The following is a 54498-nucleotide window of genomic DNA, read 5'->3' on the forward strand; positions in this document are numbered from 1 at the left end:
AGTTCAATCCGGCATCGATACACAAGTTTGCGTGCTCTTCAACAAAGTCACGACCGTGAGTGTTCTTACCTCCAACAGAACAGTAGTACATTCCTTGAGGTCCAGGATATCCACCAATTGGGAACCCTAGAGGAAGTTGTGTGTGCTTGTCCATAATGAAGTACTCCTGCTCAAATCCAAACCAGAAGTCGTTGTCGTCATCATCAATAGTAGCGCGTGCGTTAGACTCGTGTGGAGTTCCATCCGCATTCAATACCTCTGTCATAACCAGGTACCCGTCTCTACGCGCAGGATCTGGATAAATTGCTACGGGTTTCAACAAACAGTCAGATGAGTTACCTTCCGCTTGCTTGGTAGAAGAGCCGTCAAAAGACCAAATTGGACAATCTTCCAGGTTTCCACTGAAATCGTCTACTACTTTAGTCTTGCTTCGCATGTTTTGGGTGGGGTAGTATCCGTCCAACCAAATGTACTCTAGTTTAGATTTACTCATAATATATAGCTTCAATATTAAATGAACGATGCAAAAGTAATACTCTTTAATGAACCGCTAAAGAAATAGGGGGTAAGTTTTCAACAAAATTGATTATTTTGTTGATACCCCCTCAATTTTAGGGGGTCATTTTATTTTAATCGTAGTTTTGACTGCTTTAAATTGTATTTTTGTCAAAAATCAGACCCATGGCACAGATCAGATTCAATGCTTTGCAAACCGCACTTCAGCGCAGTACTATTAAGGTAGAAGAAACAGAACGACGCTCCGAACTCTTTGCCAAACATGTATTTAATGATGCAGCCATGCGTCAATATCTAACATCAGACGCTTATCAGACCATTCAAGCGGCTATAGAAAAGGGAGATAAGATCGATCGGCAAACGGCGGGTCATATTGCCGCTGGGATGAAGGAGTGGGCCATATCCAAAGGGGCAACTCATTATACACATTGGTTCCAGCCCTTAACGGGATCCACTGCAGAGAAACACGATGCCTTTTTTGAAACCCAAGCTGATGGAACCGTTATCGAAAAGCTCGGGGCCAGCCAATTGGTGCAACAAGAACCAGATGCCAGTAGTTTCCCACATGGAGGGATAAGGAACACCTTTGAGGCCAGAGGCTATACTGCCTGGGATCCAACCTCCCCAGCGTTTGTATATGGAACTACCCTCTGCGTCCCCACGGTCTTTGTATCCTATACCGGAGAAGCTTTAGATTACAAAACACCTTTACTTAGAGCGCTCCAAGCGGTTGATGCCGCGGCAACCTCAGTAGCTCGTTATTTTGATAAGAACGTCAGTAAGGTCAATGCTACTTTGGGATGGGAACAAGAATACTTTTTGATCGATGCTGCCTTGGCGGCATCAAGACCAGATATTATGTTGGCGGGCCGTACCTTATTAGGTCATGCATCTGCCAAGGGGCAGCAATTGGACGACCATTATTTTGGCTCGATCCCATCACGAGCCTTGAACTTTATGCGCGAATTGGAACATGAATGCATGCTTTTGGGTGTTCCGGTAAAAACGCGTCACAATGAGGTGGCGCCCAATCAATTTGAGTTGGCCCCCATATTTGAAGAAGCCAATTTGGCGGTAGATCACAACTCCTTATTAATGGACGTTATGGATAAGGTGGCTAAGCGTCATCATTTTAAGGTCTTGTTCCATGAAAAACCTTTTGCAGGAATTAACGGTTCAGGAAAACACAATAACTGGTCGCTGCAAACCAACACTGGTGTGAATCTACTGAGTCCTGGAAGCACGCCGATGAAGAACCTTCAGTTCCTTACCTTCTTTATTAATACCATTAAGGCTGTCAATACTCATGAAGCGCTTTTGCGCGCTTCAATAGCCAGTGCAGGAAATGATCACAGGCTAGGAGCCAATGAGGCGCCTCCTGCGATAATCTCGGTCTTTATAGGTTCACAACTCACGGCTGTGCTTGACGAACTGGAAAAAGTAACCAGTGGGAAATTGTCTCCGCAGGAAAAAACAGAACTCAAACTCAACGTAGTAGGGAAGATCCCAGAGATCTTATTGGACAATACAGACCGCAACAGAACTTCTCCTTTTGCCTTTACCGGGAATAAATTTGAATTCCGAGCTGTGGGTAGTAGCGCCAACTGCGCGAACTCCATGACCGTACTCAATGCAATTGTTGCCAAACAACTTCAAGACTTTAAGCTTGAGGTCGACGCCCTTATTGATACTAAGGGTATGAAAAAGGACGATGCGATCTTTAATGTTCTGAGAGAATATATAAAGGACGCCAAGCGCATTCGTTTTGAAGGTGATGGTTATGGAGATGCTTGGGAAAAGGAAGCTAAAAAACGCAAACTCTCAAATGCTAAGAATACTCCAGAAGCGCTTAAGGCCAAAATAAGTGATTCGACTGTATCGCTTTTTGAGTCTTTAGGGATATTGAGTAAGACAGAAGTTGAAGCGCGTTATGAGATCGAAATGGAGGAGTATGCCCTACGCATTCAGATCGAAGCGAGAGTGCTTGGAGATATTGCCCGAAACCATGTTGTTCCTACAGCCATCAGGTATCAGAATGTTTTGCTCGAGAATATTTCAGGTTTAAAAGTTGTGTACGGCAAAACCATAAACAAATATACCGAAGAACCTTTGCGCCTTCTTGAGCAGATATCGGGCTATATTCGGGAGATCAATCAAGAGGTTGCCGCGATGATCGAGGCTCGGAAGCAGGCAAATGTGCTCAATGCAAGTGAAAAGGCTATGGCTTACTGTAAGACTGTACTCCCTCATATTCAGTCAATTAGGAAGAATTGTGACAAATTAGAACTGTTGGTCGATGATCAACTTTGGCCGCTAACCAAGTACAGAGAACTGCTTTTCACGAATTAGATAAGTAGAACTACGTAGTTCTACGTGTTGTACGAAAACGATTTCGTGGTTTTGTAGGAATTAACAAAAATTTAACATTTTTAAATATTGAAAGATATTGGTTTTTCGCCGAGAAAATTAGGTCAGAGGTCGGCATATTCTCACCCTTGCGTAGGTTTTGTCCTACAATTTAAACCTTCGAGAAAATCAACAGGATTTATCCTCTTTTTCTGACGTGGAATCTTTCCTATATTTAATCCGCTATTAAAAGCAAATTCCCCATGGAGCGCTTGAAAAAACGAGAAGTCATGCGCTACTAACATCAACACATCCCAAATTTAATTCCGGACTGAATGTAAAAAGGTCTTGAGTTAACTTACTGAAAAACAATTAATTAAATCATCGCAAAAAGCGTGCAGGGATACTTATTGTCAAATATTACCAAACACTTTCTCTCACGCACGAGCGATACCTTAATAATGAATACTAATTCCTAATCCTTATACTTTAAATCAAACAATTATGAAAAAAGTAATTTTAAGCGCAGCAGCACTATTGATTGGAACTGTGGGTTTTGCACAGATGAACAATAGTGATGTATTCCAGGACGGTAATGCAAACGCATCTACTGTTACTCAAACTGGATTCATGAACAACTCTGACGTTGACCAAATTGGTGATGCTAACAACTCTCTAGTAGAGCAAAGTGGTACTACCAACGATTCTGACGTTGATCAAATTGGTAACAACAACCAATTCCGTACTACTCAGTCGGGAACTGACAACGACTCTAACACTTACCAAGAAGGTAATGGAAACCAAGGTGGTGGTACTGGACTAATCTGGGGTACTTACCAAACTGGTGAGCGCAACTTAGCCAACACTACTTCATTGGGTGACGGAAACAACGCTGGTACTCGTCAAGACGGTGCAGACAACGTTTCTGACATTTTCCAAGACGGTGTAGGAAACATCGCTAACGGAGGTTTCTGGGGTGTTTACCAAACAGGTGATGAAAACAACGCTGATGTTGACCAAACTGGTAACAACAACGTTATGGACAACCTAAGACAAAACGGTCTTCAGAACCAATTCAAGATCACTCAAAATGGTGACTCTAACACGGCTTCTTCTCTACAAGACGGTGAGCGTAACCTAGGTGGTGGTACTAGCCTTATCTGGGGTATCAACCAGCAAGGAGACATGAACACCGCTACTAACTCGTCTATCGGAAACGACAACAACTCTGGTACTGGACAGTACGGAAACATGAACGTTTCTGCTATCGAGCAAGTTGGTGACATGAACGACGCTAACGGAGGATTCTTCGGAAACTACCAAGTAGGTGACGGAAACAGCGCTTACATCGGACAGTTCGGAGACTTGAACGACGCTCAGAACACTTCTATCGGAAACGACAACATCGCTAACGCTACTCAGACTGGAGACCAAAACGTTTCTACTGCTGACCAAGCTGGTGACTTGAACGAGTCTTACGTTACTCAAGACGGATTCAACAACATGTCTGATGTTGACCAAATTGGTAACTCTAACATGAGCACAGTTTCTCAAAACGGAACTCAGCACATGTCAGTTGTTCTTCAGCAGGGTAACGGAAACATGAGCTCTGTAACTCAAAACGACTAATTATTATTAATTGATCTTAGGTTTGATCTGCTACCTGCACCAGGCAGGTAGTAGTTCAAATCAGATCGTAATTATGGTCTAAGCAGGAAACTGCTATTTCCCACATTTTATATTTATGAAAAAAGTAATTTTAAGTGCATTTGCCTTGTTGTTCGCAGCGACGTCTTTCGCCCAAATGAACAACAGTACCGTAACGCAAACTGGTAATATGAATGGTTCTACTGTGAACCAAACTGGTTATATGAACGGTTCTACTGTTGATCAAGTTGGTGATGAAAACACATCTGATGTGGATCAAACCGGAGCGCTAAACGCAAATGATACAGATCAACTAGGTAACAACAACGTATCTGATGTTGATCAAATTGGAAATGGTAACTCTGCCAATACGTATCAAGGTTTTGACGCAGGTGCATCTATCAACGATGATAACTATTCTAAGATTTATCAAGAAGGAGACGACAACGAAGCAAATGTGAACCAATTTGGTGATGCTGATGGTGACGGATCTGATGGTAACTACGGATGGATCAGACAAGAAGGAAACGGTAACACTTCTAATGTCACTCAAGAAGGAGATGGCAATATTGGTGAAAACCGTCAAATCGGAGACGATAACGAGTCCGATATCCTTCAACAAGGTGATGACAACTACGCTGGAAGCGATCAGCAAGGTAATGACAACGACAACGACCAAGATCAACTTGGAAACGATAACGTTGCTGAGAGCCAACAGTTTGGTAATGACAACACCAATGATATGAACCAAACAGGTAATGATAACTACGCTGGAGCTGGTCAGTATGGAGACAACAACCTTAGCGTTACTACACAAACCGGTAACGATAACCTTGGTTTCAATATTCAGGACGGAAACTTCAACGGTAGTTTTCAAGCCCAAACAGGTAACGATAACTGGTCTGAAGTATACCAAACTGGAAACGCTAACGGTTCTTTAGTTAACCAAAATGGAAACGACAACTACTCATATGTTGTACAACTTGGAGACAATAACACTTCTGGAGTTGCCCAAATCGGTGACGAGAACGAGTCTGACGTTTACCAAGAAGGATTGCTAAACAACAGCAGTGTTCTTCAAAGTGGATTCAGCAATGACAGTTTCGTAACCCAAGTGGGAATCGGAAACTTCAGTGATGTGAAGCAATTTGGAGACGAGAACTTCAGCGATGTTGATCAATTTGGAGATGGAAACATTTCTGGAGTGATCCAAACTGGAGACATGAACCAAAGTGTTGTTAGCCAAACTGGTGACTTCAATACAAGTACTGTTACTCAAAACGGGTTTGGACACATGAGTGTTGTAACTCAAGTTGGTAATGGAAACTCGTCTATCGTTACTCAAAACGACTAATTAGAAGTTTGAAATCCTTTTAAGGGTTTCTCCTATATATTATAATTGGGCGTGTTTTTTAACAGAACACGCCCATTATAACGTTAATTAATTATGTAAATTAACGCTGATTATGAAAAAAGAAATTCGAATCCTATTGTTTATGCTTGTTTTCTCTATTGGAGGTATGCAGGCTCAAACTTATGCTGATGAGACCAATACTGCGCAAGAGCAGGAGGTTTTGTCACAGACTCTGCAGCAAAACACCGAGGTAGCTATTGCAGCTCAATCAAGCAATACAGTTTTTATCGATCAAATTGGAGAGAACAATAATGTTCGAATAGATAACTCAGCGCTGCAAAGTAATTTTGCAATCACTCAAATTGGACAGGATAATATTGTCAATCTTCAATTGCGTGCGGACTTGATCAATCAACAAGTTGTACAACGTGGGACAAATCATCTAGTTAACGACTTTAGCCTAAACAGTCGTGTGCATAATTTGACCATCGTACAAGAAGGAGAAAGTCAAAACTTTGTCTTTCACGGAGGTAATAGTATTACTGAAGACATGAAGGTTTCTATGCAAGGTCAAAACCAATCCATCATCGTTCGAAGTTTTAATTAAACCATGAACTACTCAGGACAAAGACGATACTACTTATCGGTCGTCCTGATGTTATTCTCAGGGCTGACACTAGCCCAGATCTACAATAAAGAAATTGCGGCCAAGCTCGACGTTTCATTCAACGACGAGTTTATCAATATCGTTGCTTCCGGAGAGAACAAAACGGCTATTGATCAATCCTTGCGTTATGTGATGTCTGGGTTCGTTCAAATGGATGACGGCAGCTCTGTCAAAGAAGACAAGGAAGAGCGCTTTGTTTTGTCCGCTGGTGAAAAACGCAATTTGAACAGCATTACCTTACCCAGAAGGGATGAACGGAGAAAGATCATCCTACTTTTGATCTATGACGAGAACGACAAGATAGTAGGGAAGGATCGAGTGGTTTTCTTTGGAGACGATCAAAATGATCCTGACCTTTTCAAATTCGAGACTGAAGAAGTCAAGAACGAACAAGAACTCAATGACGAACCAGACGGTATTGTTCTTACCGGTCTTGTGATTGAGAATACCAAGACCAGACCCGCTCGCGACTTTTATCGCGAATATTACGCGAACTACTTGAGAAAGAATGTAAATTCAGAGTTCATCATAACCATCGAGGAACTCCTGGCTTTAGGAACAAATACTAAGGTAGAGGTCAAGGTTGGAGAGACGCTTGTTTGGCAGTTTTTTGTAAACCCTAGAAGCGACTACATCAAAGAAATGGCAGACATTGCACTTAGTCGGACAATTAGGTACTTACAACAGCAAAAACGGGATCAAAATAACATAAAAAAATATTAGCTTTAACCCATGAGGATTTTACTAACGCTTTTACTCTTTGGGATCGCTCAATCTGTCTTTGGACAAGAGTTGGTTTATCGAGCTGTAAACCCTGCATTTGGCGGGGATACCTTCAACTACAACTGGTTGCTGAACTCAGCAAACGCGCAAAACGGTTTCAACGACCGGTCGCTTCGTGAAGACCTATCCACGCTTGATGACTTTGCAGAAAGCATTAACCGACAGGTGTTGGGCCAATTAACACGAAGTTTATTCACCGCTCAATTAGGAGATGGTCTCGAAGCAGGTACCTACAGTTTTGGTACCCTAGCTCTTGAGATTTTCGATTCTGCGGAAGGCCTTGTAGTGAATATTCTCGACACTTCCACGGGTGAGCAAACCCAAATAGTCATACCTAACTAGATAAATAAGTAATGAAAACGTTACTGTCCAGGATATCCCTGTTGTCTCTTGCTGTCCTATTAAACAGCTGTGGGGCACTTTTTAATCAACCGGTGGATGTGCAATCTGCCCGATTGGGAGAAATATCCGACCAAACAACTGTTTTGACCAAATTACCGCTACCCAATGAGCCGATCGTTGTGGGGGTTTATAATTTTAAGGATCAAACAGGTCAATATAAAGCCGTAGAGAATGGTAGTACATTTAGTACCGCGGTGACTCAAGGTGCAACTACCATCCTTATAAAAGCTCTGGAAGATTCACAATGGTTCAATCCAATTGAACGCGAGAATCTGAGCAACCTGCTCAATGAACGTAATATCATTCGCTCTACGCGGGATGATTACAGAAAGGCCAATCCTGACGCGAATATCCCTCGACTAAAACCCTTGCTGTTTGCAGGAATTCTTTTAGAAGGTGGCGTTATCTCCTACGATACAAATATTTTAACGGGAGGTGCGGGAGCACGTTATTTCGGAGCCGGAGGTTCAACCCGTTACCGTCAAGACCGTATCACGGTTTATCTACGTGCCGTTTCTACTAGCAATGGTGCTATTTTAAAAACGGTTTATGTCTCAAAAACTATTTTATCTCAAGCCATAGATGTAAGCTTGTTCCGTTATGTGAATTTTCAGCGTCTCTTAGAGGTTGAAACAGGATTCACCAAAAATGAACCTACACAACTCGCCGTTTCTGAAGCCATTGAAAAAGCTGTTGAAGCTTTGATTATTGAAGGTATTATGGACGGTCTTTGGCAGTCTAAAGACGGTCAAGAGATCGATCAAGCGCTCATCGATAATTATTTATTGGAAAAAGAGCTTGAGGCTTCCACGGGTCTATACGAACGCGAGCTTGCCGCACGTAGTGAGAAGAAGCACGTTTTCAATGTGAATGTAGGAGGTAATTTGATCAACGGTGATTTCTCTTCGAGCGACGTTGATGCCAACGCAAGTTTAGGTTATCAGTACAAACTCTCAGATGCCTTTAGAGTTGGCGTGGAAGGGAGTATTCTCAGATTAAATTCGAACAAAGCAATTTCCAGAAGGTATTGGTTTTTGGCAGGAGATGCCAATCTACAATACAGGTTATTGCCTCGTGATAAGTTTTCGCCTATTTTCTATGGAGGGGGAGGCTATATCAGTTTTGTAGACAATACGAGATCCAAGTTCTTAGAAGCCTGGGAGGGCTTCTTTAAAGTCCAGGGTGGAGCAGGCTTTGAGTATACTTTGAATCCTAACTTCTCGTTAATGGCAAGAGCTGGATATCATGTGACCTTTACGGACAAGTTAGACGATGAGATATTCGGATCTAGAAACGATCACTACCTCACTTTTGGAATTGGACTAAACTATCATTTTGGCGGAGGAAAAGCTCCGGAACCTACAAACTAAACAAGGACCCATGAAATTCAAGACTATATTTCGATACCTAACAATCGCTACCCTTGCTATTCTAATGGGTTGTAGTGAAGATAAAATTGAAGATGGAGCCACTGGTACATTGACTGGATTAGTGGTTTCTAGTGGAGATAATGAGCCCTTGGCTAATGTAAAGATCTCTACCCAACCTGTAACCAGTACGGTGTTTACTTCTGAGGCAGGGCTTTTTGTAATTGAAAGTGTGCAGGTTGGAGACTATGCCGTCCAAGCAGAGCTTGACGGATTTGTCGTTGACTTTGAGGCTGCTGTAGTTCAGACCAATCGCGAATCAAACGTGATCTTTGAGCTCAATAGAGAAGTTGTTGCTAATTCTTCTCCATTTACTCCCGTTCCTATTGCTCCCGCTAATAACGCAACAGATCTACCTTTAAGTATAGACTTTATTTGGTCTGGTGGTGATCCGGATGAGGACGATAATGTAACCTATACCATCAGCCTGCAAAATGATCAGAACGATGAAGTATTAGAGTTTCAAACAGTTACCGACACAACTTTGACCGTGAATAGCGGCTTGCTTAATTCTGCACAATATTTTTGGCAGATCAGCGCTGATGATGGCGTAAATCCACCAGTCTTAAGTACTATTAGTAGTTTTGAAACTTCTGCTATTCCTCAAGCAGATTACCTCTTTGTTCGTAAAATTGGAGATAATAATGTGATCTTCGGAGCCGATTTAGAAGGTAATTTGATTCAGTTGACCTCTGAGGCAAACAACAGCTGGCGTCCCAGAAAGAACAGTGCAATTGGTAAAATTGCCTATCTGCAAAGTGTCGGAGCGCAAACGCATTTATTCCTGATGAACGAGGATGGTTCGGACAAACGCCGATTGACCTTCCCAGTACCTGTAAGTGGCTTTGACCTTAACGAGATTGATTATACTTGGGAGCCCAATGGTGCGAGTATTTTGTACCCAACGCTAAGTGGTGTGCGCCGCGTAAGCAGTTCAGCTACCGCTGGTGTTACTACGTCATTCTATGAGCCTGCAGCAGGCATGTTGGTAACAGAAATAGCCTGGAGTCAGTTTAATGATGTTATAGCCTTAAAGCTAAATGATATTGACGGTTACAATGTGTCTATTATTACGGTGGATACAGATGGAAATCTTTTGGACACCATTTTTGATGGTCAACCTGGTGCTGCTGGGGGATTAGATCTTAACATCGATGGATCCAAAGTGTTGTATTGGTACGATACCTCAGGCTTAGAGCTACCTTCTTATTTACCTCAGGATGCTCGAATCTTTATATATGATATTCCTACGGCTACGGCCTCTCAAATCGATAATTTTGTTACCGTAGGGCGTATTAATATCGATCCGAAATTTGGTCCGAATGAAAGCAATATCTACTACACGGATAAGGCTAGAGCTTCGACAGCTATACCAAATATCTTTGTACATGATCTCGGAGAACCGACTCCTAATGAGACACTTTTGGAATCGAACGCCTCTATGATTGATTTTGAGGAGTAAGCCCTGCGAATTGCTTTAGTAATTATAGCAATTGTGGTATTTTTGCCCTTTAAGTCAACAACACTATGAGTAAGGAGGTTTCCAAACGTTATGCGGGGCGCGGTGTATCTGCGGCCAAAGAGGACGTTCACAATGCCATCAAGAATATTGACAAGGGCTTGTTTCCCAGGGCTTTCTGTAAAATTGTTCCCGATTACTTGACCGGGAGTGATGACCATTGTTTGGTCATGCACGCAGACGGAGCTGGAACCAAATCTTCCTTAGCTTATATGTATTGGAAGGAGACGGGTGACCTTTCTGTTTGGAAGGGCATTGCTCAAGATGCTTTGGTGATGAATCTCGATGATTTATTATGTGTGGGAGCGACTTCAGGAATTACTTTGAGTTCTACTATCGGGCGCAATAAAAACCGGATCCCGGGAGAGGTGATCGCTGCCATAATCAACGGAACTGAAGAATTAGTGAAAGAAATGGCCGACTTTGGAGTAGATATTTATCCCACAGGAGGAGAAACTGCCGATGTCGGGGATCTGGTACGAACCATAATTGTTGATTCTACAGTAACTGCGCGTATGCGCCGTGATGAAGTGATTGACAACGGCAATATCCAAGCGGGTGATGTGATCGTAGGTCTGGCTTCTTACGGTCAAGCAAACTACGAAACCGAATATAATGGGGGTATGGGCAGTAATGGCCTCACCTCTGCTAGGCATGATGTGTTTGGCAAACAACTCAGCAGCAAGTATCCGGAGAGCTTTGATCCAGCAGTGCCAGAAGATTTGGTGTACAGCGGTTCCAAGAATCTTACCGATGAGGTTACTGACAGTCCTTTAGATGCAGGAAAGTTGGTGCTGTCTCCAACACGTACCTATGCGCCTATAATCAAAAAGATTCTGGAAGATGTTGATCGCAATCACATTCACGGGATGGTACATTGCAGTGGCGGAGCTCAGACCAAGATCTTGCATTTTGTAGATCAGTTCCATATTGTAAAGGACAATATGTTTGAGGTGCCTCCGCTCTTTAAATTGATTCAGCAAGAAAGCGGAACCGATTGGAAGGAGATGTATCAGGTCTTTAATATGGGACACCGTATGGAATTGTACGTTCCTGAGGCGGTTGCCGATCAGATCATTGCCATTTCGGAATCTTTTGGTGTGGCTGCCAAGCGCGTTGGTCGTGTAGAGGCATCGGCGGAGAAATCACTGACTATTCGCAGTGAATACGGGGAATTCCGCTATCATTAATTGTCGTAAATTTACGACTAAGTTTTGCAATTATGCTTGATAAACTCAATATAGTTAAACAGCGTTTTGACGAGGTAAGCGACCTTATTATTCAGCCAGATATCATTTCTGATCAGAAGCGATATGTCCAGATCAATAAGGAGTACAAGGAGCTTAGCGAACTCATGAAAAAACGCAAGGAATACATAACGCTTTCGGGTAATATTTCTGAAGCCGAAGAGATCATCGCAGACGGATCTGACGACGAGATGGTTGAAATGGCCAAGATGGAACTCGATGAGGCTAAAGAGCGTCTTCCTCAATTAGAAGAGGAAATTCGTTATATGCTGATCCCTAAAGATCCGGAAGATGCGAAGAATGTCGTAGTAGAGATTCGTGCTGGAACTGGTGGTGATGAAGCCAGTATCTTTGCCGGAGATCTTTACCGCATGTACACCAAGTACTGTGAGGGTAAGGGTTGGAGTGTTTCTACGGTAGACTATAATGAAGGTACTTCAGGCGGGTTCAAAGAGATCATTTTTGAGGTAGCTGGAGAAGATGTATACGGTACTATGAAGTTTGAAGCCGGAGTACACCGTGTACAACGCGTGCCTCAAACTGAGACTCAAGGCCGTGTCCATACCAGTGCAGCAACAGTGATGGTATTGCCAGAAGCTGAAGAGTTTGATGTGGAATTGGATATGCAAGATGTACGTATTGAGCGTACCACCTCTACTGGACCTGGAGGTCAATCGGTAAATACGACTTATTCGGCAATTAAACTCCACCACGAACCTACTGGGATCATTGTGAGTTGTCAAGACCAGAAATCACAACACAAGAACTTAGAAAAGGCATTAAAAGTATTGCGATCTCGTCTTTATGAAGCAGAATTGGCTAAGAAGCAAGCTGCAGATTCAGAGAAGCGTAAGAGCATGGTGTCTTCTGGAGACCGCTCGGCAAAGATCCGCACCTATAATTATCCACAAGGCCGTGTGACCGATCACCGAATTGGTCTCACCCTTTACGATCTAGGCAACATCATTGATGGTGACATCCAAAAACTTATTGATGAATTGATGTTGGCCGAGAATACTGAAAAGCTTAAAGAAAACAGCGAACTCTTTTAAATGACCAGCCAACAACTTACCGAGCAAATACGGCTTAAAAAGTCCTTTTTATGTGTAGGACTCGATGTTGATCTCGAAAAAATACCTCCGCACCTTTTAAATGAGGAGGATCCGATTTTTGCCTTCAATAAAGCCATTATTGATGCTACAGCTGATTTGTGTGTAGGTTACAAGCCCAATACTGCTTTTTACGAGGCCTACGGCTTAACGGGTTGGAAAGCGCTTCAAAAGACCATTGATTATTTAAATCAGGAGTATCCAAATCATTTTACCATAGCCGATGCAAAACGCGGTGATATTGGAAATACCTCTACGCGCTATGCAAAGGCATTCTTTGAGTCGATGAATTTTGATTCTGTCACTGTTGCTCCCTATATGGGGCGCGATTCGGTGGAACCATTCTTGCAGTTTCCCGGGAAGTTTGTGATCCTTTTGGCCTTAACTTCAAATGCTGGCGCTTTTGAGTTTCAAACCCTTCAAGTGGGTGGTCAAAATGTGTATGAACAAGTCATTGAGACTTCCTTAAATTGGGAACATGCCGACCGATTGATGTATGTTGTAGGAGCCACTAAAGCAGAGCATCTTGCGGTAATTCGCAAACAGTTGCCAGAGCAATTCTTGTTGATTCCAGGTGTTGGGGCTCAGGGTGGAAGTTTGAAAGAAGTATGCAAATACGGTATGGCTCCAAATGTAGGGTTGTTGGTGAACTCTTCTCGCGGAATCATTTACGCCTCTAAAGGCGAAGACTTTGCAGAAGCAGCTGCGGCAAAAGCGGCTGAACTGCAAGAGCAAATGGCCGTGATTCTAGATGCAATCTAAAGATCAATTAGGGACCACACACAGTTTTAAATCCGTGCCACAGCGGATCGTTTCCTTAGTACCTTCTCAAACAGAACTCTTTGTAGATCTGGGTTTAGCCGGTAAGATCGTTGGTCTTACTAAGTTTTGCGTACATCCTGAGCATCTCCGGAAATCTAAAACTGTTATTGGCGGAACCAAGAACGTCAAGATTGATAAGATAGCGAAGCTGGCTCCAGATGTAATAATCGCCAATAAGGAAGAGAATACCCAAGCAATCGTTGAATCATTGGCTAGGATAGCTCCAGTGTGGGTCAGTGATATTTATACTGTAGACGACAGTTTAGAATTTATCACAGCTATGGGTGCTCTTTTTGAGAAGCAGCAAAAGGCAGATGAACTTGTAAAAACCATAACCCAGCAACGTGCAGCATTTGCTGATTACATAAAGGGAAAACAGCGATTGAAAGTAGCTTATCTGATCTGGAAAGGCCCTTTTATGGTTGCTGGTGAAGCTACTTTTATTGGTGATCTGCTACGTGAGAATGGTTATGAGAATCTATTACAAGATCCAAAAGGTAGATATCCAGAGGTAGACGAGGCCTTATTAGCCCAAGCTGATTTGATCCTATTGAGTTCTGAACCCTATCCTTTTAAAGAAAAAGATCGTGCACAGTTGAGTGACCAGCTCGGTAAGCCGGTAAAATTGGTTGACGGAGAATACTTCAGTTGGTACGGCAGTCGATTGAAAGATGCCTACACTTATTTTAGGCAGATGCGCTAACGTATTCTGAGTTTAACAAGCCTTGAATTTCTTGCAATTTGCGTTCCGCATTTTGCAGTGCTCGCTTGCTTTCTTCTTTGTCAAAGACGGCTGTCGTGTAAGCATAACGCATCCATCGCTGGTAGGAGATCTCCAGACGCCGAAGCTTACTTCTTTTTAAGGTAAATAACATAGGGGAGTGGTTTGGCTCAAAGTTAATTACTAATCTTTAAACTAAGCTTAATATTACCTTAAAGCTTAGTCTTAAAACTGTAAGAAAACCCCCGCTGGATTGTGGTTTTATCCGTAAAACTGATCCTTTAGTCTTGTAACGCAAAAACACGGCGCAATAAATCCGTGGTACGCGCTCCAATTTTGTTGCGGATTTCTTGCTCCTCAACTGCGATCATTGTATACACGCCCTTAAGCGCCTCATTAGTAACATAATCCGTAAGATCTGGGTTTACATCATTGACCAAAGGGATACTGTTGTACTTGTTGATGAGTTGCTCCCAAATGGCATCTGCACCAACGCGACTAAAGGAGTCATTGATCACCGGATTGAACTTATTGTATAGCGCTGTTTGTGTCCGATTCTGCAGATAAGTAGTCGCCGCATTATCGGCTCCTAGAAGTATGTTCTTAGCGTCGGCAAAACTGATGTCCTTCACCGCTGCTACGAAAATAGGAGTGGCTTGTTTAACGGCATCTTCTGCAGCTCTGTTAAGTGCTTTTAAGCCTTCGTCTGCTAAACTGCTTAAACCTATATCACGAAGGGCTTTATCTACTTTACGAAGCTCCTCTGGCAATAAGATCTTAACGAGCTCATTTTTATAGAATCCGTCTTTGGCAGTGAGTTTGCTCACTTGTTTTTCGATCCCCTGATCTAAGGCTTCTCTTAGACCGTTTCCAATTTCTTGCTCCGAGAGTTGAGGCAAACCATTGGGAAGCGAGTTTACAACTTGTTGCAGTTCTCCGCAGCTAAAAGTGATCAAGGTCAATACGAGTAATGAAAAGCGTTTCATGAGTTTTATTTCGGTTTTGAGGGGTGTTTTTCTTAAGTGTATCCTAAAACGATTTCGTTCTGTGGGTGAAAGTACAAAAATCACCCTCAAAATAGTTAACTTTGCCCCAAAATTAGGACAATATACCATGCAGCAAGCCGCTCCATATAAACCCAAGAACAAAGTACGAATCGTAACAGCAGCCTCCCTGTTTGACGGTCACGATGCCGCGATAAACATCATGCGTAGAATCATACAATCCACAGGAGTGGAGGTGATTCACTTAGGACATGATCGCTCCGTAGAAGAGGTGGTCAACACCGCGATCCAAGAAGATGCGAACGCCATTGCAATGACTTCTTATCAAGGCGGGCACAATGAATACTTTAAGTATATGTATGACCTGCTGAAGGAGCGTGGAGCCAGTCACATCAAGATCTTTGGTGGCGGTGGTGGAGTAATCCTCCCTGAGGAGATCAAAGAACTTATGGATTATGGGATCACCAGAATCTATTCTCCAGACGATGGCCGTGAATTGGGCTTGCAAGGAATGATCAATGACCTGGTTCAAAAAGCGGACTTCCCAATTGGGGATTCACTCAATGGCGAGGTCGGTCGTTTGGCGAGCAAAGAAACGGGTGCTATTGCGCGGATCATCTCTGCAGCTGAGAATTTTCCAGAGGTCGCTAAAGAAACTCTGGATACCATCCACAAAAAAAATGAAAAGACAACCACTCCTGTTTTAGGTATTACGGGAACTGGTGGTGCTGGTAAATCGAGTTTGGTTGATGAGCTGGTGCGTAGATTTCTAATTGACTTCCCGGAAAAGACCGTGGGCTTGGTGTCTGTGGATCCATCAAAAAGAAAGACTGGGGGAGCTCTTTTGGGAGATCGCATCCGTATGAACGCCATAAATTCTCCCCGCGTTTATATGCGCTCTTTGGCTACGCGTCAGAGCAATTTGGCTCTTTCTAAGTATGTTAATGAGGCTGTTGAGGTTTTAAAGGCTGCGGAGTTTGACCTGATCATTTTGGAGACCTCCGGAATTGGCCAAAGCGATACCGAGATATTAGAGCATTCCGATATTTCTCTTTATGTGATGACTCCTGAATTTGGGGCAGCTACGCAATTGGAGAAGATCGATATGCTTGACTTTGCAGATCTTGTCGCCATTAATAAATTCGACAAGCGAGGCGCCTTGGATGCCTTGCGCGACGTTAAAAAACAATACATGCGTAACCACAATCTGTGGGATACGCCTCAGGAGCAATTGCCGGTTTACGGAACTATTGCTTCGCAATTCAACGATCCGGGGATGAATACCCTGTATCGCAAAGTCATGGACACCTTGGTGGAGCGTACCGGTGCTGAGCTTGACAGCAGCTATGAGGTGACCGATGCCATGAGTGAAAAGATTTACGTCATCCCACCTGCTCGTACACGCTATTTGTCGGAGATCGCGGAAAACAACCGCGCCTATGATGATCGTGCCACAGCACAGATCGCCACAGCCCAACAGCTCTTTGGTATCTACAAGACCATATGTTCTGTTTTAAATGTGGATTCTGATGCGCGCTTTAAGGATGTATTGTCCAAAGGCGGTCTGAATGAAGAGTTTATAGCGGAAGCAGTTTCAGAAGACAACAAGGTCTTTATGGACTTACTGCAAAAAGAGTTCGATCGTGTCAAGATGAACCTGGATCCGTACAATTGGGAATTGCTTTTACAATGGCCTGATAAGGTGGCGCGCTATAAGGCTCCGATCTACAGCTTTAAAGTACGTGACAAAGAGATCAAAATTGAAACCCACACCAAGTCACTTTCTCATTCAGACATTCCGAAGGTTTCCTTGCCTAAGTACACCGCTTGGGGAGAGATCTTAGAGTACGCTTTGCAAGAAAATGTGCCGGGTGAATTCCCTTATACGGCTGGTCTTTATCCATTCAAACGCACGGGAGAAGATCCAACACGCATGTTTGCGGGTGAAGGTGGGCCAGAACGTACCAACAGACGTTTTCATTACGTTTCGCAAGGTATGCCAGCCAAGCGTTTGTCTACGGCTTTTGATTCGGTGACCTTGTACGGAAATGATCCAGGGCACAGACCCGATATCTACGGAAAGATCGGGAACTCTGGAGTTTCTATCTGCTGTTTGGACGATGCTAAAAAGCTTTACAGCGGCTTTGATCTCAGTGATCCAATGACCTCGGTGAGTATGACTATCAATGGTCCGGCGCCAATGCTTTTGGGCTTCTTCATGAATGCCGCTATTGATCAAAACTGCGAAAAATACGTTAAGGCAGAAGGCCTGGAGGCCGAGATCGATAAAAAGATCAATGCCATCTATAAAGCCAAAGGACAACAGCGTCCTGTTTACCGTGGTGATTTGCCTGAAGGTAATGACGGTTTAGGTTTAATGCTTTTGGGAGTTACCGGAGACGAAGTATTGCCTCAGGAGGTATACGAGCGCATCAAAGCAGAAACCTTAACGCAAGTGCGTGGAACGGTACAAGCCGATATCTTAAAAGAAGATCAGGCACAGAATACTTGTATTTTCTCTACGGAATTCGCTTTGCGTTTAATGGGTGATGTACAAGAGTATTTCATTGATCAACAGGTGCGTAACTTCTATTCAGTATCTATTTCTGGATATCATATTGCAGAGGCAGGAGCTAACCCAATTACGCAGTTGGCCTTGACCTTGGCGAATGGCTTTACCTATGTAGAGTACTATTTGAGCCGTGGGATGGACATCAATAAATTTGGTCCCAACCTTTCGTTTTTCTTTAGCAATGGAATCGATCCGGAATATGCGGTGATCGGACGTGTGGCACGTAGAATTTGGGCCAAGGCACTTAAGCACAAATACGGTGCGAACCCTCGAGCTCAAATGCTGAAGTATCACATTCAAACCTCAGGAAGAAGCTTACACGCACAAGAGATCGATTTTAATGATATCAGAACTACGCTTCAGGCCTTGTATGCGATATACGATAACTGTAATTCATTGCATACCAACGCTTACGATGAAGCCATCACTACGCCTACAGAAGAAAGTGTGCGTCGTGCTATGGCCATTCAGCTTATTATCAATAAGGAATTGGGACTGGCTAAGAATGAAAACCCGATCCAAGGGGCATATATTATCCAGGAGCTGACCGCGCTGGTAGAAGAAGCTGTTTTAGCGGAGTTTGATCGTATCACGGAACGCGGAGGTGTTCTGGGAGCTATGGAAACCATGTATCAGCGTTCAAAGATCCAAGAGGAGAGCCTGTACTATGAAACCCTGAAACACAATGGGGAATTCCCGATCATTGGAGTGAATACCTTCTTGAGTAAAAAGGGATCTCCAACGGTATTGCCTGCGGAGGTAATCCGCGCTACGGAAGAGGAGAAGCAACAACAGATCGAAACTTTGGAATCCCTGCATGAGCGTCATCAGGATATAGCCACAGACCTGATTGCAGAATTGCAACAAGCTGCTGTACAAAACGACAATATCTTCCAGCAACTTATGGAAGTGTGTAAGCGTTGTTCCTTAGGGCAAATTACCCAAGCTTTGTTTGAAGTAGGCGGTCAGTACCGCAGAAATATGTAAGAAATCTTTAAAGGGTAAGCATCCAATTGCGTTGCAACTTCTTGAATTTGCGCAATTCTTTTCTAAGAATTCCTACAAATTCAGCACCGTTGCTGTTGCTACCTTCTAAACGTTCGCAATTTCTGTAAAGACGATTGGTCAATCGGTTTAGGTAATCAGCGTGCTTGTGCTTTTTATCGCGCTCTAGCTGTTGTTCAGCCTTCAAGATCTCTGGTGCTAAACAAACCGATTGTTGGATAATATCTCCTGTGAAATAGATGTGCGGATTCTCCTTCCCGTGAGGATTGAGTTCTGACAAATCCTCAATGAGGTAGTCAGATATCCGTCTCGACAAGGTAAAAATCTCTAGTGCCTTTTGATAAACAGGCGATGAGGGAACCTTTGAATACATAGCAATTGTAATGATAGATTATCAAAACACTCAAAGTTACTTAGATATTAAGGGAGTATTCTATCGAATTTAAAGTTTTTAGATATATTTACTTTATAATCGTAATTTTATAAGTGTAAATACTGAACAAATGAAGATGGATACCCTTAATTGGAAGATACTCAAGTGCTTGCAGGCTAACGCACGTCAGTCTAATGCGGAGATCGGGAGGCAAGTTGGCATTACTTCACCGGCCGTTGCAGAGCGCATTAGAAAGATGGAAGATGCAGGAGTGATCAATGGTTATCACGCCAATCTTTCATCACTAGAAATGGGCTATCAACTCAAGGCAATTATAACCTTGAGAGCCTTTATGGGGAAACTCAAACCCTTCTTAGAAAAGGTAAAGACCTTTAATGAAGTTGTAAACTGTTATCGCATTACAGGTAATGAGAATATCGTGATGGAAGTAGTGCTAAAAAACCAACTTCACTTGGAGAGTTTTATCGATCAGCTGATCATTTACGGAGAGACCAAAACGCAGATCGTCTTGTCTGATGTGATCAAGAATGCGCCAATTCAGCCCTTAAATTAATCCACAATATTTACGTGTGGTACTTGGTCCAGATCCCAGGCGATAACCAAGCCTTGTGCCAGGCGTTTAGCCACTTCTTTTCCGTAGAGTAATTCTGCAGTGAACAAAGCTGCTTCAAAACTCTTAGCGCCTCCAGCAGAAGTAATGTAGCGGTTGTGACGCACAAAAAGCACATCTTCACGTACATCTAATTGTGGAAACATTTCCTTGTACTTGTCAATATCAGAAGGGAAGGTTGTAGAAGCCAAACCATCCAACAAGCCAGCTTTAGCCAATACAAAGGCTCCATCGCAATGCGAGGTCACAAACATGGCTTTGTCTGCCACCTGCTTAACCCATTCCAACATAGCGGTATCTTCCAAATCTGTGTCTAAATGATGCTCTGCACTAGGGATCACCAAAATATCGATCTTAGGGATCTCATCGTTCAAATAGTTGTAATCCGGAATGATACGTACGCCTTCAAACGTAGTGATCGGATCATCCGTATTGGCAACCGTGAAGACATTCATGGCCTTAATGCTGTCTCGATAAATGGTATGTTGAAAAATATCAAATGGCGCGGTAAACTCCGTGTTGTATGTGCCATCCATGATCAAGAATCCTACATTATACCTAAAAGGATTGATTGGAGGAAAGGTCTTGGTGGTCTCCAATTCAACCGTGCCCAAACTTCCTTCTTGGCCTTGTTTGCAGCTGCTTAAACTCAGTAGAGTAACCAATAAGATCATCCATTTTTTGGTTCGTGTTCTTTTGTTGGATTAAAGGGAACAGATTGCTTCCAAATCTTATGCATTCGGTCGCAAATCAAGGCGATCACTAACAGTCCAATTCCGAAGATATTAAAGGTCATCCCAAAACCTAAACGATCGGCCATGTTCATCCCCGTATTGTGCCCGAAAACGTGAGAAAAACTCCAACTCATGGAGTACATGCCCATATAACTGCCCTTGCGGCCTTCTGGAGAGAGCTCCAATGCCAAGGCGTTAGAGAAGGGCGATTCTATCATTTCTCCTATAGTCATCAAGATCATTCCTATAATTAGCAAGCCAAAGTGATGCCCCAGATTTAGGACCAAGAAACTTGCTGCTAAAAAGAGTGTGCCAATAGCTACCAATCTAGTCTTGGAGAGTTTGCTTCTTTCCAACCAACCCACCAGCGGCATTTCTGTCAGTACGATCATGGCTCCGTTGAGGAACAAGATCCACCCAATGATGTCTTCACTGAGGTTGTAGATCTTTTCGTAATAAATCGGTACCAAAGAAAAGTACTGTACAAAGACAATAGCTATGAGCATCATCAGCAAAAAGAAGATCAAAAACGGACGGCTTTTAAGCGGAGGTGCTCCGCGTTTGACCATAGCTTTTCGTTCTGCTTTGGTAGGTGCTTTAACCGCATTTAGACCCAGAATCATCACTCCAGCAGCGATCATACAGCTTACCCCATCTATCCAGAAAATAGCGTTGTACCCAGCAGTAGCAATGATGATTCCGCCAATAAGCGGCCCTATGGAAAAGCCCAAATTGATCGCCAAGCGGATCAAAGCAATGGCACGCGTCACGGTCTGCGGAGTACTGTAGGCCTCTGCAGCGACAAATACCGCAGGGCGATATCCATCCACCAAAAACATAACACCAAAAATCGCTGCACAGACTCCGTAGAAACCGGATGCCCATTGCAAGCTAATAAAGCCCAATCCACCTAAGAACAAACTCAGAACGATCACATTGTAATACCCAATGATGTCTGTAATGCGTCCGCCCACATAGGTCCCTAAAACAGAACCTAAACCGTAGCACGACATGATCCAGCCAACTTGCGCAAAGGTGAAATTCAGCTCTTTCATCAAATAAAGGGAAAGAAACGGAATCACCATGGCACCCGTTCTGTTGATCAGTGTCACCAAAGACAGCATCCAGATCTCTCTGGAGAGTCCTTTAAAGTTTTCGATGTAGTTTCTGTATAGTGTTTTCACTTTGGGTAAAAAAAAACGTCCAGGGTTTAGACTGGACGCTTGTTATAATTGGTTTAATTTTCGCTCATTAATGCACAGCCTCCATAAGGTCGTAAGACCAGTTTTGATACTTGTATTGGACTGTAGTACAAATCATTTTGATTCAATTGAAGAATAAAACTACAATTTTTAATTCAATGGCAAGGCTTCTTAGGAATTTATTCCGATGCGACTGAGCCAAATCCCAAGACCAACTGCCGCAATTCCCACCAAAACACTACCAGCCATATAGCCAACAAAATTGGCCAACTGACCGTCTTTTAAGAATTGTTGTCCTTCTAGGGCATAGGTGGAAAAAGTAGTGAACCCGCCACAGAACCCTACAGACAATAACCAGAGCAGGGTTTGATCCATCCAAGAAAAGCGCATGCTCCAGCCAAATAGCAATCCGATCAGCAAACAACCGATCATATTGACCATAAAGGTTCCCCAGAAAGGAGAATAATTTAGATGCGCTGTCCAAGTATTAACGCCATAGCGCAAAACACTACCCAATCCGCCTCCTAAAAAGACCAGTAATACAGCTTTCATTAATTAATGGTTTCTGTTGGTGCGATAATAGGAACATAGACCTCGGTCAACCAGTTGGCAGGGTTTGGTTCCAATCCAGGATCTGAAGCGTAGACCTCAAATTGAGCTTTTTCTGGATCCAGCATCAAGGCCTTTTCTTCGATGTAGGTATGAGCGGCTTTGTAGGCCTCATCCAATTGATCATAGTTTCCTTTTAGCGTGGTTTTGATCGCTGTTAAAGGTTCAATATATCCGCACAAAACATTGCTGTCTGGAGCGGTATTGATGCGTTCTTTTACCGGAATGGCTGCGGAAAAGATAACAGTTCCTGCGGCTTCATCCATTTGATGGAAGATGGTAAAAGGCGCACCGCTTTGCTGAATGTTATTGGATTGCATATAGGTCATCACCTCGCCTAACATGGGACCCATTTTAGCCGCTCGGCCTGCAGTTGTTGCAGATTCAGTCACGTACATATAATAGCCGCCTCCATATTCCACGATCCCGTCAAAACTCACAGAGAACTTGGCCATCTGTTCCAAAATGTGGTTCTCCATATTTTCCAAACCTTTTTCATACATTTCTTTAGTGGCCTCTTCAAAGGATCCGGACTGAAACGACATAAAGACCTTTTCCAATAGACTGAGTTCTCCTTTCATACCCCAGCTTACGCGGGTGGTGTTGTCCGGTCCCGGTTCAAAGCTCCAATAGACATCAGAGGAGCTATCGCCCAAAGGCGTATTGAAGGTGATCTTTTGTTCTATGGCTTCATTTTCTGTAATGGCCACGGTTTTCATATTACCTTGACCCACTTCTGGGTGATCGCTGACCCAAGAATATCCAGCGCCAACACCTTGGAGGGTATCGCTATAGGTGATCTGTACATTCGGATCGGTTTGCATCCAAGGACCCCATTGACTCCAGCTCTGATAATTATATGCAGTCTTAAAGGCCAATGATTGAGGTACTTTGAGATCTTTGGTAGCCGTGACGTCAAAAGTGCCGTCTTGAGCTCCGAAGTAGACCGCTCCTGCCACTAAGATCACGAGGATCAGCAAAAACAAATACTTTAAAAACTTCATGTTTTCTAGCTGTTGATGAGGCTCTAAGATATCAAATTCAACGGGAATATTTTGCTACATTTGCGCATATCTAAACTAACTATATTATGAATATCAAATACCTTTTAGCAGGATGCTTTCTTGCGCTAGGGCTTATCTCTTGTCAGGAATCTGCAAACGATTCTGGCGCAGAGACTACCAATTCACAGGCCGAGCAGGAATTTCAATATCAGATTGATCAGTTCGCGGATCTGAAGATCTTGCGTTACAAGATTGACGGCTGGGATGATCTGACCCTCAAAGAGCAAAAGCTGGTTTACTATTTAACCCAAGCTGGATTAGCAGGCCGCGATATTATGTGGGCTCAAAACTACAGACATAACTTGGCCATTCGCGCAGCTTTAGAAAACGTTTACACGAATTACCAAGGTGATAAATCTAGCGATGATTGGAAAGCTTTTGAGGTGTACCTTAAACGCGTGTGGTTCTCCAACGGAATTCACCACCATTATTCCAATGATAAATTAAAGCCAGAGTTTGCACAGAGCTATTTGAAAGAGCTATTGGCTGCTACCAATACAGAATTGAATGCCGAGGCTTTTGAAGTGATCTTTAACGATGCAGATTCTAAGAAAGTAAATCTGAGTAAAGATGCGGATATCGTTTTGGAAAGTGCGATCAATTTCTACGGACCTGATGTTACTGAGGCCGATGTTGAAGCTTACTACAGCGCTATTGAGGTAGATGCTGATGAGCCAATTGAAGTTGGATTGAACACCCGTTTGGTTAAGGAAGATGGTCAATTGGTCGAGCAAGTTTACAAAAGTGGTGGCATGTATGGTGCTGCAATTGATGAGATCATTAAATGGTTGGAGCTCGCTAAAGGCGTGGCTGAAAGCGAGAATCAAGCCAAGGCTTTAGGGTTGCTCATTGAGTACTATCGAACAGGTAGCCTGGATACTTGGGATGACTATGCCGTGGCTTGGGTAAACTCCACCGAAGGAAACATTGATTGGATCAACGGCTTTATTGAAGTGTATAACGATCCTAAAGGTTACAAAGGATCCTATGAGACCATCGTGGAAATCAAAGATTTTGATATGTCTAAGAAGATGGCGGTGCTTTCTAAAGAGGCCCAGTGGTTTGAGGACAATTCTCCTTTGATGGACGAACACAAAAAGGACAGTGTTACTGGAGTTTCTTATAAGACCGTAAATGTAGCAGGAGAGGCGGGAGATGCTTCACCTTCTACGCCGATTGGAGTGAATCTGCCTAACAACAACTGGATCCGTCAAAAGCACGGCAGTAAGTCTGTGTCTTTAGGAAACATCATTAACTCTTATGCCAATGCCGGTAGCACTGGACGCCTTAAGGAATTTGCTTATGACTCTTTAGAGATCGAACTAGAAACTAAATACGGGCAATTGGCCGATAAGCTGCACACGGCGCTTCACGAGGTGGTTGGACACGCTTCTGGACAGATCAATCCAGGGGTTGGAACTCCAAAAGAGACCTTGAAGAGTTATAAATCAACCATTGAAGAAGGTCGTGCAGATCTTTTTGGATTGTATTATTTAATGGACCCTAAGCTACAAGAACTCGGTTTGGTTGAAGACTGGGAGAAAACCGGTATGGCAGCCTATGACGGTTATATCCGTAACGGTTTGGTAAGTCAATTGGTGCGTTTGGAGTTGGGTGCTGATGTAGAAGAAGCGCATATGCGTAACCGCCAATGGGTGAGTGCTTGGGCTTATGAGCAAGGTTTAGAAGACAATGTGATCGAGAAGATCGTTCAAGACGGAAAGACCTATTACAACATCAACGATTATCAAAAGTTACGTGAGATCTTTGGGCGTCTCTTACGCGAGACTCAACGTATTACCTCAGAAGGAGATTACGACGCAGCTAAAGCCTTGGTAGAGGACTACGGAGTGAAAGTTGACCAGAACTTGCATAAAGAAGTACTGGATAGAAACAGTAAGTTCACTTCTGCTCCTTATGGTGGATTTGTGAATCCTGAGATCGTTCCGGTAATGAACGATGCAGGTGAGATCACTGGTTTTGAAATAAAGCAACCTGCTAGTTTTGAGTCGCAGATGCTGGATTACGCCAAGCGTTATAATTTCCTGAAGTAAACAGGAATCGAGAAAATAAAAAAACCTCCCGACCTTGGTGGTTCCGGGAGGTTTTTTATGGTTTTGAAATGCTATTATTCTTTTCGTAGGATTCCTTCAGAGGTGTAACCCCAGTCCGTATTACCGCTTTCGCCATCTTCATTGCTTACATGGCGCAAGTGATGCACAGAAATGCGGTTTCTGTCTAACCAGACAATGGAATACATTTGAGTTTCTGTCCAAGCGCCACCTTTGTTCATCCAAACAAAGCTGATCTGTTCGCCATAACCTTTGGACCAGATGACCTCATTCATTTTGTACTTGGCTCGGTCACCGTCTTCATCAATATATACGGAATAGACATTATTGTCCTCAATGTAGAGGGTAATTTCATTTTCATCTCCGTTAGAGGTGATTAATGAGCCTGACCAAATTCCGTCAAAATCGCGGCTTTGGGCGGTGGCGTCAGTTGTGGTTAAAAATAAACTAAGAATAGTGAGGAGTGCTAATTTATACATGATAATTGAATTAATTTCTACAATATTAGTGAGCAGATTGAAGTGGTAATATACCCAGTGGCGGGTAGATTGGGGATGCAAATAGAATTCATTTAAGATTCAAAATTGTATTTGGTTTCTAAGGCGTAGCGGAGAAGTTCTCCTTTGCCTGAGAGCCCTAATTTACGAATCATATTTTTACGGTGCTTTTCAATGGTGGAAACCGAGTTGAATCTGATCTCAGCGATCTCGCTAGAAGACTTTCCTTCTCCGATCAATCTTAGGATCTCTCGTTCACTTTTAGACAGTAAGCTTTTTTTAGCACCTTGCCCAGAAGGATTGCTCGCAGCTTCCACATCGATGGTCTTGTCAAAAAAGGTTCCTCCCTTATGTACTTCCTTAATGGCAGTAAGCACGTCTTCCAAAGGAGAGTTTTTAAGCAAATATCCTTTGGCACCTGCAGCGATCATTTCGCTTACAGCTCCTTGATCTTCAAACATGGTAAAGGCAATGACCTTGGTGTGTGGGCGTTCTTTTAAAATGTATTTACAAGCTGTAATACCGTCCATTTTCGGCATTTTTATATCGGTCAATACTACATGGGGTTGTTTGAGATTGACCAAGTTTACCAAGGCTTCTCCGTCGTTGACCATGCCAACTACACTAATGTCTTCCTCGTATTTGAGTAAGAGATTGATTCCGTCAATTAAGGACTGATGGTCCTCTGCTATTGCTACGCGTATCATAAAGGTATGTCTATTAAAATGCTACTGCCTTTTCCGGGTCGGCTGTCTATTTCCATAGTGCCTTCCCAATGTTCCACACGGGTCTCAATACTGGAGAGTCCCATGCCTTGTCTTAATGTTTTTTGATCGCCTTTAAAACCCTGGCCATCATCTTCAACAACAATGCTCAAAAAATTCTCGTGTTTGGTCAATGAGATGCTCACAAATCGGGCTTTGGCATGTTTGATCACGTTGGTGACCAATTCTTGAATAATTCTAAAAATGGAGATCTCCATGGTGGCATCCAAACGATCATTGAGCCCAAATTGCTGCAGTTCAATCTCAAGGGCGCCTGCAATGGAATTGGTCTTGATGAGCTGATGAATGGCTGGCAATAAACCGTCTTGAGCCATGACTCCGCTGTTCTTGGCATGTGAAAAACTGCGAACGTCTTCATATGCCTTGTCCAAAAGCTCTCGTGTTTTGGTAAAGAACTGCTCTTTATTTTCTAGTTGATCTTTATGCTTGTTTAAATATTCGAACTGCATTTTTGCTGCGGATAGGGTAGCGCCTACGCTGTCGTGAAGGTCACTGGCCAGGCGTTGTCGTTCCTTTTCCTGACCGGTAAGCATGGCGTCAATGGCCCGCAGTTCCTGATCTTTTATTAACGTGATAACCTTTTGAGCCTCTAACTTTTCGTTTTCTTCGGAGAGTAATTTGAGCCTTTCGGTTTCCTTATTTCTATACCCGATGATCACAGCGAAAACTATGGCCTCAAGGGTTATACCGATCACAGTAAAACTCAGCAGTTGAAATCCAAAGCGCTCACTAAACTCAGCAATAGAGATAAAAAAGCTTGTAAAGAAGGTAAGAACAGCTCCTATAAAGTAGAATGTTGATCCCAATAACAAATAGCGTGAATAAATAGTATTGAGTTTATAGAGTTGATAAAAGATCCGCGCTGCAAAGATGATGTACGCCAAAGCGTATAGATTGAACAGCATGATCTGATAATTCAAACCCTCTGGGCCTAAAAAGTAGACCAGGATCAAAGGAGCGTTGAGCGCAAAAGCGATCTTAGAAGCTCGGTCTAAAATGCGGTGCCATTTGGGATTCTCTGTTTTAAAATCAACAAGGGTATTGACAAAGCACAGATAGAATCCACCACTTAAGCACAGCAGTAATGCCCGGGTAGAAGCTAAGGGAATATCATTGGGCATGCCTAGATTCCATTGTAATAAATACAAGGCTAAGCACAGCATATAAAACGAATAATAGAGGTAGTAGGACTTCTTGTTTTGGGCGTAGATGATCAGGTGGTAGACTACCAAAAACAGCAAACCTCCTGTGAAAAAGCTGTAGACGTTAGATGTAAGGTCGTTCCACATTAGAGCGGAATGTCTATGATTATACTTGCACCTTTGCCGGGCGTGCTATCCACTTCCATTTGCCCTTCCATGTGCTCCACACGCTTTTCAATACTGCCTAGGCCCATTCCATCCTTGTCGGTGAATTTGCCCACTTTAAAGCCCTTTCCATTGTCTTCCACAACCAGATTGAGCACATCCTCATGTTGGGTGAGAGAAATATTGGCTTCCGTAGCCTCCGCGTGCTTGATGATGTTGGTGACCAGTTCTTGAACCATTCTAAACACAGCAATTTCTAAAGACCCTTCCATGCGTTGATCCAAGCCGTAATCTTGAACTTCTACATTTAATTTTCCTGTTGCTGCTGCGTTGCGGGCTAGCTTTTTTACTGCTGGCAACAGGCCGTGTTTGGCAATAACCCCAGAGTTTTTGGCATGCGCCATAGAGCGAACCTCCGAATAGGCTTCTTCCAGGAGTGTTTGGGTGCGCTCGTAGAATTCTTCTTCATTGTCCAGTTTTCCACGGTGTTTTTTGAGGTGCTCAAACTGCATTTTAGCTGCGGAGAGGGTCGCGCCCACGCTGTCGTGTAGGTCGCTCGCCAAGCGCTGACGTTCTTTTTCCTGCCCAGCGATCATGGCGTCAATGGTGCTGAGCTCCTGATCTTTGAGCAGTTTCTCGGTCTTCTGTACCTCAATCTCTTTTTCCTGCTCTGCAATACGTTGCTTACGTTTGGTATTGCGGTACACCAAAAAGCCAATGATACTACCGAGTAGTAATAGACCTCCCAAGCCATAAGCGATGTTTTGGTTGCGGGTGGATTCTTGTTTTTGTATTAGGGTTTCTTTTTCGCTTTCAACGAGTTGAATTTTCGCCTCAGCAACTTCAATATTTAAATTTTGATAGCGATCATCAGTACTGTCAGTTATCGCTTTTTGTTTTTCTAGATAGAAAAGAACTTTTTTGTAATCTTCAGTGTTGCGATAAAGAAGCTCAAGGTTTTTGTAGAAAATTCGTTTTGTCTTAGAGACGTTGACTTTTATTGGAAGGCTATCTGCTTTATTGTAATACTTAATGGCTAAGTCGTACTGTTCGAGACCAGCATAAGACTCGCCAAGATTATTGTATGCAAAAGCGAGATATTCTATTTGATTGTTCTTTAAGAAGTAATCTGCCGCCGCATTAAAAGATTCAATGGCCTTTTTATACAACTTCATTTTGGCCGAATTATAGGCCACTCCTTTGTTGAATTGAAAGCTTACCGCCCTTAGGGTGTCATCGGTGGTATATGCCAGATCAATTGCTTTGTCATAATAGGCAATTGCGTTGTCCATGTCGTCTTTGTGATTGAACTCCGTGGCCAGCCTTCCGTATGCTTGTGTTAAATAAGATGGATCATCTACATCTTCTGCAAATTCAACCAATTCATCTAAATAGGGTTTAATTTTTGATTTGATTGCCTTTTGATGTGATAGGGTTTCAATAATCAAAACATTCGCATCTGCCTCTTTATAAAGACTGTCGATAGATTTCCAATTCCGCTTGGCGTTCAAGAAGTTCCTAAACGCACTGTCATGCTTATCAAGGCCTAAAAATGCTCTCCCAATGAGAACTTGTCCTTCAGCCAGTTGTGCTTTATCCGAATTCTCAGTGTTGGTGAAATCTTCTAAAGCTACGATCACTTTTTCAAATTCATTGTTTTCCAACAAAGACTCGACATTGTCAAAGTCTGGGACTTGAGCATAAATAGTGCCGGTGGCTAAAACTGCCACCAGCACAACTAATTGTTTTATGTATTTGATAGGTGTCAATCTTATTGTGTTCCAATTAAAATTGATCCTTCTTTGTCGTCTGGTGAACCACCAATGTCAGGGGTTTGGCACTCAGGTCTAGTGCAAGTTTGGCTTTGAACAGATACTCTAAACCAAAATGCTTGTTGATCTCCTATTCCAAGTTGCATGCCATCTAAATCCTGATTAAATATGTCATTGGAAGCACCGAAGTTTGAATGAGAAGAAAGCCTCAATTCAAGCATGCGGTGCGCATTGCAGAAAAGAGCATTATGTATTTTGTATTTGTCGCCAGCAAAATTCTTATTTACTAATCTAAAGTGTCCTCTTGAGACATCCTTAAGATTATTTTTCCAATATAATTTCGCTGTTATTATTACGTCGTCGTCTTCAAATACCTTTTGGTATTGATACGAACCAACTCTAATTGGGGAGCTCATAACTTTCTTGATTTTAAATTAAACAAACGATTCTATTTCAAATTTTTCAAAAGGTATTTTTCCTTTTGGTAAGTGTAAATATTCTGTTGTTTCAAACTTGTAATTGAACAAGTAGTTGATATTGTTTATATAAGAAAAACCATCATCGCTTCTTTTGTCATCGGCAAATAGCAAACCAACTACATGCTTATTGCAATCATAAACTATTGATCCACTATCTCCAGAATTAGATATTTTAGAAGACTGAATTTGTTTCTTAAAAAGGCTTTTAACACCGTGTACACTAACTCTTACAGTTGTATTTCGTGATCTTATTATTCCTGTGGTATCATTGGTTTTAAACCCTGTTTTTTTAATTTTCAAACCTCGTTTCGGCCTTCTGTTTAATCCGCATAAATGATCTCCATTTTTCAGTCCGCTTTTAACTCTATCTTCGTCTTCTATTCTGTAGAACGCCGCGTCGATAAAAGGTTTGAACTTATCCCAAACCAAATACCCTGAGCGAGCACTTTCAAGATCATTGTTGGTAAGGCCTTTAACTCTAGGATTAAATATATCGTCGATTCTTTCTGAATTGTTGTCCTGCAGAACATGATGATTGGAAACACCGAACATGCCTTCTATGCCCTTCAGATAAAATACACAGCCAAGTGTTCCACCATAACGTCTAGGATAGTTGCTAACGCTTTTGCCACCTTGAATAACTGGATCATACATAAAATCTACAGACTTGTTTTCGTCTATGTTGGAAACATCGTCAGCATCAATGATTCGTGTCTTGATTTTTAACTCTTTTGAACTTGAAACTGATGTTAAATTTTTATTTCTAATTGGAAGATATTCTGGAATATCTACAGGTATTCCGAGTCGATCGTTTTTACCGCCCTTTCTAGCAAATTCCAGCTCAAAATGATACCACCACTTACGTGATTTAATAACCGAAATGTATATTAAATCAGGATCTTTTTGGAAATATTCATCATCCCACTGAGATAGCGCAAGATCAGCTTGTTTTTCGCTTCGGTAGTATTTAAATAACCCCAACATCTTATCACCCAATCGGCTGTACCAAATACACCAATACAAAGATGGCTAAGGCTCCGCCTGCTTTAAGATTTAAACTCATGGTAGATTTGTCTTCCGCTGTTTTAAGCGCGTTATTACCTACCTCTATAAAGCCCGGGAGTGCAATAGATATTGCCGCCGCTCCAAAGGCTATAAAAATGCGCAAAACGTGCATTTGTTCATCTGGTGTTGTTGACTTTAGATCGCCGGCTAGTTTATAACAAAAGATTAGCGTTGCTATTCCGGCAAAGAACAGTAAGGTGTGAGGGATCACCTCTTTTACTACAGGATTGTTGAATAGTTTCATAGGTCAAAATTGAGAATAGTATAGCCCCAAAAACATACCCGTTAGGGGGTATTTTTTTGAAAAGTTAGGCTGCAAATGTTAAAATTCCAATTTGCAATCCTCAATATATTTGTTAAGGAAGTGGCTTAGGACTATAGGTTTAGCACCTCTTTAAGCCCCAGTAGTGCGAGTAGGAAAAGGATGAACCCAAGCAGGATCCATTTAGCACCCTTGTATTGTTTAAGGTGTAGGTTCTTGTCTTTGCGGTACGCCCAGATCATAGCCAAAACAAAAGCAAGGACAAAAAAACTTATAAAAACAATACGTCCGGTCGTGAACATCTTTGTAGATTTAGCTTTTACAAAATTACAACTTAGAACCCACATTATGCAAGATAAAATTGCTGCCGTTCAGGCTTTTCACGACGCTTTTGGTTTAGACAGTTTAAAAGCTCCTAAGGCCCATTTGGGAGAGGACAAACATTTGTTGCGCTATAAACTCATGCGTGAAGAGAATGAGGAGTATCTAGAGGCTGCCAATAATGCAGACTTGGTTGAGGTTGCTGATGCTTTGGGCGATATGCTTTATATTCTTTGCGGAACCATCATAGAACACGGGCTGCAACACAAAATTGAAGAGGTCTTTACAGAAATTCAGCGCAGCAATATGAGCAAATTGGGTGCAGACGGAAAACCCATCTATAGAGAAGATGGTAAAGTACTCAAAGGGCCCAATTACTTCAAGCCCAATATTGCTGAGATTTTAGATGCTTAATTGATCGCGTAGCGCCAGCCGTATGGATCATCAGCTAGGTTGTGCTGAATGTTCATCAAGGCCGATTTGAATTTTTTGGCGTAGCTATCTTCTGAACTAGCTATGTCAAATTGTTCTCCCTTATAGCTAAACCCGCTTACCGGGCTGATCACCGCTGCAGTTCCTGCTCCGAAGATCTCCTTTAAGGTTCCATTTTTAGCAGCTGCCACAACTTCATCCACCAAAACACGTCTTACTTCTACGTTTATTCCAGCGTCCTTGGCAATTTGAATCACACTTTTACGAGTAATTCCGTCCAGGATTCTGTCGTTGGTCGGTGCAGTAAGCAGTGTGTCGCCAATTCTAAAGAACACGTTCATGGTACCCGCTTCCTCCAGGTATTTGTGTTCATTGGCATCGGTCCAGATCACTTGCTGATAGCCCATTTCCTTAGCTAGGTTGGTAGGGTAGAACTGAGCTCCGTAGTTACCAGCAGCCTTGGCAGCACCTACACCGCCATCGGCAGCGCGAGAAAAGTGTTCTGCAATCACCACTTTCACTTCTCCGGTATAATAAGCTTGAGCCGGCGAGAGGATGATCATAAATTTATACTGATCCGAGGGAGAGGCCGATACTCCGTTCTGCGTCGCGATAACGAACGGACGGATGTACAAGGAGTTTCCAAGCCCTGGTCTGATCCAAGCCTTATCCATTCTTAGTAAAGTCTCTAAACCTTCAAAGAAGAACTCCTTAGGGAATTCTGGGATCGCCATACGTTTTGACGACTTATTGATGCGCTCAAAATTGTCTTCTGGGCGGAACAAAAAGGCGTTCCCGTCTTCATCCTTATAAGCCTTCATGCCTTCAAATACCGCTTGGCCGTAGTGGAATACTTTAGCCGCAGGTTCAATACTCAATGGGCCGTAAGGTCTTATTTTAGGGGTTTGCCAGCTTCCGTCTACGAAATCACATTCAAACATATGGTCCGTAAAAACACGCCCGAATACAAGATTCTGAAAATCAACCTGATCTATTCTAGACTCAGGGATTTGCGTAATTTCTAGGGATTTCGAAGTAGATAACTGCATGTAAGGAAGGTTTAAAGCGCAAAATTAGCCAAAAAACCGCCACATAAAATGTAAATAATTCATAAAATTGCACTATATTAATTACTTATCATTAAATCAAAAAACAATGAGAAATCTGTTTGTTTTATTAGTTCTGGCTGCAGCCTTGGTAGGGTGTAAATCAGAAGTTTCTCAAGAAGATGCAACCATCGCGGTAGAAGAGGTTAAAGAGAGTTTTCAAAATTTTGGAGCTCCTGTAGCTGTTTCAGAAGTGATGACTCCAGACGCTTTGGCAGAATTCACCAAAACTTTAAAAGTTGGGGACACTGTTCCTGTGAAATTCAGCTCTAAGGTAAACTCTGTTTGCCAAAAGAAAGGATGCTGGATGAAGGTCGATATCGACGGAGAAGAATCCATGGTTCGTTTTAAGGACTACGCCTTCTTCATGCCTAAAGATATTGCTGGACAAGACGCCATCATTGAGGGTGTTGCCTTTATTGAGGAAGTTAGTGTAGAAGACTTAAAGCACTACGCAGAAGATGATGGTAAATCTCCAGAAGAGATCGCTGCCATCACGGAACCTAAACAATCTTTGGCCATCGTATCTAGCGGTGTTCTTTTACCCGAGGCACAAGCGGAAGAGGAGGAAGACTCCAATCCACAAGAGTAAGCTGTGAAACGCGAACTCATCCAGACCGGAGACGGATCCTGGACCATTCAATTGCCCGATTGGGACGAACAATACCATTCCAAACACGGCGCAATTGCTGAGGCCAAATACGTATTTATAAAACAAGGACTCCAGCACAAGCATGAGCTGGGGTCTTTTTTGTCTTTGTCTGTCTTGGAGATTGGATTCGGGACGGGACTCAATGCACTATTGAGTTTGGGTTTTGCCAAAGACCACAAAATTGAATTACACTACACAGGGATGGAGGCCTTTCCAGTTGCTGAGCAGGAATGGCAAGCCATGAGATATCCGGAAGATCTCGGCATGCCTTTGGCAGACTTTCAAGCCATGCATGAAGGCCCTTGGGAGCAACCACTATCCATCGATCCTCTTTTTACGTTGACCAAGCAGCAACGCACCTTTGATCAATTAGATGCCGAGCAGGCCTTTGATTTGATCTATTTTGACGCCTTTGGACCGCGTGTGCAGCCAGAACTTTGGCATCGTGATATCCTTGAAAAGACCTTCAACGCGCTTAAGCCTGGAGGTGTCTGGGTGTCTTATTGCGCTAAAGGCGATGTGCGGCGCGATCTACAATCCTTGGGCTTTGAAGTGGAGCGCTTAGATGGCCCTCCGGGCAAACGTCATATGCTCAGAGCCACAAAGCCTTAAGATAAGTTTCAGAAATAGTCCGCCGGCTAATGCGTATTTTTGTAAAAAAATAGCATGACGGTTTTAATCACAGGAGCTACTGGACTTATCGGAACTCAACTTACTGCGGACTTGCATCAGGCAGGACACACCGTTCACTTTTTAACCACCCGATCCAGTAAACTCATCCAAACCGATAATCATCGCGGTTTTCTTTGGAACCCCAAGAACAACGAGATCGATGATCAATGCTTTAACGGCGTGGACACAATTGTACATTTAGTTGGCGCACCCATTAGTGAACCTTGGACCAAAGCCTACCGACAGGAGATCGTAGAAACTCGAGTAGGTACTATGATGTTGCTGGAAGAAAGTTTGAGAAAATTGAAGCATCAAGTGACTCATTTCATTAGCGCTTCCGGAATCAGCCTATATCCAAATAGTCTCACAGAACATTATACAGAAGACAGCAGCGCGGTTGGAGATAATTTCCTGGCAGAGGTGGTTGTGCAGTGGGAAGCCGCTGCAGATCGTTTTGAGGCTATGGGGATACAAGTCGCTAAATTGCGAACCGGGGTGGTTTTAGATCCTGATCAGGGTGCTTTGCCAGAGATCATGAAACCCGTTAAACTAGGTCTTGGTGCTGCATTAGGTTCCGGGAAGCAGTGGTTCTCTTGGATTCATCGCAAAGACATTAGCGGTATTTATTTCCACCTGATCCAGAACAGGCTCAGCGGTGTGTTCAACGGTGTAGCGCCCAATCCGGTAACCAATAAAACCCTAACTCAGGGCGTTGCCCAAGCACTTGGTAAAAAAATCATTTTGCCACCGGTTCCTGGCTTTGTGCTTAAAGTGGCTCTTGGGGAGCGCGCTTTGCTTGTCTTAGAAGGGCAGAAGGTTAGTGCGGACAAGATCATAGATTCCGGATACCGCTTTGAATTCCCAGATTTAGATGCTGCCTTGTCAAATTTGCTGTAGCAGCATAAATAATTGGTGACATTTTGACATTTTTCAAACAATGGCAGTACTTTTGCACGCTGTAAATTGACCTATAAAAACAGCGTTTTTGCCATGAGCAAGAAAGACAAAAATAAAAATACCAATAGCGACGAACTGGATCAGATCTTAGATCGAGACGTCGCTGTAGATCAGCAAGAAGAAACTCCGCAAGAAACCGACTTGGAAAAAGCCCAACGCGAGTTGCAGGAGGAGAAAGACAAATTTCTAAGACTTTTTGCAGAATTTGAGAACTTTAAAAAGCGCACGAGCAGAGAGCGTGTGGAGTTGTTTAAAACCGCAGGAGAAGAGGTAATTCAATCCATGCTTCCTGTTTTGGACGATTTTGATCGCGCATTAAAAGAGATCGATCGTGCAGGTGATGACGGCCTGTTCGAAGGCGTTACCCTGATCCACAACAAGCTTAAAGAGACTTTGAAGAACAAAGGTCTGCAGCCTATTGAGATTGCAGCAGGAACAACCTTTGATGCCGATCTGCACGAGGCTGTGACGCAAATCCCTGCGCCTACGGAAGACTTGAAAGGAAAGATCATTGACGTGATTGAGAAAGGCTACACCTTAGGCGATAAGATCATCAGATACCCAAAAGTGGTGATCGGACAACAATAAGACAAGACAGTGAAAGAAGATTTTTACGAAATACTCGGCGTTGACAAAGGCGCTTCTGCTGCGGAGATCAAAAAGGCTTACCGCAAAAAGGCTATTGAGTTCCACCCAGACAAGAACCCTGGTGATGAGAAAGCAGAAGAGATGTTCAAGAAGGCTGCAGAGGCCTATGAGATCTTAAGCGATCCTCAAAAACGTCAGCAATACGATCAGTTTGGACACCAAGCTTTCCAAGGCGGCGGTTTTGGCGGCGGCGGTGGAATGAACATGGATGATATCTTCAGTCAATTCGGAGACATTTTTGGCGGTGCCTTTGGCGGCGGCGGATTTGGCGGATTTGGCGGATTCGGTGGCGGCCAACGCAGACGCAAAGGAAGCGATCTGCGTATCCGTGTGAGTTTGACCTTAGAAGAGATCGCTGCTGGTGTGGAGAAAAAGATCAAGGTGAAGCGCAAGAAAATGGCGCAAGGCACTACTTTCACTACTTGTAGCACGTGTAACGGTACCGGACAAGTCACTCGAATCCAAAATACCATTTTAGGACGTATGCAAACAGCTACTACCTGCCCTACATGTGGAGGAGTTGGGCAGATCGTAGATAAGAAGCCTGCAAACGCGGATGCGCAAGGTATGATCGCTACAGAGGAAACTGTATCGATAAAAATTCCCGCAGGAGTAGAAGACGGAATGCAGCTAAAGGTCAGTGGAAAAGGAAACGATGCCCCGGGCAACGGTATTCCTGGAGATCTTTTGGTTGCCATCACCGAGAAGCCACACGAGCTTTTACAGCGTGAAGGTGACAATCTGCATTACGATCTATACATCAGTTTCTCAGAAGCTGCTTTAGGGACCTCCAAAGAGATAGAGACCGTGAGCGGAAAGGTGCGAATCAAGATCGAATCCGGAGTGCAAAGCGGGAAGATCCTTCGTCTGCGAAGCAAAGGGATTCCAAACTTGAACGGCTACGGTAAAGGAGATCTTTTGGTTCATGTAAACGTATGGACTCCGCGCACACTTTCAAAGGAGCAAAAGGAGTTCTTTGAGCGCATGAGTGCCGATGAACATTTCCAACCAAAACCGGAAAAGGAAGACAAATCCTTTTTTGAGAAAGTGAAGGATATGTTCTCCTAAGGAAAGAGAGTTATTAAAAATATTTTTTTATATTTGACTATTACTAGATTCCTTTCTAGTGATAATTTTTCTTTTTCATAGCAATTTTTTTCCCATCCTTGATCACAGTCAAGGGTGGGTTTTATTTTTTAGGACAATTTAGAGTGTAACAAATACCCGTCCTATTGTACTAACTTTGTGTTCTATGTAGTGGTGAGCCTGCATGAACATAACCAAAAAACTTCAACGTATCTTATGAATGATTTGCTAGTTGCAGACAGTGTATCCAAGAAATTTGGTGAATATACTGCCCTCAACCAAGTCTCCATTAGTGTCCCAAAGGGAAGCGTCTTTGGACTGCTTGGGCCTAACGGAGCTGGGAAAACTACTTTTATCCGTATCATCAATCAGATCACCATGCCAGACACCGGTAGCGTAACGCTTGACGGTGAACCGCTGCGTGCTGAACACATCAAAGACATCGGTTATTTGCCAGAAGAACGCGGTTTGTACAAGTCTATGAAAGTAGGTGAACAAGCCTTGTATTTGGCCCAGTTGAAAGGACTGGATAAGGCCGAAGCCAAAAAGCGCCTGCGCATGTGGTTTGAGCGCTTAGAAATAGGGGATTGGTGGAACAAAAAGATCCAAGAACTCTCCAAAGGGATGGCTCAGAAAATTCAGTTTGTGGTTACCGTACTGCACGAACCTAAACTGTTGATTTTTGACGAACCTTTTAGCGGATTTGACCCGATCAATGCCACCCTTATTAAAGATGAGATCCTTCGTCTACGAGACAATGGAGCTACGATCATCTTTTCTACGCACCGCATGGAGTCGGTAGAAGAAATGTGTGATCATATCGCTTTGATTCACGAATCCAATAAGATTCTAGACGGTAAACTCATCGACATCAAAAGGCAAAACAAGACCAATACCTTCGAGATTGGCTTGATGACCCCGAACGAGGAGACTGTTTTAAAAGAACTTCAAGGAAAGTTCGAGGTGTCTCCGGCTCAATTCAAGAGCATCAATGATGAGCTGATGTGCAATATCAAATTAGGTGCCGATGGTTCGGCCAACGATCTGATCCAGTACCTAAGCGGGAAAGGACAACTCACGCACTTTGTAGAAGTTGTGCCTAGCGCGAACGATATCTTCATTCAAACGGTAAAAAACAGCTAAGATGAATCACCTTCCACTCATTATAAAACGCGAATATCTCAATAAGGTAAAGAACAAATCCTTTGTTGTAATGACCTTTGTTAGCCCACTGATCATGGTGGCGCTGATCTTTGTGGTGGCCTATTTGTCACAGCTCAATAACGAAAGCAGCAAGACCATTGCTGTCTTGGATGAAACAGGCTTGTTTATTGACAAATTTGAGAACACAGAGAATACTAAATACGAAATCCTCACCGGAGTCAGTTTGGATTCTGCCAAAGTAAAAGTGGAGCGCGCTGAACAGTACGGTCTGCTTTATATTCCTAAGGTAAATTCTATGGATCAGATGGCAGATCAAGTAACCTTCTATTCCGCGGATTCTCCTTCACTGTTGCTTATCAGCAAGATAGAAGACCGCATCGGTAGTTTGGCCACGGATTCACGTCTAGCAGAAGCCGGGATGGATGCCGAAAAGATCCGAGACCTTCGGGTACGGGTGCGTACCAACCTAGAAACCTTTAAAGGCGAGGAGACCTCTAAAATGGGCTCCGTTGTAAAACTGGCCTTTGGAGGAATAGCGGGATACTTACTGTTCATGTTCATCATTATTTATGGAAACATGATCATGCGCTCGGTGATTGAAGAAAAGACCAGCCGAATCATTGAAGTGATCATCTCTTCAGTTAAACCAATTCAGCTGCTGCTTGGAAAGATCTTTGGAACTTCCCTAGCTGGGATTACCCAGTTTGCCGTATGGGTAGTATTGCTCGGTGTGTTCCTTTCTGTAGGATCGGCTATGTTGGACATTGATCCGGCACAGGCGCAATCCGCCCAAACAGAAATGGTACAGCAAATGCAAGACAGTCCAGAAGCACAGAGCGAGATGGTTGGCTTGGTCAATGAAATCAATTCTTTGCCTTTGATGAACTTGGTGATCATGTTTATCCTGTTCTTCTTAGGAGGATATTTGATGTACGCATCGCTCTACGCGGCCATTGGAGCTGCAGTAGACAATGAAACAGATACTCAGCAGTTTATGCTGCCCATTCTCATGCCATTGATTCTGGCAGTTTATGTTGGGGTTTTCACCGTAATCGAAAATCCGCACGGTACAGTTTCTCAAGTATTTTCATTCATTCCTTTAACCTCTCCAGTGGTCATGCTGATGCGTATACCGTTTGGAGTCCCAATCTGGCAACAAATACTATCAGTAGTGATTTTATTTGCTACTTTTATAGGCACAGTTTGGGTGGCCGCCAAAATCTACCGCGTCGGTATCTTGATGTACGGAAAAAAGGCCAGCTACAAGGAATTGTTTAAATGGTTAAAATACTAGCGCTTATACAAGATGAAACCCTGGCCGAAGAGGCTACGGAGATCGGTAAAAGTTTGTGGGCCTCTATTCGAGATTTTCTCAATAGAGGCTTTCATTTTGGTGAAGGTGATAAACAGATTCACCTTACCATAGGACTTATTCTATCTTTGGTGGTGGCCATAATGATCTCAGGTTTTATGTTAAACCTGATCCGCAAATGGGTAACCCGTCGCATGGAAGAAGAAAATCGCTTGAAGTTTGTGAGCATTTTCAAATTCCTGAAGTATTTGATCTATATGCTGGTGATTCTGCTTACCATGAACGCTGCAGGGATCAATGTCACCGTATTATTGACTGCCTCAGCCGCTCTCTTTGTAGGGCTTGGATTGGCGCTGCAGGAACTGTTTCAAGATGTTATTGGCGGGATTTTCATCATAGTAGATAAATCACTTTTGGTGGGCGACATCATTGAGATCAACGGCAAAGTGGGGAAGGTCATAGAGATCAGACTCCGAACCACGCGTTGCATTACCAGAGATGATAAAGTCATCATCATTCCTAACCATAAGTTCATTAGCGATACCGTCTTTAATTATACCCAGAATCACAGGATGACTCGGGAGAGCGTTACCGTGGGAGTGGCTTATGGAAGTGATACCCGTTTGGTAGAAAAGCTCTTATTAGAATGTGTAGAATCAGAACCAGGCATCCTCAAGCGACCCGAACCACGCGTGTTGTTTCAAGACTTTGGTGATTCTGCTTTGGTCTTTAGCGTGTTCTTTTACGTGACCGATAGTTTTAAGGATCCACTGACCAAGAGTAATGTCCGTTTTAAAATCGACGAGGCCTTTAGAGCGAACGATATTAGCATTCCGTTCCCACAACGCGATTTGCACATCAGATCCATGGTTTCAACCAAAATTTCAGAGGAGGGCAATGCGTAAATTCTTGCTCTTGCTTGTGATACTTTCTGGCGGATGTTGTTTGGGACAATCCACCGATCTTATGCGTGTGGAATGGCTTCGTATTCCGCAAGTAGACAGTGACAATTCTTTGAGTCGATTTAGGACCTTTATCAATTTTCCGATCCCGCTTTCCTGGGAAGGCAGTTATCTGATCCCTGGTTTTGAATACCGACACATCACTCTGGATATTGATGATCCAGTGCCTTTTGATGCCAATGATGCCAAGACGTTTCAAATGTTCCGAGCTACTATTGCTTATACTTTTAAGTTTAAAAGTGGATGGCGTTTTGGGGCGAGAGCTGGGTTTGAACTGGCTTCCAACTTTGAAAGCGCTGATTTTCTCGGGCGGGATTTTAGATTCAGTGGTTCCGCTTATATGATTCGAGATCGATCTTCTGATGAGGTTGCAAAACCGAATCGTTGGGTCATAGGTTTGCAGTATTCTACCAACCAAGGACGTCCTTTTCCTTTACCGATCATCAACTATTACAGACAGTTTCACCCGCGTTGGTCGTATTCCCTCGGTACCCCAAAAACGAACATCAAACATATGTTCAATGCCAAGAACAGCCTGCAGGCTTATGCCTCTTTAGATGGGTTCTTTTCCAATATTCAGAACAATCGCGTGGTGACCAATCCAGACGGGAGTACTGCAATCGCAGATAATATTTCTATGACGCAAATCCTTGCAGGTCTGGGATATGAGTACAACTTTGCCAAGAATTTCTATTTCTACCTTTATGCGGCATACACTTTGTACAATGAATTACGATTGCGTGATGAAAACCGCAACAACGTATTTAACTTGAATGAAAACAATACCGGTTACTTCAGAACCGGTGTAAAATATAAGATTTGATATGGCTCAGATATTAATCATAGAAGATGAAGCGGCGATCCGCCGGGTATTGACCAAAATACTTACAGAAGAGAGTGCAGATTACAAAGTGACCGAGGCCGAAGACGGACTTTCCGGAATCGAATTGATCAAAAAAGAAGATTACGACTTGGTGCTTTGTGATATTAAAATGCCAAAAATGGACGGCGTTGAGGTTTTAGAAGCGGCCAAGAAGCTCAAACCAGAAACCCCTATTGTCATGATCTCTGGTCACGGTGATTTAGATACTGCCGTTAATACCATGCGTCTTGGAGCCTTTGATTATATCTCCAAGCCACCCGATCTGAATAGACTTTTAAATACGGTGCGTATCGCTTTAGACCGCAAAGAGTTGGTGGTGGAGAACACACGCCTTAAAAAGAAGGTGAGTAAGAATTACGAGATGATCGGGGAATCCGCTCCAATCACGCATATCAAAGAGATGATTGAAAAGGTAGCTCCAACAGAAGCTCGCGTGCTTATTACAGGTCCTAATGGTACGGGTAAAGAACTCGTTGCTCATTGGTTGCACCAAAAGAGTGATCGTTCTAAAGGACCCATGATCGAGGTAAACTGTGCTGCCATACCAAGTGAACTCATAGAAAGTGAACTTTTTGGTCATGTTAAAGGTGCTTTTACGTCTGCCAATAAGGATCGCGCCGGAAAGTTTGAAGCTGCCAATGGCGGAACCATCTTTTTGGATGAGGTAGGGGATATGAGCTTGTCTGCTCAGGCCAAAGTGCTTCGCGCCTTGCAAGAGAATAAGATCCAACGTGTGGGGAATGACAAGGATATCAAGGTTGATGTTCGAGTGATTGCCGCGACAAACAAAGACCTTAAAAAAGAGATCGCAGAGGGTAATTTTAGAGAAGACCTCTATCACCGATTGGCAGTGATCTTGATCAAAGTTCCTGCTCTCAACGATCGCAGAGAAGACATTCCCTTGCTTTTGGATTATTTCACCAAGAAGATCTCCGAAGAACAAGGAACCGCGCAGAAAAAGTTCCAGGACAAGGCTGTAAAGCTGCTCAAAGAGTACGATTGGACCGGAAACATTCGCGAATTGCGCAATGTAGTGGAACGATTGATTATCTTAGGAGGAGAATCTATTAGCGAAGAAGACGTGCGCTTGTTCGCCAGTAACTAATACCATCAGCATGAATATTGACAGCAGTAAATACCGTGTAGCCGGACAAACGGATCTCAAAAAGCACGATACCTATGAAGACTTTGGTCTAGACAAAGAAACTTTAGAAGATGTTTTAGAGCGTGTCCGCGCCCGACTGGGCAAACTGCAGGATACCATGTATGCTCATGATAAGTACGCTGTGCTTATTTGTCTTCAAGGGATGGATACTGCCGGAAAAGACAGTTTGATTAGAGAGGTGTTTAAGGACTTCAATTCGCGCGGAGTAGAGGTGCACAGCTTTAAGGTGCCTACAGACTTAGAATTGGATCACGATTACCTCTGGAGGCATTATATTGCCTTGCCACGTCGTGGAATCTTCGGAATTCACAACCGTACGCATTACGAGAATGTCTTGGTGACGCGCGTGCATCCAGAATACACTCTCAACGAGCGTTTGCCTAAACTCAAAAGTGTGGATCAGATAGACGATGCATTCTGGGATAAGCGTTTTGAACAGATCAATAACTTTGAAAAACACCTTGCAGAAAACGGTACACTCATCTTTAAGTTCTATTTGAACCTCTCTAAGGACGAGCAAAAGCACCGCCTACTGCGCCGATTGAATAAAAAAGAAAAGAATTGGAAGTTCTCGTCTGGCGATCTCAAGGAACGCAAACTTTGGGATCAGTACATGGAGTGCTACCAAGATGCCATCAACAGAACTTCTAAGGATCACGCTCCTTGGTATGTGATACCAGCAGATAATAAGAGAGCAGCTCGAGTGATCGTTGCTAGCATATTATTGGAAGCGATGGAGACCTACAACAACATCCAGGAGCCAGAATTGGATCCGGAGACTCAAGCCAAACTCAAGCAGTACATCCAAGAACTCAACAACGAATAACCACTATGAAATTCCAAGCACGTTTACTGAGCCTTTGCCTGTTACTCACTGCAGTATCCTTTGGGCAAACGCAGACTTCAGATTCCTTAATGCTGCGTAACATCTATGATCTGGCTTTACTCAACGGTCAGAGCTATTCGTGGTTGGAACACATCTCTAATGAGATCGGCGGACGTTTATCAGGATCTCCAGAGGCTGAGCAGGCCGTAAAATATACCGAACAAGAGCTCAGAAAGTTAGGCTTGGATTCCGTTTGGTTGCAACCAGTAATGGTTCCTAAATGGGTCAGAGGAGAAAAAGAGACGGCTTATTTTGAAACGGCAGGTTCTAAAACAGACCTGCAGATTTGTGCCTTAGGCGGATCTGTAGCTACTGCAGTCTCAGGACTCAAAGCTGAGGTTGTTGAAGTGCAATCCCTTGACGCTTTAGCAGCGCTGGGAAAAGAAGTGATTGAAGGTAAGATCGTATTTTATAATAGACCCATGCAGGCGGAGCTCATCAACACATTTGCTGCTTACGGAGGCTGTGTAGATCAGCGCTATGCTGGCGCCATGGAAGCTGCCAAATACGGAGCAGTAGGTGTTATCGTCCGTTCTATGAATTTGCGTTTGGATGATTATCCGCATACAGGTTCCATGTCTTATGGTGACCTCAGTCCTGACCAGCGCATTCCTGCTGCTGCTGTGAGTACTTTGGGTGCAGAGGCCTTGAGTGCAGCGCTTCAAAATGATGCGGATTTAAAACTCACCATCAAACAGAGTTGCGAGACCTTCCCTGATGTACAGTCCTATAATGTGATCGGACAAATCACGGGCACAGAAAGGCCGAACGAGTTTTTTGTGGTTGGTGGACACCTAGATTCTTGGGATACCGGAGACGGCTCTCATGATGATGGAGCTGGTTGTGTACAATCCATGGAAGTGCTGCGATTGTTGCAAAAGGCCAATTATAAGCCCAAACACAGCCTGCGCGTAGTGTTGTTTATGAATGAAGAGAATGGTTTGCGGGGAGGCAGAGCCTATGCAGAAGCTGCAACAAAGAACAAGGAAACTCATGTTTTTGCGCTTGAAAGTGATGCCGGTGGATTCTCGCCACGCGGATTCTCTTTTGATACCGATCAAGCCAATTATGAGCAAGTCTTGTCTTGGAATACCTTGTTTGAACCTTACTTAGTGCACTCATTCACCCGAGGGGGAAGCGGAGCCGACATTGGCCCATTGAAGGATGATGGTATTGTACTCTGCGGACTAAGACCGGACTCTCAGCGTTACTTTGACTACCATCACGCACCTAACGACACCTTTGATGCCATTAACAAAAGGGAATTGGAACTCGGGGCAGCCGCTATGGCCTCCCTAGTATACCTGTTTGATAAGTACGGAATTAAATAAGCTTATTCGCGCCACTTGATCCAAAGAATGATCGATGGATTACTAACGTCTCCATCACCATCATTTCTTGCTCGCATGGTTAAGGTGTCACCCTCGGAGAAATCTATGTTCAATGTATCGTCATAGAGTTCGTTGTCAGATAGACTCAAATCTGTTACGCTTACATCAGAACCGTCATTACGCACGCGCAATTCAAACCTCTTTGTTGCACTACCTCCGGAAGAAGTAGCGGAAACTCCGATAATAGTTCCATTTTTGAGCATGGGCGCACCGGAATTTTGGTTGGTAATACGTCCACCAAAATAAAGGTTGCTGTTATTTACATTTCCATTTCTCGCAAACGTAATCGGAATGGTAGTTACGCTAAACCAATGACTCCTGGTTGGTTCAAAGAAGTAAAGCTCGTTGTTGATCACGGCAATCTGTCCTCCGCTTAGGTTGTGCGTAGGTGCCGTAGTAGTGTTGGTCAGTTCAAGGGGAGCGATTCCGCTCGACCCTGCATCAATAGTCAATTGGGCAGTCGGTGTAGTGGTACCGATACCCACTTGGGCTTTGGCGTGTTGTACTCCAAAAAAGAGTACCGCAACACAAGCCAGAATTTGCGGTTTTTTCATGGTTATACTGGGGGGTATAAGTAGTTTTTAAAATCTGGATTGCAAGTATGTTGGTACGAATATAAGGAATTTCTTACTACTTGATCACTGATTCATAGACATTTATCCATTTTTGGGGGTCCATCTGCTTACACAACTCCCCAATTAGGTCATAAGGAATAACCTCTGGTTTTTTAAATCGGATGCAGCTTTTGCCCATGTCTAGCTTGGTTTTTACGTGTTTTGGATATTCCTCTTGGAACCATGCTAAGAGCTCAGGATTGGCGTAGATGCCCATATGATATAGGGCGATAAAGTTTTTTTGAGAAGCAATGCTCATGAAAGGAAGCGGGAGCTTTGGGTCGCAATGGTAGCCCGCCGGATATAAACTGTGTGGAACTACATAACCTACCATCCCGTAACTCATCCCCACTTGGAAACCTTCAGGCAGATTATCCACAATGGTTTGATGCAACTTTTTCATATGCGGTTGGCGCTCTTCAGGAATGGCTTGGAAATATTCTTCTACGGTATTGGCATTTACTTTCATGCTGCTTGTCTTTGTTTAAAGATATTAAATTTTAATTTTGATAGACCGTTGTAGCAGGTCAATACTGCAAGCCAACCATCCCTAATGAATCTAAAGCAATACACCAAAGAATTTAAATACAATTGGACCTTAGCAGCCCCGGTGATCTTAGGAATGCTCGGCCATACTTTTGTCAGTTTTGTGGACAATATCATGGTGGGGCAGTTAGGTACTGCAGAACTCGCAGCAGTTTCTTTGGGAAACAGCTTTATGTTCATTGCTATGTCTTTGGGTATTGGTTTTTCTACGGCCATAACGCCTTTGGTGGCCGCTGCTGATGCAGAAGGCAATTTCAGTGCTGGGAACGCGGCCTTTAAACACGGTTTGTTCCTCTGTGCCGTATTGGGTATTACGCTCTTTTTAGGGGTTTATTTGTCTAAACCCATGCTGTATTTCATGGACCAACCGGAAGAGGTTGTGATTTTGGCTGAACCCTATTTGGATCTGGTGGCTTTTTCTTTGATCCCTTTGATCATTTTTCAGGCCTTTAAGCAGTGTAGCGATGGATTGTCTATGACGCGAGCACCTATGTATGCTACGCTTTTGGCCAATGTGATCAACATCATTTTAAACTACCTTTTGATCTTTGGCAAGTTTGGATTTCCACAAATGGGAATCGTTGGAGCGGCCATTGGAACACTCGCATCGCGATTGATCATGGTGGGGTATTTGTGGCTTTTGATGAAGCGCAATCTCAAATCAAGGGATTATGTGTTGAAGATCAAACTCTTTGTTTTAGAAAGTACCATGATCAAACGTATTTTAAATCTCGGATTTCCCTCTGCCTTGCAAATGTTCTTTGAGGTGGCCATATTTACGGCTGCCATTTGGATGTCTGGGATCTTAGGAAAGAATCCTCAGGCAGCAAATCAAATTGCATTGAATTTATCCTCCATGACCTTTATGGTGGCTATGGGACTCAGTGTAGCAGCGATGATTCGAGTGGGGAATCAACAGGGATTACAGCGCTACCGTGAACTGCGTAGAATTGCCAATTCTATCTTTTTGCTAGCGATCATTTTAGCTTGTGGATTTGCGATTCTCTTTTTTAGTTTGCATCAAATTCTACCTAAACTTTATGTCGATTTTGACGATGCTCAAAACTTTGCGGACAACTTTGAAGTGGTTCAAATAGCAGCAAGATTGTTGTTGGTCGCGGCCGTATTCCAGATCTCTGACGGAGTGCAAGTGGTAGTGCTTGGCGCCTTAAGAGGGATGCAAGATGTAAAGATTCCCACGCTGATCACTTTTATTGCTTATTGGGTAGTTGGTTTTCCCATCTCTTATTATTTAGGGTTGCACACCGCCTACAAAAGCGCCGGAATTTGGATTGGATTACTTGCTGGACTTACGGTGAGTGGGGTGCTTTTATACCTGCGATTCAACCAGCTGAGCAAGCGCCTGATAGTTCAAAAAGAGCTGCAAACGTCGGACTCTGCAGATAATTAGTATTTTTGCCCATAATTCAACCGTCATGGAACTTCCAAAATTCTTACTAGGAGACAATACCGATCATCCGGATAATATTTTTGTGATTCACACAGAATTCCCACGTTTTGTTATTGATCTGAGCAAAGACGAGATCGAATGGCTGGAAGAATTTGATCAGCACGACCAAAAAGAAGTAGAGACAGAGACTCAAAATATGATCGCTGCAGCTACGGAATTTTACGATCGTGAGATCGCCCGATACGAGCAGAATGATTGATCAATTACTCCAATATGACAGTGAGCTGTTCATTTACCTGAACAGTTTGGGATCTACTACCTGGGACAATTTGTGGCTGGTGATCACCAATAAGTTCGCCTCCATTCCTATCTATGCCATACTGTTGTATTTGGTGTATAAGAACTTCGGATGGAAGTTTACCGCTGTAGTAGTTGTCACCACAGCTTTAATGATCACCTTTACCGATCAACTTACCAACTTAGCCAAAGACTTTTTTGAGCGCCCTAGGCCTTGCCAGGAAGCCAGTTTGGAAGGTGTCATTCGTTATGTGGCCCCGCGTTGTGGGAAGTTCAGTTTCTTTTCTGGACATGCTACCAGCACCATGGCAGGCGCTGTGTTCATTAGTCTGATTTTGCGCAGTCGTTATAAGTACTTACCGTTTTTAATGCTGTTTTGGGCCTTTTTGGTCAGCTACAGCCGCGTTTATGTAGGCGTGCATTATCCGTTGGATATCTTTACTGGAATGATCGTAGGAGCGCTGGCAGGATTGAGTTTCTACAAACTAGAGCGCTATTTGCAAAAGCGTTTTGCTACTTCCGCTTAGAGACTTTAAAGAGCATTCGCGCTAAACGGGTCTTGTACCCGCTTTCTCCTTTGGCCTGTGGATTCATATCGTAAAATCCAGCGGGAGCGTAATTGAAGTCTTTAAAATCCTCTAGAAACTCTTCCAAGTGATCTTCGGCCACCAAAACTCCAAAGGCATCTTGATCAGGCCAAAAGAATTCCCCTTGATTTTTGATCACCGGAATAATCCCTTGGTAGTCCCAGATCAGCTCCGGAGTAAAAAAGTCGTACTCAAAAACAGGAAGATCTTCTTGCTCTTCCCACTGATGCAGTGCGGACAAGGCTTGGTATTTTGGATTGTAACTCAAGGTCTCTGCCAAAGGCAATCCGAAGCAAATAACGGCCATAACTAAGACTACAGAAAAAACTAAGGCCTTTTGAATCTGCTTTTTGATCAGGCTGCGCCAAATAAAAAAGCTGATCACCACTAAGCTCAAACTGAGCAGTACAAACCAAACCCAATAACCCTCCAAGTGATCTTGGAGCAGATAGTATCCGCCTAAAGGAAATAAAACACCAACCGTACCTAAAATACCAAAGTGCAGATAAGGGCCTACTTTTTCTTTCCAATCAGTCAATTCCTTGAATTGTTCAATGAGGTATTCCAAATAGAAAGAGGTATTCCACGCCATTGGGATCAATACAGGCAGTAAATAGCGTGACTTCTTTTCTGGGATGATAGATAATAGCACCACGCTCAACAGCGTCCAAAGCAAACTGAATAAATACCCTTTAGGATCACTGACGCGCTTTTTTAAATAGGGATACAACAAGGCGACAAATGCAGGCAGGGTCCACAAGCCACTTTGGGTAAAGAAGCTCCAATAATAATAAAACGGGCGTACGTTATAACTGGTCCAATTGTTGGCTTCGCGTTCTGTTATGGCACGGAGTGTCTCGCCGTCGTAGGTGTAGGTGTACCAGAACCACCAGCCAGAACCAAGTACCGCCACAACAAGCATGAGTAGCAATGGCAGTACAAGCCCTTTGTGCCAGCGGTATTTATAAACAATGCCGTAGGCGATTAGGAAGGGGAGCAAAAGTGCGTACAAGGATACCGGCCCTTTACTCATCCATGATGCTGCCAAAGACAGTCCAGCAATTAAGCCGTAAAGCGCTAAGTTCTTTGTTTGACTAAATAGTTTGTGAATGCCAAATATGGCCACCATCATAAAGGCGTGCGTAAAAATGTCCCATTGCCCGTTACGACCGGCAAAAATGATATAGAAAGAGGTGACCAGCACCAAGGCTCCCCAAAAATTCTGTCTGCGATTGTTGAGTAGTTCACTGTGGAGTTTAAAACCAAAGACCATCAACAAAACGGCACTTAGTACAGCCGGTAATCTCAAGGCCCAAACCTTTAAGCCCAAAGCGGCCCCCGAGAAGGCCGTAAGCCAAGTGGGTAGGGGTGGTTTCTGATAGCGAGGCTCTCCGTTTATGGTGGTCAAAAGCCAATTGTCGTCCACCAACATCTCTCGCGCAGTAATGAAATTTCGCGCTTCCATGATGTTTACGGCCAGCTCTCCAAGATGTATCAGAAACAAAGGGATACAACTCAAAAGCAGTAGGGTAAGGGGTCTGTCTTTAAGCCACTGCAGCTTGCTTTTTTAAAATGATGATGTTGCGCAAATAAACCAGTAAACCCGCTCCGTGCCCGAACAGTAAGACCGGATCTTTTCTAAACACGGCATAAAGCAAGATCAAGGAAGCTCCGGTCACACTGAGTACCCAAAAACCCATAGGCAGTTGCGATTCTTTTTTCTTTTCTGAGTACAACCATTGATAGACAAAACGCAGGGTAAAAAGCACTTGAGATACAATACCTAACCACAACAACCATTGCGGAATGGCTTCATTGTTTAACAAGAGGTCAATATCGTATTTTCCGTTGTTATAGGCATAGGCGACAATTCCTATGGGAAAAGCGATCAAAAAATTCCTGAAGGCCCAATGCGCCTTTTGCCAGTGGCCCTGAAGATGTAGATTTCTGATGTAAATAAAGTAGGTCAAAGACTGTCCCAACATAATGGCAAAGTCTTCCCTAAGGTAGCCGTATACAAATAAGAGAAAGCTCGCTAACAGGCTGATCTTCCAAAACAGCGCTGGGGTCATGACCTTTTTGTTCTTCTCAGAGAGGAACCACTGCAACAACAGTCGCGCTGAAAACAAGATCTGGGCTACAAAGCCTATGGTATAGATCAGCCAGGCGCTCATCCTTTAGAGGCAATGCGGTAGTTGATGTACTTTTTCTTCATCCACAAATAGGCAAAACAATCCATTAGCGGACCCAAAAGGCGGTTCCATAAACCGTATTTGGCCGTTCCTGCAATTCTTGGGAAATGCTGTACTGGAATCTGTTTGATCCGGCCTTCCTGTAGCAGGATCATTGCCGGTAAAAAGCGGTGCAGACCTTTGAACATAGGGATGCGTTTTGCATAGTCCGTTTTGATGATCTTTAAGGGGCAACCGGTATCATCCATGCCGTCCTTGGTAAAGGCTCTGCGAATACCGTTGGCGATCCTTGAAGACATGCGTTTTACAAATTTGTCCTTGCGATTCGCTCTTACACCAGTGACCAGTTCGTGGTCATCGATATGATCAAACAGAAGATTAAAGTCTGCTGGAGCTGTTTGCAGATCCGAATCGATATAACCCACCAAAGGAGTTTCCGTATGATCAAAGCCTGCTTTAATCGCAGCACTGAGGCCTCTGTTCTCTGCAAAATTGATATAACTAAATGCCTCGTTTCTCGAGCAGATATCCTCGATCATTTGTTGCGAACTGTCCTTGGAACCATCGTTAACGAATAAAGCGCGAGTGGGCCTTTTAGCCACTTTAAAGAAGGCGGTCATTTCTGCCTCTACTCGAGCCAAATTGTCTTCTTCATTATACACAGGGATTACGACAGTAAGGGCGTAAGACATTTTTGTTAGTTTGCTACAAAAGTATTCTTTTTTAAAGAATTGAAATTGGTTTGGCAGCGGTCTGTTTATTCTTGTTATTTTTGGGTCGAATGAAAGTATTAGTCACCGGTGCTGCCGGATTTATAGGATCCCATACTGCGGAGCGTCTCCAGGCTTTAGGCCATGAGGTGGTTGCCGTAGATAATTTCTCACCTTATTACGATGTGAGACTCAAGGAGCGCAATGCCAAGGAGCTCGCTGAAAAGGGAATTACGGTACACTCGGTTGATTTGAGAGATGGAAATTTAGAGACTATATTGCCTACAGATATTGAGTATATCTTTCATTTTGCGGCGCAGCCAGGAATCTCTCAAAAAAGTACTTTTGACGACTACCTGACCAATAATATCATTGCAACCCAGCGGGTACTGCAATTTACCCAGCACTGTCCAGACTTTAAATTCTTTGTCAATATTGCGACTTCTTCCATTTATGGATTGGTGGCGACCTATCCAGAAGGTGAAGCACCAAAACCAGCTTCATATTACGGAGTGACCAAATTGGCTGCAGAGCAGTTGGTGTTGGCTTATGAGCGCGATGGTCTACTACAAAGCTGTTCCCTAAGATTATATTCAGTATACGGGCCCAGAGAGCGCCCCGATAAACTGTATACCAAATTGATCCTCTGCGGATTGGAGGGCACTGCTTTTCCTTTATTTGAAGGCAGCCAGCAGCATTTACGCAGTTTTACCTACGTAGATGACATTGTAGACGGTATCGTGGCTGTGATAGGCAGAGAGACATCTTGCAGTGGAGAAGTGATCAATCTTGGAACAGAGACGGAGAGCACCACCGCAGAAGGTATCGCGACTGTTGAAGAACTCTTAGGCATGCGTATCCCCATGGATATGCGTCCGGCACGTCCTGGAGATCAATCCCGTACCAAGGCTAACATTGAAAAGGCAAAGCTCCTTCTGAATTACAACCCGCAGACCACCCTAAAAGCTGGTTTGGAAAAGCAAGTGGCTTGGGTTAAAAAAATCTCTGGTGGTATCTAAAGAGCTAAAATTCATCTTCATCCACAACTTTAAAACTGGGGGAACGAGTATTTCTCAGAAACTAGGTCTATTCAACGAATTGGAGAACGACGTGCAAGACCATCGGTCCTTGTCAGAGATTCAAAGACTCACCCAGCGCAATTACTTTTTAAAACTGGGGCTTTACAGTCTTAAACGCGGTAAACCCGGTCGGTTTGTGCATTATATGGGCCAATCAATTGCTCCGGAATTGACCGCTACTGAGTTCAACAGCTTTTATAAGTTCACTTTTGTGAGAAACACCTGGGCGCAGGTGTTTTCTTGGTATCGAAACATTATGCGTGACTCGCGGATGCGCGCCAAGTATGGCATTACAGATAGTGAATTGTCTTTTGAACGCTTTTTGGAACATCATATGAATCATCAAAAGTTCTCCCAATACAATCACATCATTGACCTGAGCGGGAAGGTAAATATGGATTTCATTGGCCGCTTTGAAAACCTACAAGCTGATTTTGATATTGTTGGTCAGCGCTTGGGAATTGAAGATACGGAGCTACCCAAATTACTAGTAAAAAATCACGACTCCTACGTGCAACATTACAGTGAATCTGCCAAGGATTTTGTCTACAAGCACTACCGAGAAGAAATTGATTATTTCGGTTTTGAATTTGGGGCCTAAACTATAGGATTCCTTTACTGGAGTTTATTCAGAACAGCGAAGGCGGCTTCAAAAGGTGTTGTCTTTTGTGCATCCAAAAGCGCTTTTTGTGCTTTGATCTCATTAATGATCTCCGGTCTGTTGTAGAAATCATCGAGTACGGTATTACTAATGGTCTCTTTAAACCAATAGTGCTCCTGCTGTTGTCTGTTATGCTCAAAAGCACCACTATCTTGAGTTTGTTGGGTAAAGCCTTGGATCAATTCATAGATGGCATCTATTCCCTTGTTTTCAATAGCGCTGCAGGTAAGCGTTTTGGGTGTCCAGCCGTTCTCTTTTTCCGGGTAGAGGTGTAAAGCCCGATTGAATTCTGCTTTTGCCAAGCGCGCGGCCTTTTCATTTTCTCCATCAGCTTTATTGATCACAATAGCATCTGCCATTTCAATGATTCCGCGTTTGATGCCTTGAAGTTCGTCTCCGGCTCCGGCCAATTTCAGCAGTAAAAAGAAATCGGTCATGGAATGCACAGCAGTCTCGCTTTGCCCTACGCCGACGGTTTCTATAAGAATCACATCATAACCGGCGGCTTCGCACAGCACTATAGCTTCCCGAGTTTTACGGGCCACTCCACCTAAAGAATCTCCAGAAGCAGAAGGTCTAATAAAGGCGTTTTCTGCTTTTACCAAGGATTCCATTCGGGGTTTATCTCCCAAAATACTTCCACGACTAATGCTACTAGAAGGATCAACCGCCAAGACGGCAACCTTGTGACCTTGGGCGAGCAACAATTGTCCAAACTGTTCAATAAAGGTACTCTTACCCACGCCCGGAACTCCTGTGATGCCTATTCGA

General features: G+C 43.4%; 56 protein-coding genes. 33 read left to right on the forward strand and 23 right to left on the reverse strand.

Annotated elements, in window-relative coordinates:
- Positions 1 to 493: glutamine synthetase beta-grasp domain-containing protein (locus HRT75_RS04710; protein WP_291183194.1), on the reverse strand; the 493-nt coding region annotated here is incomplete at its 3' end.
- A gap of 188 nt (positions 494 to 681) precedes the next feature.
- Here HRT75_RS04710 and HRT75_RS04715 point away from each other — a divergent pair.
- The 12 genes from HRT75_RS04715 (at position 682) to HRT75_RS04770 (ending at position 14542) form a co-directional block, all read left to right on the forward strand.
- A complete protein-coding gene (locus tag HRT75_RS04715; RefSeq protein WP_291183196.1) occupies positions 682 to 2865 on the forward strand; it encodes a glutamine synthetase III in 2184 nt (727 codons plus the stop codon).
- Positions 2866 to 3366: 501 nt separating this feature from the next.
- Positions 3367 to 4491: a hypothetical protein gene (locus HRT75_RS04720; protein WP_291183198.1), complete on the forward strand. Its 1125-nt coding sequence runs from the start codon at positions 3367 to 3369 to the stop codon at positions 4489 to 4491.
- Between the two features lie 115 nt (positions 4492 to 4606).
- Positions 4607 to 5863, forward strand: a complete 1257-nt coding sequence (locus tag HRT75_RS04725; protein ID WP_291183200.1) for a hypothetical protein — start codon at positions 4607 to 4609, stop codon at positions 5861 to 5863.
- A gap of 112 nt (positions 5864 to 5975) precedes the next feature.
- Positions 5976 to 6470, forward strand: coding sequence for a hypothetical protein (locus tag HRT75_RS04730; RefSeq protein ID WP_291183201.1), 495 nt, complete (start codon positions 5976 to 5978; stop codon positions 6468 to 6470).
- A 3-nt stretch (positions 6471 to 6473) separates the two neighbouring features.
- Positions 6474 to 7253, forward strand: coding sequence for a CsgE family curli-type amyloid fiber assembly protein (locus tag HRT75_RS04735; RefSeq protein WP_291183203.1), 780 nt, complete (start codon positions 6474 to 6476; stop codon positions 7251 to 7253).
- Positions 7254 to 7262: 9 nt separating this feature from the next.
- Positions 7263 to 7655: a curli production assembly/transport component CsgF gene (locus HRT75_RS04740; protein WP_291183205.1), complete on the forward strand. Its 393-nt coding sequence runs from the start codon at positions 7263 to 7265 to the stop codon at positions 7653 to 7655.
- Between the two features lie 11 nt (positions 7656 to 7666).
- Entirely contained in the window at positions 7667 to 9085 is a 1419-nt protein-coding gene (locus HRT75_RS04745; protein ID WP_291183207.1) for a CsgG/HfaB family protein, read from the forward strand.
- 10 nt (positions 9086 to 9095) lie between these two features.
- Complete coding sequence (locus HRT75_RS04750) at positions 9096 to 10604, forward strand: carboxypeptidase-like regulatory domain-containing protein (RefSeq protein WP_291183209.1); 1509 nt, start codon at positions 9096 to 9098, stop codon at positions 10602 to 10604.
- A 65-nt stretch (positions 10605 to 10669) separates the two neighbouring features.
- Positions 10670 to 11851, forward strand: a complete 1182-nt coding sequence (locus HRT75_RS04755; protein WP_291183211.1) for an AIR synthase related protein — start codon at positions 10670 to 10672, stop codon at positions 11849 to 11851.
- Positions 11852 to 11883: 32 nt separating this feature from the next.
- A complete protein-coding gene (gene prfA / locus HRT75_RS04760) occupies positions 11884 to 12960 on the forward strand; it encodes a peptide chain release factor 1 (protein ID WP_291183213.1) in 1077 nt (358 codons plus the stop codon).
- On the forward strand, positions 12961 to 13779 hold the full coding sequence (pyrF, locus tag HRT75_RS04765; protein WP_291183215.1) for an orotidine-5'-phosphate decarboxylase: 819 nt from the start codon (positions 12961 to 12963) through the stop codon (positions 13777 to 13779).
- Entirely contained in the window at positions 13769 to 14542 is a 774-nt protein-coding gene (locus HRT75_RS04770; RefSeq protein WP_291183217.1) for an ABC transporter substrate-binding protein, read from the forward strand. The genes pyrF and HRT75_RS04770 overlap by 11 nt, the downstream gene beginning before the upstream one ends.
- Here the strand turns inward: HRT75_RS04770 and HRT75_RS04775 are convergent.
- Positions 14526 to 14714: a hypothetical protein gene (locus HRT75_RS04775; RefSeq protein WP_291183218.1), complete on the reverse strand. Its 189-nt coding sequence runs from the start codon at positions 14712 to 14714 to the stop codon at positions 14526 to 14528. The two genes, HRT75_RS04770 and HRT75_RS04775, sit on opposite strands and share 17 nt — an antisense overlap.
- Positions 14715 to 14841: 127 nt before the next feature.
- The gene (locus HRT75_RS04780) at positions 14842 to 15546 is read right to left on the reverse strand and encodes a DUF4197 domain-containing protein (protein ID WP_291183220.1); all 705 of its coding nucleotides are present in this window, start codon (positions 15544 to 15546) and stop codon (positions 14842 to 14844) included.
- Between the two features lie 127 nt (positions 15547 to 15673).
- On the opposite strand from HRT75_RS04780, the gene HRT75_RS04785 reads away from it, so the two are divergent.
- Positions 15674 to 19123 (forward strand): methylmalonyl-CoA mutase family protein, encoded by a 3450-nt coding sequence (locus HRT75_RS04785; RefSeq protein ID WP_291183223.1) that lies wholly within the window; start codon positions 15674 to 15676, stop codon positions 19121 to 19123.
- A gap of 7 nt (positions 19124 to 19130) precedes the next feature.
- Here HRT75_RS04785 and HRT75_RS04790 read toward each other — a convergent pair whose 3' ends face one another.
- Entirely contained in the window at positions 19131 to 19514 is a 384-nt protein-coding gene (locus HRT75_RS04790; RefSeq protein WP_291183225.1) for a hypothetical protein, read from the reverse strand.
- A gap of 130 nt (positions 19515 to 19644) precedes the next feature.
- Here HRT75_RS04790 and HRT75_RS04795 point away from each other — a divergent pair, with 130 nt between their 5' ends.
- Positions 19645 to 20088: an Lrp/AsnC family transcriptional regulator gene (locus tag HRT75_RS04795; RefSeq protein ID WP_291183227.1), complete on the forward strand. Its 444-nt coding sequence runs from the start codon at positions 19645 to 19647 to the stop codon at positions 20086 to 20088.
- Here the strand turns inward: HRT75_RS04795 and HRT75_RS04800 are convergent.
- The 4 genes from HRT75_RS04800 to HRT75_RS04815 all read right to left on the reverse strand — a co-directional run bounded on the left by HRT75_RS04800 (position 20085) and on the right by HRT75_RS04815 (position 23694).
- A complete protein-coding gene (locus HRT75_RS04800; RefSeq protein ID WP_291183229.1) occupies positions 20085 to 20819 on the reverse strand; it encodes a DJ-1/PfpI family protein in 735 nt (244 codons plus the stop codon). The genes HRT75_RS04795 and HRT75_RS04800 overlap by 4 nt on opposite strands.
- Positions 20816 to 22063, reverse strand: a complete 1248-nt coding sequence (locus tag HRT75_RS04805; RefSeq protein ID WP_291183231.1) for an MFS transporter — start codon at positions 22061 to 22063, stop codon at positions 20816 to 20818. Before HRT75_RS04805 ends, HRT75_RS04800 begins: the two co-directional genes overlap by 4 nt.
- 189 nt (positions 22064 to 22252) lie before the next feature.
- Positions 22253 to 22633, reverse strand: coding sequence for a fluoride efflux transporter CrcB (gene crcB / locus HRT75_RS04810; RefSeq protein WP_272833584.1), 381 nt, complete (start codon positions 22631 to 22633; stop codon positions 22253 to 22255).
- Positions 22633 to 23694 carry an SRPBCC family protein gene (locus HRT75_RS04815; RefSeq protein ID WP_291183234.1) on the reverse strand — a complete coding sequence of 354 codons (1062 nt, stop codon included), beginning with the start codon at positions 23692 to 23694 and terminating at the stop codon, positions 22633 to 22635. Before HRT75_RS04815 ends, crcB begins: the two co-directional genes overlap by 1 nt.
- A gap of 86 nt (positions 23695 to 23780) precedes the next feature.
- Between HRT75_RS04815 and HRT75_RS04820 the strand changes: the two genes are divergently transcribed.
- Positions 23781 to 25808 (forward strand): dihydrofolate reductase, encoded by a 2028-nt coding sequence (locus tag HRT75_RS04820; RefSeq protein WP_291183237.1) that lies wholly within the window; start codon positions 23781 to 23783, stop codon positions 25806 to 25808.
- Positions 25809 to 25882: 74 nt separating this feature from the next.
- On the opposite strand, the gene HRT75_RS04825 is transcribed toward HRT75_RS04820, so the two are convergent.
- The 8 genes from HRT75_RS04825 to HRT75_RS04860 form a co-directional block, all read right to left on the reverse strand.
- Positions 25883 to 26305: a hypothetical protein gene (locus HRT75_RS04825; RefSeq protein WP_291183239.1), complete on the reverse strand. Its 423-nt coding sequence runs from the start codon at positions 26303 to 26305 to the stop codon at positions 25883 to 25885.
- A gap of 92 nt (positions 26306 to 26397) precedes the next feature.
- The gene (locus tag HRT75_RS04830) at positions 26398 to 27030 is read right to left on the reverse strand and encodes a response regulator transcription factor (protein WP_291183241.1); all 633 of its coding nucleotides are present in this window, start codon (positions 27028 to 27030) and stop codon (positions 26398 to 26400) included.
- The gene (locus HRT75_RS04835; protein ID WP_291183243.1) at positions 27027 to 28397 is read right to left on the reverse strand and encodes a sensor histidine kinase; all 1371 of its coding nucleotides are present in this window, start codon (positions 28395 to 28397) and stop codon (positions 27027 to 27029) included. The genes HRT75_RS04830 and HRT75_RS04835 overlap by 4 nt, the downstream gene beginning before the upstream one ends.
- Entirely contained in the window at positions 28397 to 30145 is a 1749-nt protein-coding gene (locus HRT75_RS04840; protein WP_291183245.1) for an ATP-binding protein, read from the reverse strand. Before HRT75_RS04840 ends, HRT75_RS04835 begins: the two co-directional genes overlap by 1 nt.
- 41 nt (positions 30146 to 30186) lie before the next feature.
- Positions 30187 to 30603: a hypothetical protein gene (locus HRT75_RS04845; RefSeq protein ID WP_291183247.1), complete on the reverse strand. Its 417-nt coding sequence runs from the start codon at positions 30601 to 30603 to the stop codon at positions 30187 to 30189.
- An 18-nt stretch (positions 30604 to 30621) separates the two neighbouring features.
- Positions 30622 to 31662: a hypothetical protein gene (locus tag HRT75_RS04850; protein ID WP_291183249.1), complete on the reverse strand. Its 1041-nt coding sequence runs from the start codon at positions 31660 to 31662 to the stop codon at positions 30622 to 30624.
- Positions 31655 to 31975: a hypothetical protein gene (locus HRT75_RS04855; protein WP_291183251.1), complete on the reverse strand. Its 321-nt coding sequence runs from the start codon at positions 31973 to 31975 to the stop codon at positions 31655 to 31657. The genes HRT75_RS04850 and HRT75_RS04855 overlap by 8 nt, the downstream gene beginning before the upstream one ends.
- Before the next feature lie 131 nt (positions 31976 to 32106).
- Entirely contained in the window at positions 32107 to 32295 is a 189-nt protein-coding gene (locus HRT75_RS04860; RefSeq protein ID WP_291183253.1) for a hypothetical protein, read from the reverse strand.
- A 46-nt stretch (positions 32296 to 32341) separates the two neighbouring features.
- Between HRT75_RS04860 and HRT75_RS04865 the strand changes: the two genes are divergently transcribed.
- Positions 32342 to 32728 (forward strand): nucleoside triphosphate pyrophosphohydrolase family protein, encoded by a 387-nt coding sequence (locus tag HRT75_RS04865; protein ID WP_291183255.1) that lies wholly within the window; start codon positions 32342 to 32344, stop codon positions 32726 to 32728.
- Here HRT75_RS04865 and HRT75_RS04870 read toward each other — a convergent pair.
- The gene (locus HRT75_RS04870) at positions 32725 to 33795 is read right to left on the reverse strand and encodes a branched-chain amino acid aminotransferase (RefSeq protein ID WP_291183257.1); all 1071 of its coding nucleotides are present in this window, start codon (positions 33793 to 33795) and stop codon (positions 32725 to 32727) included. The two genes, HRT75_RS04865 and HRT75_RS04870, sit on opposite strands and share 4 nt — an antisense overlap.
- A 106-nt stretch (positions 33796 to 33901) precedes the next feature.
- On the opposite strand from HRT75_RS04870, the gene HRT75_RS04875 reads away from it, so the two are divergent.
- The 12 genes from HRT75_RS04875 (at position 33902) to HRT75_RS04930 (ending at position 45570) form a co-directional block, all read left to right on the forward strand.
- Positions 33902 to 34444 (forward strand): DUF4920 domain-containing protein, encoded by a 543-nt coding sequence (locus HRT75_RS04875; RefSeq protein ID WP_291183259.1) that lies wholly within the window; start codon positions 33902 to 33904, stop codon positions 34442 to 34444.
- A 3-nt stretch (positions 34445 to 34447) separates the two neighbouring features.
- Positions 34448 to 35116: a tRNA (5-methylaminomethyl-2-thiouridine)(34)-methyltransferase MnmD gene (mnmD, locus tag HRT75_RS04880; RefSeq protein ID WP_291183261.1), complete on the forward strand. Its 669-nt coding sequence runs from the start codon at positions 34448 to 34450 to the stop codon at positions 35114 to 35116.
- 54 nt (positions 35117 to 35170) lie between these two features.
- On the forward strand, positions 35171 to 36073 hold the full coding sequence (locus tag HRT75_RS04885) for a TIGR01777 family oxidoreductase (RefSeq protein ID WP_291183263.1): 903 nt from the start codon (positions 35171 to 35173) through the stop codon (positions 36071 to 36073).
- A gap of 93 nt (positions 36074 to 36166) precedes the next feature.
- Positions 36167 to 36721 carry a nucleotide exchange factor GrpE gene (locus HRT75_RS04890; protein WP_291183265.1) on the forward strand — a complete coding sequence of 185 codons (555 nt, stop codon included), beginning with the start codon at positions 36167 to 36169 and terminating at the stop codon, positions 36719 to 36721.
- Positions 36722 to 36730: 9 nt separating this feature from the next.
- Positions 36731 to 37849: a molecular chaperone DnaJ gene (dnaJ, locus tag HRT75_RS04895; protein WP_291183267.1), complete on the forward strand. Its 1119-nt coding sequence runs from the start codon at positions 36731 to 36733 to the stop codon at positions 37847 to 37849.
- A 234-nt stretch (positions 37850 to 38083) separates the two neighbouring features.
- The gene (locus tag HRT75_RS04900; RefSeq protein ID WP_291183269.1) at positions 38084 to 39010 is read left to right on the forward strand and encodes an ATP-binding cassette domain-containing protein; all 927 of its coding nucleotides are present in this window, start codon (positions 38084 to 38086) and stop codon (positions 39008 to 39010) included.
- A 1-nt stretch (position 39011) separates the two neighbouring features.
- A complete protein-coding gene (locus HRT75_RS04905; protein ID WP_291183270.1) occupies positions 39012 to 40325 on the forward strand; it encodes an ABC transporter permease in 1314 nt (437 codons plus the stop codon).
- Entirely contained in the window at positions 40310 to 41248 is a 939-nt protein-coding gene (locus HRT75_RS04910) for a mechanosensitive ion channel domain-containing protein (protein WP_291183272.1), read from the forward strand. The genes HRT75_RS04905 and HRT75_RS04910 overlap by 16 nt, the downstream gene beginning before the upstream one ends.
- On the forward strand, positions 41241 to 42128 hold the full coding sequence (locus HRT75_RS04915) for a DUF6268 family outer membrane beta-barrel protein (RefSeq protein ID WP_291183273.1): 888 nt from the start codon (positions 41241 to 41243) through the stop codon (positions 42126 to 42128). The genes HRT75_RS04910 and HRT75_RS04915 overlap by 8 nt, the downstream gene beginning before the upstream one ends.
- 1 nt (position 42129) lies before the next feature.
- On the forward strand, positions 42130 to 43293 hold the full coding sequence (locus HRT75_RS04920) for a sigma-54 dependent transcriptional regulator (RefSeq protein ID WP_291183275.1): 1164 nt from the start codon (positions 42130 to 42132) through the stop codon (positions 43291 to 43293).
- 10 nt (positions 43294 to 43303) lie between these two features.
- Positions 43304 to 44179 carry a PPK2 family polyphosphate kinase gene (locus HRT75_RS04925; RefSeq protein ID WP_291183279.1) on the forward strand — a complete coding sequence of 292 codons (876 nt, stop codon included), beginning with the start codon at positions 43304 to 43306 and terminating at the stop codon, positions 44177 to 44179.
- A gap of 5 nt (positions 44180 to 44184) precedes the next feature.
- Positions 44185 to 45570, forward strand: a complete 1386-nt coding sequence (locus HRT75_RS04930; RefSeq protein WP_291183281.1) for a M20/M25/M40 family metallo-hydrolase — start codon at positions 44185 to 44187, stop codon at positions 45568 to 45570.
- 2 nt (positions 45571 to 45572) lie between these two features.
- On the opposite strand, the gene HRT75_RS04935 is transcribed toward HRT75_RS04930, so the two are convergent.
- Entirely contained in the window at positions 45573 to 46184 is a 612-nt protein-coding gene (locus tag HRT75_RS04935) for a hypothetical protein (RefSeq protein ID WP_291183283.1), read from the reverse strand.
- A 76-nt stretch (positions 46185 to 46260) separates the two neighbouring features.
- Positions 46261 to 46713 (reverse strand): iron chaperone, encoded by a 453-nt coding sequence (locus tag HRT75_RS04940; RefSeq protein ID WP_291183285.1) that lies wholly within the window; start codon positions 46711 to 46713, stop codon positions 46261 to 46263.
- 84 nt (positions 46714 to 46797) lie between these two features.
- Here HRT75_RS04940 and HRT75_RS04945 point away from each other — a divergent pair, with 84 nt between their 5' ends.
- From HRT75_RS04945 to HRT75_RS04955, 3 genes are read left to right on the forward strand one after another with little or no spacing between them, the layout of a single operon-like run.
- Positions 46798 to 48201 (forward strand): MATE family efflux transporter, encoded by a 1404-nt coding sequence (locus tag HRT75_RS04945; RefSeq protein ID WP_291183287.1) that lies wholly within the window; start codon positions 46798 to 46800, stop codon positions 48199 to 48201.
- 25 nt (positions 48202 to 48226) lie between these two features.
- The gene (locus HRT75_RS04950) at positions 48227 to 48460 is read left to right on the forward strand and encodes a hypothetical protein (RefSeq protein WP_272833555.1); all 234 of its coding nucleotides are present in this window, start codon (positions 48227 to 48229) and stop codon (positions 48458 to 48460) included.
- Positions 48453 to 49025, forward strand: a complete 573-nt coding sequence (locus HRT75_RS04955) for a phosphatase PAP2 family protein (protein WP_291183289.1) — start codon at positions 48453 to 48455, stop codon at positions 49023 to 49025. Before HRT75_RS04950 ends, HRT75_RS04955 begins: the two co-directional genes overlap by 8 nt.
- Here the strand turns inward: HRT75_RS04955 and HRT75_RS04960 are convergent.
- From HRT75_RS04960 to HRT75_RS04970, 3 genes are read right to left on the reverse strand one after another with little or no spacing between them, the layout of a single operon-like run.
- Positions 49012 to 50604: a glycosyltransferase family 39 protein gene (locus tag HRT75_RS04960; protein WP_291183291.1), complete on the reverse strand. Its 1593-nt coding sequence runs from the start codon at positions 50602 to 50604 to the stop codon at positions 49012 to 49014. The two genes, HRT75_RS04955 and HRT75_RS04960, sit on opposite strands and share 14 nt — an antisense overlap.
- A gap of 25 nt (positions 50605 to 50629) precedes the next feature.
- A complete protein-coding gene (locus HRT75_RS04965; RefSeq protein ID WP_291183293.1) occupies positions 50630 to 51259 on the reverse strand; it encodes a lipid-A-disaccharide synthase N-terminal domain-containing protein in 630 nt (209 codons plus the stop codon).
- On the reverse strand, positions 51256 to 51969 hold the full coding sequence (locus HRT75_RS04970; RefSeq protein WP_291183295.1) for a glycosyltransferase family 2 protein: 714 nt from the start codon (positions 51967 to 51969) through the stop codon (positions 51256 to 51258). Before HRT75_RS04970 ends, HRT75_RS04965 begins: the two co-directional genes overlap by 4 nt.
- 89 nt (positions 51970 to 52058) lie before the next feature.
- Between HRT75_RS04970 and HRT75_RS04975 the strand changes: the two genes are divergently transcribed.
- Positions 52059 to 53006 carry an NAD(P)-dependent oxidoreductase gene (locus tag HRT75_RS04975; RefSeq protein WP_291183297.1) on the forward strand — a complete coding sequence of 316 codons (948 nt, stop codon included), beginning with the start codon at positions 52059 to 52061 and terminating at the stop codon, positions 53004 to 53006.
- Positions 52996 to 53667: a sulfotransferase family 2 domain-containing protein gene (locus tag HRT75_RS04980; protein ID WP_291183299.1), complete on the forward strand. Its 672-nt coding sequence runs from the start codon at positions 52996 to 52998 to the stop codon at positions 53665 to 53667. Before HRT75_RS04975 ends, HRT75_RS04980 begins: the two co-directional genes overlap by 11 nt.
- A gap of 14 nt (positions 53668 to 53681) precedes the next feature.
- Here the strand turns inward: HRT75_RS04980 and meaB are convergent.
- Positions 53682 to 54498: methylmalonyl Co-A mutase-associated GTPase MeaB (meaB, locus tag HRT75_RS04985; RefSeq protein WP_291183301.1), on the reverse strand; the 817-nt coding region annotated here is incomplete at its 5' end.

It is taken from the genome of Gilvibacter sp. (genome assembly GCF_013214815.1).
GTDB lineage: Bacteria > Bacteroidota > Bacteroidia > Flavobacteriales > Flavobacteriaceae > Gilvibacter.

Coding starts and splice junctions, on each gene's coding strand:
- HRT75_RS04905 (WP_291183270.1), top strand. CDS start 39,012: ATGAATCACCTTCCACTCATTATAAAACGCGAATATCTCAATAAGGTA.
- HRT75_RS04825 (WP_291183239.1), bottom strand. CDS start 26,305: ATGTATAAATTAGCACTCCTCACTATTCTTAGTTTATTTTTAACCACA.
- HRT75_RS04875 (WP_291183259.1), top strand. CDS start 33,902: ATGAGAAATCTGTTTGTTTTATTAGTTCTGGCTGCAGCCTTGGTAGGG.
- HRT75_RS04870 (WP_291183257.1), bottom strand. CDS start 33,795: ATGCAGTTATCTACTTCGAAATCCCTAGAAATTACGCAAATCCCTGAG.
- HRT75_RS04735 (WP_291183203.1), top strand. CDS start 6,474: ATGAACTACTCAGGACAAAGACGATACTACTTATCGGTCGTCCTGATG.
- HRT75_RS04965 (WP_291183293.1), bottom strand. CDS start 51,259: ATGAGCGCCTGGCTGATCTATACCATAGGCTTTGTAGCCCAGATCTTG.
- HRT75_RS04770 (WP_291183217.1), top strand. CDS start 13,769: ATGCAATCTAAAGATCAATTAGGGACCACACACAGTTTTAAATCCGTG.
- HRT75_RS04785 (WP_291183223.1), top strand. CDS start 15,674: ATGCAGCAAGCCGCTCCATATAAACCCAAGAACAAAGTACGAATCGTA.
- HRT75_RS04885 (WP_291183263.1), top strand. CDS start 35,171: ATGACGGTTTTAATCACAGGAGCTACTGGACTTATCGGAACTCAACTT.
- HRT75_RS04720 (WP_291183198.1), top strand. CDS start 3,367: ATGAAAAAAGTAATTTTAAGCGCAGCAGCACTATTGATTGGAACTGTG.
- HRT75_RS04955 (WP_291183289.1), top strand. CDS start 48,453: ATGATTGATCAATTACTCCAATATGACAGTGAGCTGTTCATTTACCTG.
- HRT75_RS04910 (WP_291183272.1), top strand. CDS start 40,310: ATGGTTAAAATACTAGCGCTTATACAAGATGAAACCCTGGCCGAAGAG.
- HRT75_RS04790 (WP_291183225.1), bottom strand. CDS start 19,514: ATGTATTCAAAGGTTCCCTCATCGCCTGTTTATCAAAAGGCACTAGAG.
- HRT75_RS04830 (WP_291183241.1), bottom strand. CDS start 27,030: ATGATACGCGTAGCAATAGCAGAGGACCATCAGTCCTTAATTGACGGA.
- HRT75_RS04835 (WP_291183243.1), bottom strand. CDS start 28,397: ATGTGGAACGACCTTACATCTAACGTCTACAGCTTTTTCACAGGAGGT.
- HRT75_RS04730 (WP_291183201.1), top strand. CDS start 5,976: ATGAAAAAAGAAATTCGAATCCTATTGTTTATGCTTGTTTTCTCTATT.
- HRT75_RS04775 (WP_291183218.1), bottom strand. CDS start 14,714: ATGTTATTTACCTTAAAAAGAAGTAAGCTTCGGCGTCTGGAGATCTCC.
- HRT75_RS04745 (WP_291183207.1), top strand. CDS start 7,667: ATGAAAACGTTACTGTCCAGGATATCCCTGTTGTCTCTTGCTGTCCTA.
- HRT75_RS04900 (WP_291183269.1), top strand. CDS start 38,084: ATGAATGATTTGCTAGTTGCAGACAGTGTATCCAAGAAATTTGGTGAA.
- HRT75_RS04950 (WP_272833555.1), top strand. CDS start 48,227: ATGGAACTTCCAAAATTCTTACTAGGAGACAATACCGATCATCCGGAT.
- HRT75_RS04865 (WP_291183255.1), top strand. CDS start 32,342: ATGCAAGATAAAATTGCTGCCGTTCAGGCTTTTCACGACGCTTTTGGT.
- HRT75_RS04750 (WP_291183209.1), top strand. CDS start 9,096: ATGAAATTCAAGACTATATTTCGATACCTAACAATCGCTACCCTTGCT.
- HRT75_RS04755 (WP_291183211.1), top strand. CDS start 10,670: ATGAGTAAGGAGGTTTCCAAACGTTATGCGGGGCGCGGTGTATCTGCG.
- HRT75_RS04945 (WP_291183287.1), top strand. CDS start 46,798: ATGAATCTAAAGCAATACACCAAAGAATTTAAATACAATTGGACCTTA.
- HRT75_RS04725 (WP_291183200.1), top strand. CDS start 4,607: ATGAAAAAAGTAATTTTAAGTGCATTTGCCTTGTTGTTCGCAGCGACG.
- HRT75_RS04860 (WP_291183253.1), bottom strand. CDS start 32,295: ATGTTCACGACCGGACGTATTGTTTTTATAAGTTTTTTTGTCCTTGCT.
- HRT75_RS04920 (WP_291183275.1), top strand. CDS start 42,130: ATGGCTCAGATATTAATCATAGAAGATGAAGCGGCGATCCGCCGGGTA.
- prfA (WP_291183213.1), top strand. CDS start 11,884: ATGCTTGATAAACTCAATATAGTTAAACAGCGTTTTGACGAGGTAAGC.
- HRT75_RS04915 (WP_291183273.1), top strand. CDS start 41,241: ATGCGTAAATTCTTGCTCTTGCTTGTGATACTTTCTGGCGGATGTTGT.
- HRT75_RS04715 (WP_291183196.1), top strand. CDS start 682: ATGGCACAGATCAGATTCAATGCTTTGCAAACCGCACTTCAGCGCAGT.
- HRT75_RS04780 (WP_291183220.1), bottom strand. CDS start 15,546: ATGAAACGCTTTTCATTACTCGTATTGACCTTGATCACTTTTAGCTGC.
- HRT75_RS04800 (WP_291183229.1), bottom strand. CDS start 20,819: ATGATCTTATTGGTTACTCTACTGAGTTTAAGCAGCTGCAAACAAGGC.
- HRT75_RS04845 (WP_291183247.1), bottom strand. CDS start 30,603: ATGAGCTCCCCAATTAGAGTTGGTTCGTATCAATACCAAAAGGTATTT.
- HRT75_RS04925 (WP_291183279.1), top strand. CDS start 43,304: ATGAATATTGACAGCAGTAAATACCGTGTAGCCGGACAAACGGATCTC.
- HRT75_RS04930 (WP_291183281.1), top strand. CDS start 44,185: ATGAAATTCCAAGCACGTTTACTGAGCCTTTGCCTGTTACTCACTGCA.
- HRT75_RS04975 (WP_291183297.1), top strand. CDS start 52,059: ATGAAAGTATTAGTCACCGGTGCTGCCGGATTTATAGGATCCCATACT.
- HRT75_RS04935 (WP_291183283.1), bottom strand. CDS start 46,184: ATGAAAAAACCGCAAATTCTGGCTTGTGTTGCGGTACTCTTTTTTGGA.
- HRT75_RS04740 (WP_291183205.1), top strand. CDS start 7,263: ATGAGGATTTTACTAACGCTTTTACTCTTTGGGATCGCTCAATCTGTC.
- pyrF (WP_291183215.1), top strand. CDS start 12,961: ATGACCAGCCAACAACTTACCGAGCAAATACGGCTTAAAAAGTCCTTT.
- HRT75_RS04820 (WP_291183237.1), top strand. CDS start 23,781: ATGAATATCAAATACCTTTTAGCAGGATGCTTTCTTGCGCTAGGGCTT.
- HRT75_RS04855 (WP_291183251.1), bottom strand. CDS start 31,975: ATGAAACTATTCAACAATCCTGTAGTAAAAGAGGTGATCCCTCACACC.
- crcB (WP_272833584.1), bottom strand. CDS start 22,633: ATGAAAGCTGTATTACTGGTCTTTTTAGGAGGCGGATTGGGTAGTGTT.
- HRT75_RS04970 (WP_291183295.1), bottom strand. CDS start 51,969: ATGTCTTACGCCCTTACTGTCGTAATCCCTGTGTATAATGAAGAAGAC.
- HRT75_RS04890 (WP_291183265.1), top strand. CDS start 36,167: ATGAGCAAGAAAGACAAAAATAAAAATACCAATAGCGACGAACTGGAT.
- HRT75_RS04815 (WP_291183234.1), bottom strand. CDS start 23,694: ATGAAGTTTTTAAAGTATTTGTTTTTGCTGATCCTCGTGATCTTAGTG.
- HRT75_RS04940 (WP_291183285.1), bottom strand. CDS start 46,713: ATGAAAGTAAATGCCAATACCGTAGAAGAATATTTCCAAGCCATTCCT.
- HRT75_RS04795 (WP_291183227.1), top strand. CDS start 19,645: ATGAAGATGGATACCCTTAATTGGAAGATACTCAAGTGCTTGCAGGCT.